40 protein-coding genes and 2 pseudogenes are annotated in these 55,316 nt (G+C 73.5%); 24 read left to right on the top strand and 18 right to left on the bottom strand.

From position 1 onward, the window contains the following. A pseudogene (locus J1M40_RS00210) lies at nt 1-1,061 on the top strand (protein kinase); the annotation flags it as partial. Between the two features lie 116 nt (nt 1,062-1,177). Here J1M40_RS00210 and J1M40_RS00205 read toward each other — a convergent pair. From J1M40_RS00205 to J1M40_RS00190, 4 genes are all read right to left on the bottom strand, one after another. Continuing rightward, the gene (locus J1M40_RS00205; RefSeq protein WP_010078527.1) at nt 1,178-1,522 is read right to left on the bottom strand and encodes a hypothetical protein; all 345 of its coding nucleotides are present in this window, start codon (nt 1,520-1,522) and stop codon (nt 1,178-1,180) included. A gap of 18 nt (nt 1,523-1,540) precedes the next feature. Continuing rightward, nucleotides 1,541-3,406: a 2-oxoglutarate dehydrogenase, E2 component, dihydrolipoamide succinyltransferase gene (gene sucB, locus J1M40_RS00200; protein WP_036314088.1), complete on the bottom strand. Its 1,866-nt coding sequence runs from the start codon at nt 3,404-3,406 to the stop codon at nt 1,541-1,543. Between the two features lie 98 nt (nt 3,407-3,504). Next, complete coding sequence (gene lpdA, locus J1M40_RS00195; RefSeq protein ID WP_036314090.1) at nt 3,505-4,884, bottom strand: dihydrolipoyl dehydrogenase; 1,380 nt, start codon at nt 4,882-4,884, stop codon at nt 3,505-3,507. A gap of 116 nt (nt 4,885-5,000) precedes the next feature. Next, the gene (locus tag J1M40_RS00190) at nt 5,001-6,533 is read right to left on the bottom strand and encodes a leucyl aminopeptidase (RefSeq protein WP_036314092.1); all 1,533 of its coding nucleotides are present in this window, start codon (nt 6,531-6,533) and stop codon (nt 5,001-5,003) included. A 234-nt stretch (nt 6,534-6,767) separates the two neighbouring features. On the opposite strand from J1M40_RS00190, the gene J1M40_RS00185 reads away from it, so the two are divergent. The 3 genes from J1M40_RS00185 (at nt 6,768) to J1M40_RS00175 (ending at nt 10,545) form a co-directional block, all read left to right on the top strand. Next, nucleotides 6,768-7,724, top strand: a complete 957-nt coding sequence (locus tag J1M40_RS00185) for a PAC2 family protein (RefSeq protein WP_036314094.1) — start codon at nt 6,768-6,770, stop codon at nt 7,722-7,724. Between the two features lie 36 nt (nt 7,725-7,760). After that, on the top strand, nt 7,761-8,819 hold the full coding sequence (locus J1M40_RS00180) for a DUF4192 domain-containing protein (RefSeq protein ID WP_012750911.1): 1,059 nt from the start codon (nt 7,761-7,763) through the stop codon (nt 8,817-8,819). A gap of 160 nt (nt 8,820-8,979) precedes the next feature. Next, on the top strand, nt 8,980-10,545 hold the full coding sequence (locus J1M40_RS00175; RefSeq protein WP_205805457.1) for an RNA polymerase sigma factor: 1,566 nt from the start codon (nt 8,980-8,982) through the stop codon (nt 10,543-10,545). Between the two features lie 65 nt (nt 10,546-10,610). On the opposite strand, the gene J1M40_RS00170 is transcribed toward J1M40_RS00175, so the two are convergent. Continuing rightward, complete coding sequence (locus J1M40_RS00170; RefSeq protein WP_002858172.1) at nt 10,611-10,820, bottom strand: hypothetical protein; 210 nt, start codon at nt 10,818-10,820, stop codon at nt 10,611-10,613. A 252-nt stretch (nt 10,821-11,072) separates the two neighbouring features. Here J1M40_RS00170 and J1M40_RS00165 point away from each other — a divergent pair, with 252 nt between their 5' ends. Then, entirely contained in the window at nt 11,073-13,178 is a 2,106-nt protein-coding gene (locus J1M40_RS00165; protein ID WP_036314098.1) for a type IIA DNA topoisomerase subunit B, read from the top strand. A gap of 142 nt (nt 13,179-13,320) precedes the next feature. On the opposite strand, the gene J1M40_RS00160 is transcribed toward J1M40_RS00165, so the two are convergent. Genes J1M40_RS00160 through J1M40_RS00150 form a run of 3 tightly spaced genes read right to left on the bottom strand, consistent with a single transcriptional unit; the run spans nt 13,321 to nt 18,366 of the window. Then, on the bottom strand, nt 13,321-14,394 hold the full coding sequence (locus J1M40_RS00160; RefSeq protein WP_036314100.1) for an NAD(P)-dependent oxidoreductase: 1,074 nt from the start codon (nt 14,392-14,394) through the stop codon (nt 13,321-13,323). After that, nucleotides 14,391-17,333, bottom strand: a complete 2,943-nt coding sequence (locus tag J1M40_RS00155; RefSeq protein ID WP_206450327.1) for an alpha/beta fold hydrolase — start codon at nt 17,331-17,333, stop codon at nt 14,391-14,393. Before J1M40_RS00155 ends, J1M40_RS00160 begins: the two co-directional genes overlap by 4 nt. Nucleotide 17,334: 1 nt before the next feature. Then, nucleotides 17,335-18,366 carry a 3-oxoacyl-ACP synthase III gene (locus tag J1M40_RS00150; RefSeq protein WP_036314104.1) on the bottom strand — a complete coding sequence of 344 codons (1,032 nt, stop codon included), beginning with the start codon at nt 18,364-18,366 and terminating at the stop codon, nt 17,335-17,337. 270 nt (nt 18,367-18,636) lie between these two features. Here J1M40_RS00150 and J1M40_RS00145 point away from each other — a divergent pair, with 270 nt between their 5' ends. From J1M40_RS00145 to cydC, 3 genes are read left to right on the top strand one after another with little or no spacing between them, the layout of a single operon-like run. Next, on the top strand, nt 18,637-20,211 hold the full coding sequence (locus J1M40_RS00145) for a cytochrome ubiquinol oxidase subunit I (protein WP_070709091.1): 1,575 nt from the start codon (nt 18,637-18,639) through the stop codon (nt 20,209-20,211). A gap of 27 nt (nt 20,212-20,238) precedes the next feature. Further along, a complete protein-coding gene (cydB, locus tag J1M40_RS00140; protein WP_036314110.1) occupies nt 20,239-21,261 on the top strand; it encodes a cytochrome d ubiquinol oxidase subunit II in 1,023 nt (340 codons plus the stop codon). Beyond that, nucleotides 21,258-24,773, top strand: a complete 3,516-nt coding sequence (gene cydC, locus J1M40_RS00135; protein WP_101965993.1) for a thiol reductant ABC exporter subunit CydC — start codon at nt 21,258-21,260, stop codon at nt 24,771-24,773. Before cydB ends, cydC begins: the two co-directional genes overlap by 4 nt. Before the next feature lie 10 nt (nt 24,774-24,783). Here the strand turns inward: cydC and J1M40_RS00130 are convergent, their stop codons facing one another. After that, nucleotides 24,784-27,390, bottom strand: a complete 2,607-nt coding sequence (locus J1M40_RS00130; protein ID WP_036336994.1) for a DNA topoisomerase (ATP-hydrolyzing) subunit A — start codon at nt 27,388-27,390, stop codon at nt 24,784-24,786. A 48-nt stretch (nt 27,391-27,438) separates the two neighbouring features. Between J1M40_RS00130 and J1M40_RS00125 the strand changes: the two genes are divergently transcribed. Genes J1M40_RS00125 through J1M40_RS00115 form a run of 3 tightly spaced genes read left to right on the top strand, consistent with a single transcriptional unit; the run spans nt 27,439 to nt 32,072 of the window. Further along, nucleotides 27,439-30,168 carry a GNAT family N-acetyltransferase gene (locus J1M40_RS00125; RefSeq protein ID WP_206450313.1) on the top strand — a complete coding sequence of 910 codons (2,730 nt, stop codon included), beginning with the start codon at nt 27,439-27,441 and terminating at the stop codon, nt 30,166-30,168. A 57-nt stretch (nt 30,169-30,225) separates the two neighbouring features. After that, a complete protein-coding gene (locus J1M40_RS00120) occupies nt 30,226-30,894 on the top strand; it encodes a DUF5998 family protein (protein ID WP_036382843.1) in 669 nt (222 codons plus the stop codon). After that, the gene (locus J1M40_RS00115; RefSeq protein ID WP_043279609.1) at nt 30,891-32,072 is read left to right on the top strand and encodes an alkaline phosphatase family protein; all 1,182 of its coding nucleotides are present in this window, start codon (nt 30,891-30,893) and stop codon (nt 32,070-32,072) included. The genes J1M40_RS00120 and J1M40_RS00115 overlap by 4 nt, the downstream gene beginning before the upstream one ends. A 30-nt stretch (nt 32,073-32,102) precedes the next feature. Here J1M40_RS00115 and sepH read toward each other — a convergent pair whose 3' ends face one another. Then, a complete protein-coding gene (gene sepH, locus J1M40_RS00110) occupies nt 32,103-33,527 on the bottom strand; it encodes a septation protein SepH (RefSeq protein ID WP_020625074.1) in 1,425 nt (474 codons plus the stop codon). Between the two features lie 291 nt (nt 33,528-33,818). Between sepH and J1M40_RS00105 the strand changes: the two genes are divergently transcribed. Continuing rightward, a complete protein-coding gene (locus J1M40_RS00105) occupies nt 33,819-34,118 on the top strand; it encodes a DUF4193 domain-containing protein (protein WP_002858157.1) in 300 nt (99 codons plus the stop codon). Between the two features lie 19 nt (nt 34,119-34,137). Here the strand turns inward: J1M40_RS00105 and J1M40_RS00100 are convergent, their stop codons facing one another. After that, nucleotides 34,138-34,680, bottom strand: coding sequence for a DUF3093 domain-containing protein (locus J1M40_RS00100; protein ID WP_020625075.1), 543 nt, complete (start codon nt 34,678-34,680; stop codon nt 34,138-34,140). Between the two features lie 117 nt (nt 34,681-34,797). Between J1M40_RS00100 and dut the strand changes: the two genes are divergently transcribed. From dut to J1M40_RS00080, 4 genes are read left to right on the top strand one after another with little or no spacing between them, the layout of a single operon-like run. Further along, a complete protein-coding gene (gene dut / locus J1M40_RS00095; RefSeq protein ID WP_020625076.1) occupies nt 34,798-35,280 on the top strand; it encodes a dUTP diphosphatase in 483 nt (160 codons plus the stop codon). Continuing rightward, nucleotides 35,277-36,053: a DUF3710 domain-containing protein gene (locus J1M40_RS00090; RefSeq protein ID WP_020625077.1), complete on the top strand. Its 777-nt coding sequence runs from the start codon at nt 35,277-35,279 to the stop codon at nt 36,051-36,053. Before dut ends, J1M40_RS00090 begins: the two co-directional genes overlap by 4 nt. Further along, nucleotides 36,050-36,367, top strand: coding sequence for an OB-fold nucleic acid binding domain-containing protein (locus tag J1M40_RS00085; RefSeq protein WP_020625078.1), 318 nt, complete (start codon nt 36,050-36,052; stop codon nt 36,365-36,367). The genes J1M40_RS00090 and J1M40_RS00085 overlap by 4 nt, the downstream gene beginning before the upstream one ends. Nucleotides 36,368-36,390: 23 nt before the next feature. Next, nucleotides 36,391-37,095, top strand: coding sequence for a DUF3159 domain-containing protein (locus tag J1M40_RS00080; RefSeq protein ID WP_020625079.1), 705 nt, complete (start codon nt 36,391-36,393; stop codon nt 37,093-37,095). Here the strand turns inward: J1M40_RS00080 and J1M40_RS00075 are convergent. Next, nucleotides 37,047-37,760, bottom strand: a complete 714-nt coding sequence (locus J1M40_RS00075; protein ID WP_020625080.1) for a TrkA family potassium uptake protein — start codon at nt 37,758-37,760, stop codon at nt 37,047-37,049. The genes J1M40_RS00080 and J1M40_RS00075 overlap by 49 nt on opposite strands. Further along, on the bottom strand, nt 37,757-38,458 hold the full coding sequence (locus J1M40_RS00070) for a TrkA family potassium uptake protein (RefSeq protein ID WP_020625081.1): 702 nt from the start codon (nt 38,456-38,458) through the stop codon (nt 37,757-37,759). The genes J1M40_RS00075 and J1M40_RS00070 overlap by 4 nt, the downstream gene beginning before the upstream one ends. Before the next feature lie 134 nt (nt 38,459-38,592). Here J1M40_RS00070 and J1M40_RS00065 point away from each other — a divergent pair, with 134 nt between their 5' ends. The 4 genes and pseudogenes from J1M40_RS00065 to J1M40_RS00050 form a co-directional block, all read left to right on the top strand. Next, nucleotides 38,593-40,545, top strand: coding sequence for an APC family permease (locus tag J1M40_RS00065; RefSeq protein WP_036382845.1), 1,953 nt, complete (start codon nt 38,593-38,595; stop codon nt 40,543-40,545). Between the two features lie 159 nt (nt 40,546-40,704). Next, on the top strand, nt 40,705-42,177 hold the full coding sequence (locus J1M40_RS00060; RefSeq protein WP_020625083.1) for a class I SAM-dependent RNA methyltransferase: 1,473 nt from the start codon (nt 40,705-40,707) through the stop codon (nt 42,175-42,177). Nucleotides 42,178-42,378: 201 nt separating this feature from the next. Beyond that, nucleotides 42,379-45,081 (top strand): aconitate hydratase AcnA, encoded by a 2,703-nt coding sequence (acnA, locus tag J1M40_RS00055; protein WP_036314132.1) that lies wholly within the window; start codon nt 42,379-42,381, stop codon nt 45,079-45,081. Between the two features lie 248 nt (nt 45,082-45,329). After that, nucleotides 45,330-46,029, top strand: a pseudogene (locus J1M40_RS00050) (transposase); the annotation flags it as partial. 336 nt (nt 46,030-46,365) lie between these two features. On the opposite strand, the gene J1M40_RS00045 reads toward J1M40_RS00050, so the two are convergent. The 4 genes from J1M40_RS00045 to J1M40_RS00030 form a co-directional block, all read right to left on the bottom strand. After that, nucleotides 46,366-46,989, bottom strand: coding sequence for a CueP family metal-binding protein (locus J1M40_RS00045; protein ID WP_095694653.1), 624 nt, complete (start codon nt 46,987-46,989; stop codon nt 46,366-46,368). 182 nt (nt 46,990-47,171) lie between these two features. Beyond that, nucleotides 47,172-47,507: a metal-sensitive transcriptional regulator gene (locus J1M40_RS00040; protein ID WP_269454423.1), complete on the bottom strand. Its 336-nt coding sequence runs from the start codon at nt 47,505-47,507 to the stop codon at nt 47,172-47,174. 11 nt (nt 47,508-47,518) lie between these two features. Next, on the bottom strand, nt 47,519-49,654 hold the full coding sequence (locus J1M40_RS00035) for a heavy metal translocating P-type ATPase (RefSeq protein WP_036317660.1): 2,136 nt from the start codon (nt 49,652-49,654) through the stop codon (nt 47,519-47,521). A gap of 89 nt (nt 49,655-49,743) precedes the next feature. Then, nucleotides 49,744-50,331 (bottom strand): YdhK family protein, encoded by a 588-nt coding sequence (locus tag J1M40_RS00030; RefSeq protein WP_020627858.1) that lies wholly within the window; start codon nt 50,329-50,331, stop codon nt 49,744-49,746. 501 nt (nt 50,332-50,832) lie between these two features. Between J1M40_RS00030 and dxs the strand changes: the two genes are divergently transcribed. The 4 genes from dxs to J1M40_RS00010 are packed head-to-tail and all read left to right on the top strand — an operon-like array spanning nt 50,833 to nt 54,670. Further along, a complete protein-coding gene (dxs, locus tag J1M40_RS00025) occupies nt 50,833-52,848 on the top strand; it encodes a 1-deoxy-D-xylulose-5-phosphate synthase (RefSeq protein ID WP_020627857.1) in 2,016 nt (671 codons plus the stop codon). Continuing rightward, a complete protein-coding gene (locus tag J1M40_RS00020) occupies nt 52,845-53,363 on the top strand; it encodes a hypothetical protein (protein WP_036317662.1) in 519 nt (172 codons plus the stop codon). The genes dxs and J1M40_RS00020 overlap by 4 nt, the downstream gene beginning before the upstream one ends. 3 nt (nt 53,364-53,366) lie before the next feature. Beyond that, nucleotides 53,367-54,341, top strand: a complete 975-nt coding sequence (locus J1M40_RS00015) for an aldo/keto reductase (RefSeq protein ID WP_036317666.1) — start codon at nt 53,367-53,369, stop codon at nt 54,339-54,341. Then, nucleotides 54,341-54,670, top strand: a complete 330-nt coding sequence (locus tag J1M40_RS00010) for a PLD nuclease N-terminal domain-containing protein (protein WP_020627854.1) — start codon at nt 54,341-54,343, stop codon at nt 54,668-54,670. The genes J1M40_RS00015 and J1M40_RS00010 overlap by 1 nt, the downstream gene beginning before the upstream one ends. 7 nt (nt 54,671-54,677) lie before the next feature. Here J1M40_RS00010 and J1M40_RS00005 read toward each other — a convergent pair whose 3' ends face one another. After that, nucleotides 54,678-55,190 carry a Rieske (2Fe-2S) protein gene (locus J1M40_RS00005; protein ID WP_020627853.1) on the bottom strand — a complete coding sequence of 171 codons (513 nt, stop codon included), beginning with the start codon at nt 55,188-55,190 and terminating at the stop codon, nt 54,678-54,680. Nucleotides 55,191-55,316 lie beyond the last annotated feature (126 nt).

Raw genomic sequence — 55,316 nt, 5'->3', positions numbered from 1 at the left:
GGGCGGAACCGGGGGCGTCTCCGGCGGTGGGGGCGCCGAGTGACGTCCATGCGTGGGCCGCCCTGGGCTGGTACGCGCTCACCGGTCGGGCGCCGGGCGCCGCCGGGCATCGGGCGCCGCTGCCCGTCCTGGTCCCCGAAGCGTCCCCCGAGCTCGCGCTGCTGCTCGATGCGGCGCTCTCCCCGGACCCGGCGGCGCGGCCGAGCGCGGAGGAGGCCGCCGCAGCCGTATACGCGACGGCCCGGCCCGAGCCGGTCCCGCTGGGAGAGGCCGCCCCCGCCGAGGTGGCGCACCTGCTGCCCACGGTGCTGCCGGGCTCCGGGCCCACGCGGCGACGCCGGGGACGACGCGCGGCTCCGAGACGGCGCGCGCTCGCGCGCCGACGGGGGGCGGCGCCACGCCGGGGCGTCCTCGTGGCCGCCGGGCTGGCCACCGCGCTGGCCGTCGGCGGCGGCACCGCCGGGCTGTGGTGGCCGGCGTCCCTGGGCGACGCGACGGAGGGGGCGCCGGAGCCGGCGGGCGCGGTGCCGGCCGGCACCTCGGTGGACGCGGCGCGCCCGGCGGACGGGACGCCGGAGAGCGGGACGCCGGCGAGGGTGCCGGACGCGGGTGCCCCCGGCGAAGACGCCGCCGGGGAGGACGCCGTCGACGTGGGCGAGGCGCTGGCCGCGGTCGGCCACGCCCGGACTGCCGCGCTCATCGACCCGGAGCCTGCGCGACTGGACGCCTACGCCGTGCCCGGGGGACCGGCGTGGGAGAACGACCGGGATCTGCTGCGCCGGCTGACGGACGAGGGGTTCGCCTTCTCCGGCCTCGAGGTGACGGTGGAGCAGGCCGGACCCGCCCGGCGGGCCGGGGACGACGCGCTGCGTGTCGACGCCGTGCTCCGGACGTCGGCCCACACCGTGCTGGACCGCGCGGGACGCGTGGCGGCGCATCGGGAGGCGACGGCCGAGGAGGTCGTGCTGGTCCTGCGCAGCGGCCACGGAGAGGGCCCCGAGGGGCGGGACAGCGGCGCGGCGGGTCGGACGTGGCGGGTCGAGACCGTCGATCCGCGCTGACCCCGGGCCCGGATCCAGCGCCGGAGGCCGGCGGTCCAGACGGGGGGACGCCGCGGGCCCCGGGGAGAAGCTCCCCGGGGCCCGCGGCGTGGTGCGGCGTCAGCCGCCTGGGCTGATCACTGCCAGAGGACGGCGACCAGGATGTTCACCAGGCCCAGACCGCCCACCGCGTGGGCCAGGCCCGTGGGCACGACCTCCCCGCGGTTGGACTTGCGGCGGCCGATCAGGGCGGCCACGAAGACGATGACGCCGATCAGGAACTTGACGCCCAGCTTCATGTGGTTCGGCTCCCCGCTCATGGCGAGGCCGAAAAGCACCACGCCGGAGACGATCATGCCCACGGAGCCCCACCACTGCGAGGTGGTGACGGTCGGGTTGCGGAAGTGCGCGAACCAACCGCCCACGATCGCTGCGGCGGACACGATGTGCACGGCCACCAGGATGCTGTGCAGGATATCCACAGTCCTTCTCCCTTTCCGTCAGAGACCCAGCTCGTTGGCGAACTCGCCGCCCTCGAGACGCTGACGCAGCGTCGTCAGGAAGCGGCCCGCGTCGGCCCCGTCCACCAGGCGGTGGTCGTAGGTCAGGGACAGGTACATCATGTGGCGGATGGCGATCGAGTCGTTGCCGTCCGCGTCGGTCACCACCATGGGGCGCTTGACGATCGCACCGATGCCCAGGATCGCGACCTGCGGCTGGTTGATGATCGGCGTGTCGAACAGCGCGCCCACGGAGCCGATGTTCGTGATCGAGAACGTGCCGCCCGAGAGCTCGTCCGGCGAGATCTTGTTCGTGCGGGTGCGCTCGGCCACGTCGGCGATCTTCTGGGCGAGGCCCGTCAGGTTCAGGGAGCCGGCGTCCTTGATGACGGGCACCAGCAGCCCCTTCTCCGTGTCCACGGCGATCGCGATGTCCTCGGACGCGTGGTACGTGATCTCCTTGTTGTCCTCGGAGAACGACGCGTTCAGCTTGGGGTGCTGCTTGAGGGCCTCGGCGACCGCCTTGGTGATGAACGGCAGGTACGTCAGGTTCACGCCGGCCTGCTGCTGGAAGGAGGCCTTGGCCTTCTTGCGCAGCTGCACGATGCGGGTGACGTCCACCTCGTGCACCTGGGTCAGCTGGGCGGACAGGTCGAGGGACTCGCGCATGCGCTGGGCGATGACCTGGCGGATGCGCGGCGCCTTCTCCACCTCGCCGCGGACCGAGGGGTCCACGGAGGAGCTCGCGGCCGGGGCGGACGCAGCGGCCGGGGCGGACGACGGGGCGGCAGCCTCGGAGGCCTGCTCGGCCGGAGCCTCGGACCCGCCCGCGGCGGCCTGCGAGGCCAGCGCGGCGGCGAGCACGTCCTGCTTGCGGATGCGGCCGCCGACGCCCGTGCCGCGAACCGTGGACAGGTCCACGTTGTTCTGGTGGGCCAGGCGGCGCACCAGCGGGGTCACGTAGCCCTGGCCGGGCTCGGTGGCGGAGGGCGCCTCGGCGGACTCGGCCTGCGCGGAGTCGCGCTCAGCGGACTCGCGCCGGGAGGCCTCCTCGGACGGAGACGCCTCCGGCGTCTTCTCCGACTTCTCGGCGCCGGCGGCCTCGGCGGCCTCCTCGGTCTCCTCGGGGGCCTCGGCCTCGGTCGCCTTGTCCTCGATCTCCTCGGCGGACGCCTCGTCCTGACCGGAGGAGCCCTCCGACGGGGCGGAGCCGCCGCCGGCGGAGCCGGAGCCGACGAGTGCGAGGACGGCGCCCACCTCGACGGTGTCGTCCTCCTCCGCACGGATCTCCAGGAGGGTGCCCGCCACGGGGGAGGGGATCTCGGTGTCGACCTTGTCGGTGGAGACCTCGAGCAGCGGCTCGTCGACCTCGACCTCGTCGCCGACGGACTTCAGCCAGCGGGTCACGGTGCCCTCGGTCACGGACTCGCCCAGCGCGGGCAGGGTGACCTCGGAGGCCTCGCCGCCGGCCGACGGGGCCCCGTCCGAGCCCTGGTCGGTGGAGGCGCGCTCCTCCGGAGCCGGCTCGCCTGCGGGCTCCTGCTGGGCGTCGTCCTGCTGCGCCTCCTCGACGGCGGGCTCCTCGGCCGCGGCGTCGTCCTCCGACGCGTCGGCGGAGCCGCCGCCGGAGCCGTCGCCGATCGTGGCCAGCGGGGCGCCGACCTCGACCGTGTCGTCCTCCTCGACCAGGATCTCCTCGAGCACGCCGGCCACGGGGGACGGGATCTCGGTGTCGACCTTGTCGGTGGAGACCTCCACCAGGGGCTCGTCGACGGCGACCTCGTCGCCGACGGCCTTGAGCCAGCGGGTCACGGTGCCCTCGGTGACGGATTCGCCCAGGGCGGGCAGGTTCACGGTTTCAGACATGGTTCCGATGCTCCTCATGAGGGGTGGGCGCCGGGGGCGCCCACCCGGGGTTGCGAGGTGGGCCCGACGCACGGGCCCGGGATGGTCAGTGCGGTGGGTCAGCTGTGCAGCGGGTGGCCGAACAGGGCCATGGCGGCCTCGCCCAGGGCCTCGTTCTGCGTGGGGTGCGCGTGCACGAACTGGGCGACGTCCTCGGGGTAGGCCTCCCAGTTCACGATGAGCTGCGCCTCGCCGATCTGCTCGCCGATGCGCTTGCCGATGCCGTGCACGCCCACGATCGGGCCGTTCTTCTGGCGGATCATCTTGATGATGCCGCCGGTGCCGAGGATCGAGGACTTGCCGTTGCCGGCCAGGTTGTACTCGGCGACCTCGACGTTGTCCTTGCCGAACTTCTCCTCCGCCTTGGGCTGGGTGTAGCCCACGGACATGATCTCCGGCTCGGTGAAGGTGACCTTCGGGATGTTGATGTCCTCGACGACCATCGGCTTGTTGCCGGCGATCTCCTCGGCCACGAAGATGCCCTGCTGGAAGCCGCGGTGCGCCAGCTGCAGACCGGGAACGATGTCGCCCACGGCGTAGATGCTGCCGACGCCGGTGTGCAGACGCTCGTCGGTGAGGACGAAGCCGCGGTCCATCTTGACGCCCTGCTCCTCGTAGCCGAGGCCCTCGGTGTTCGGGCCGCGGCCGACGGCGACGAGGCAGACCTCGGCCTCGAACTCCTTGCCGTCCGCGAGGGTCACCTTGACGCCCGAGTCGGTCTCCTCGACCTTGTCGAAGAACGTGCCCAGGTTGGTCTTGATGCCCTTCTTCTTGAACTCGCGCTCGAGGACCTTGATGATCGCCGGGTCCTCGTTGGGGACCAGGGTCTTCAGGCCCTCGATGATGGTGACGTCGACGCCGAAGGAGTTCCACAGGGACGCGAACTCGGAGCCGATGACACCGCCGCCGAGCACGATGGCCGACTTCGGGGTGTAGTCCAGCTCGAGGGCCTCCGTGGAGGTCATGATCTTCTTGGAGATGGGCAGGCCCATGGTCTTGGCCACGGAGCCGGAGGCCAGCACGATGTTCTCCGCCGTGTAACGGGTGCCGTCGACCTCGACCTCGTTCTTCGAGACGAGCTTGCCCTCGCCCTCGATGACCTGGACCTTGCGCATCTTCAGCAGGCCGGCCAGACCCTTGTGCTTGCCGGCGACGATGCCGTCCTTGTAGTCGCGCACCTTCGCCATGTCCACGGACTCGAGGGTCGCGTTGATACCGAACTTGGCGGCGTTGCGGGTCTCGTCGGCCACCTCGGCGGCGTGCAGGTAGGCCTTCGTGGGGATGCAGCCCCAGTGCAGGCAGGTGCCGCCGACCTTGGACTTCTCCACGAGGGCGACGGACTTGCCGTACTGCACGGAACGCAGGGCTGCGGCGTACCCGGCGGAGCCACCGCCGAGGACGAGGACGTCGAATTCCTGAGCGGTTGCCTTGTCGGCCACGGTGTTGCTCCTTGGTGCTGGGATCGGTGGATCGTGGTGGTGGTGCGTCACCGTCATCCCCGGCCGTCGGCGGCGGGCCGCGCGGCCGGGGGACGCGGTGGACATCGGGACCAACCTTACCGGGCACGCCCCTCGATGAGACCCACCAGGGTCCGCACCATCACGCCGGTGGCATCCTGCGGGGTGTAGCCGTACGCGGCCGACTCGTTGAAGGAGGGGCCGGCGATGTCGAGGTGGGCCCAGGGGGTCCGTGCGGCGTCGTCGTCCTGCGGCCGTCCGGCGTCGACGAATTCGCGCAGGAAGGTGGCGGCGGTCATCATGCCGCCGAAGCGGTCGCCCATGTTGGAGATGTCCGCGACGCGCGAATTGAGCGAGGCGCGCAGCTGCTCCGGCAGGGGCATGCCCCACGCGAGCTCCCCGGCGGCGTCGGCCGCGGCGACGACCTCGTCGCGCAGCGCGTCGTCACCCATGACGCCGGTGTGGCGCACGCCGAGGGCGACCAGCTGGGCACCGGTGAGGGTGGCCACGTCGAGCACCGCGTCGGGTCGCTCGTCGGTGGCCGCCACGAGGGCGTCGGCCATGACGACGCGGCCCTCGGCGTCCGTGTTCATGACCTCCACGGTCTTGCCGCCGTACATCGTGATGACGTCGGACGGGCGGATGGCGGTGCCCGAGGGCATGTTCTCGGCCAGCGCCAGCCAGCCGGTCACCTTCACAGGGACGTCCAGGGCCGCGGCGGCGCGCACGACGGCGAAGACGGTGGCGGCGCCGGCCATGTCCGACTTCATCGTCATCATCGAGGCGGCGGGCTTCAGCGAGATGCCGCCCGTGTCGAAGGTGATGCCCTTGCCCACCAGCGCGATGTGCGCGGCGGCGTCGGCCGGCGCGTGCTCGATGCGCACGAGCCGCGGCGGGCGGGAGGAGCCCTGGCCGATCGCGAGGATGCCGCCGAAGCCCTCGGCGCGCAGGCGGTCCTCGTCCCACACGTCCACGCTCACGGACGAGTCCGCGAGGTCCTCCGCGACGGCGTCCGCGAACGTGGCCGGGTAGAGGTGCGAGGGGGCCGTGTTCACCAGGTCGCGCACGGCGCAGACCGCGTCGCCCACGACGGCGGCCCGGCGCAGCACGGGGTCGGCGTCCGCGGCGGCGAGCGGGGTGACGACCTCGAGCTCGCGGACGGGACGGGACGAGTCCGCCTCGGCGCGGGCGCGCTCGGACTTCTGGGCGGTGAAGGCGTACGCACCCAGGACGGCGCCCTCGGCGACGGCGGCCAGTCGGGCCGGGGTGTCGGCCGGCAGGGCCAGGGCCACGGCGTCGGTGCCGGCCAGGGAGCGCACGGCAGCCCCAGCGGCGCGGCGCAGGGACTCGTCCGAGGCCTCGCCGTCGTCGTCCAGACCGCCGACGCCGGCCAGGACCAGCAGCGGCACCGGCACGCCGCCCAGCCCCGGGAGGCGGTGGACCTCGTCCTCGGCGCCCCGCACGCCCAGCAGCTCGAACGAGGCCTCGAGGGCGGTGGCCGCCTCGGCCGGCAGCGCGTCCGTCAGGAGCACGGGGCCGTCCGGACCGGTGCCCACCCCCACCACGAGGGCGGAGGCGGTCAGGTCCTCCAGGGCGCGGGCGGTCAGGGTCGGGCGGTCCAGGGTGATCACGGACGGGCCTCTCTTCCGGCGGTGGGGGGATGCGCCCGGCGGGGTGGGCCGGGCCGTCCCGCGTCATCCTAGTCAGAGGGCTCGCGCGCCCGTCCAGGGCGCGCGGGCGCGGAATAGGAGGGTGCCGTGCCGTGGTTGACTGACGCCAGAGGACAGGGAGGGATGTGCGTCCGTCGCCATCCGGGCGGCGGGGACGACTCTCCCGCAGACGGACCACCGGAAGGGGAACGAGACGTGCAGGACGCCGCGCCGCTGTACACCCGTCATGAGGGGGCGCCCGTGCCCCCCGGCCTGGGCATGCTCGTGGCCCTGACCGGGCACATGGACGCGGGCCGGGTCGCTCGGCAGGTGCGGGCCGCGCTGCACGAGCACCTGACCCATCGGACCGTCGTCTCCTTCGACGTCGACTCGATGTTCGACTACCGCGCCCGGCGTCCCCGGCTCCGGTTCGACCGGGACCGCTACCGTGATCTGCGCCTGCCCGCGCTCGAGGTGCAGCTGGTCGAGGACCTGCTCGGCCACCCCTTCCTGCTGCTGTCCGGCCCCGAGCCGGACTTCCGGTGGCAGGCGGTGACGGAGGCCGTGCTCGGCCTCGCGCAGGAGTGGGAGGTGGACTCGCTCACCTTCCTCGACGCGGCCCCGCTGCCCGTGCCGCACACGCGGCGGCTCGGGGTCACGACGCACGGGTCCCGCGCCGACGCCGTCGAGGGGCTGTCCACCTGGAGCCCGGAGGCGGACATCGTCGCGGGGCTGCTGCAGATGCTCGAGCTGCGCGCCGAGGAGGCGGACCTGCCGACGGCGGGCTACACCGTCCATGTGCCGCACTACGTGGCCGAGGCGTCCTTCCCCCAGGCGGCCGTGGCCGCGCTCGAGTACGCGGGGGCCGCCATGGGGCTCATGCTGCCCTCGGACGACCTGCGAGACGCCTCGCGGGACATCGAGGCCGAGCTGGAGCGCCAGGTCTCCGGGTCCGGGGAGATCCAGCAGATGATCGCCGGCCTGGAGCGCAACTACGACCAGAACGCCGAGGACCAGGAGCGGTCGTTGCTCGAGACCGAGCAGGGCCTGCCCGACGGCGACGAACTCGCCTCCGCCGTCGAGGCGTACCTCGCCGCGCGGGACGCCGGCGGCGGGTCCGCTCCTGCACAGGAGGACGGACCCGGCCGTCCGTCCACCGACGACGGGGACTGATTCCACCGCGGGGGCCCGGTCGGCGAGGGTGGCGGCATGGAAGCCCCCACCTCGCTCGACGCCCCCGTCCTGCCGGCCCGCGGCCCGGAGGACCTGCTCGCCTACGTCGGCCACGCCCTCGGGCGGTTGCCCGAGGACAGCCTCGTCCTCCTCACCCTGCACGACGGGCGCCTGCGCGCTGTGGTGCGGGTCGATCTGCCTCCCGAGGAGGTCGACGTCGACGCTTGGGCCTGCGCCGTGGCCGAGGTGTGCCGGCGGGACGCGGCAGCGGACGCGACGCTCTGCCTCGCGTTGCCGGACGGCGCCCGAGCCACGCTGACCCGTCCCGGCTGGGCCGCGGCGCTCGACGACGCCCTGGCGTCCGCGGGTCGCCCCCTGGCCGCGGCCTGGACGTGCGCGCACGGACGGGCGCGCCCCTGGTGGGGGAGCAGCATCGCCGAGGAGGGCACCCTCGACCCCCGAGCCGCGCCGCTGTCCCTGCACCTGATGACCCGCGGTTCGGTCTGGGACCGCGCGGCGGTGTCCGACCCGGTCCCGCGTCGTGGTCCCGCCGCGGCCCGGCCCGACGACGCGCGGTGGCGGCCGCCCGAGCAGGACGCGCCCCCGGCACGCCGCGCGTGGCTGGCGCAGTGGGAGCCGGTGCTGACCGGCACGGCGCGTGGCCGCGGTGCGCCCGCACCCGCCGTGCTGGGCTCGCCGCTGACGCGTCCGGCCTGGCGCGACGGCCTGCTGCTCCATGCCGCCGCGCCGTCCGGCGCGGCCACGGGGGATCCGGGGGACGAGGAACGGATCCTCACCGCGGCCTCGCGCCGGGCGCCGGCCTGGGACCGGCTGGACGCCCTGCGGGCGGGGCTGCGCGCGCTCGTGCCCGTCGCGACGCCGGCCGTGGCGGCTCAGGCCCTGGCACTGGCCGGGTGGGTCGGCTGGGCCCGCGGCCACGGCTCCGACGCGGACGCCCACCTGACCGCGGCGGCGGCGCTGAGTCCCGGCGACCCGTTCGTCTCCGTCCTGCGACGCATCGTGGCCGCGGGGTGCGTCGCAGGCTGGGCGACCGACCCGGCCACCGCGTGGCGGCCCGACGGTGGCCGCCCATGAGAGAATGATGCGGCTTCACGACGGCACGGCCGACCGCAGCCCGTTTCCCGGGTTCGGAATAGATCGGTCTCAGCCGTCGTTGGCACTCACGGACCCTGCAGTCGGCGGGCCCGGACGACGTCGGTCGTCCGAGGCCGCGACTTGACAGGGTCACGTGTCTATGGACTGCAAGGATCCGCGGGTGGCCGCGGACGAGACGGAAAGGCCTCGAGTGACCACTTCGACGACCAGCGGTGTGCAGGACGGCAAGGAGACCACTGCCTCCGAGGCCACGACCACGCGCACCCGCTCCACGGCAGCCAAGAAGTCGGCAGCCAAGAAGTCGGCAGCCACGAAGAGCGCCACGACCAAGGGCGCCACGACGCGGACGACCGCGACGAAGTCGGCGGCGACCAAGACCGCTGCCACGCCGACGGCCAAGAAGAAGGCGACCCGGAAGCCCACCGCGGCCAAGACCACCGCCACGGCCAAGACCACCGCCGCGAAGAAGACCGCCACGACCGGGGGCAAGAAGGCCACCGCGTCCGCCGCCTCCGCCGAGCAGGCCGAGGACGACGAGGAGCTCGTCCAGGCGCGCGAGCGCACCGAGGCCGCGGACGCCGTCGAGGAGGACGTGGTGGCGGACGAGACCGCCACCGAAGACTCTGATGATGAGGACGCGGACGGCTCGGACGCTCCGGAGCGTCCGGCGATGGACGCGGAGGCCGTGACCGGCACGACGGCCGCCACAGGCCAGAAGGTGGCCCAGTCCAAGGGCGCGTTCGTCATGGACGACTCCGAGGACGACGCCCCGGTGCAGCAGGTGGTCGTGGCGGGCGCCACGGCGGACCCGGTGAAGGACTACCTGAAGCAGATCGGCAAGGTCGCCCTGCTCAACGCCGAGCAGGAGGTGGACCTGGCCATGCGCATCGAGGCCGGCCTCTACGCCGAGCACGTCGTGCAGCACGAGGCCTCCGACGACTACCGCGAGCGCCGGGACATCCAGCTGATCATCGCGGACGGGCGCAAGGCCAAGAACCACCTGCTCGAGGCCAACCTGCGTCTGGTGGTCTCCCTGGCCAAGCGCTACACCGGTCGCGGCATGCTGTTCCTGGACCTCATCCAGGAGGGCAACCTCGGCCTGATCCGCGCCGTCGAGAAGTTCGACTACACCAAGGGCTTCAAGTTCTCCACGTATGCCACGTGGTGGATCCGTCAGGCCATCACCCGCGCCATGGCGGACCAGGCCCGCACCATCCGCATCCCGGTGCACATGGTGGAGGTCATCAACAAGCTGGCCCGCGTGCAGCGGCAGATGCTCCAGGACCTCGGCCGCGAGCCCACCCCGGAGGAGCTGGCCAAGGAGCTGGACATGACCCCGGAGAAGGTCGTGGAGGTGCAGAAGTACGGCCGCGAGCCCATCTCCCTGCACACCCCGCTCGGCGAGGACGGCGACTCCGAGTTCGGCGACCTGATCGAGGACTCCGAGGCCGTGGTGCCCGCGGACGCCGTCTCCTTCACGCTGCTCCAGGAGCAGCTGCACTCGGTGCTGGACACCCTTTCCGAGCGCGAGGCCGGCGTCGTCGCCATGCGCTTCGGCCTGACCGACGGCCAGCCCAAGACGCTGGACGAGATCGGCAAGGTCTACGGAGTGACACGAGAGCGCATCCGCCAGATCGAGTCGAAGACCATGTCCAAGCTGCGTCACCCCTCCCGCTCGCAGGTGCTCCGGGACTACCTGGACTGAGTCGGAGCGGCATGATGAAGGGCCGGACCCCCGCGGGGGTCCGGCCCTTCGTCATGCCGGGCGCGTCAGGCGCCGGCGGTGAGGCGGTCCGTCTCGTCCTGCCACAGCGCGGCCTGGGGACGCAGCGCGTCCTCGACGGCGCGGGCGTGGTGGGCGCAGAACTGGAGGGCACCGCCCGAGTGCAGCACGGCGCGGACGTAGGCCTGCGCGCCGCAGCGGTCGCAGCGGTCGGAACGGGTGAGGGCGGCCGGCTCGGCCACGGCGGTGATGGACATGGTGTCCTCCTCGGGTCTCTCGGGGCTGGAGGGCGACGACGCCGGTGGGGCGGGTCGGTCCTCCTCTTGTCCCATGGAACAGCAAGGATGGCAGGGAACTTCCCCGCGCGCCCGCCCCGCACCCGCGTTTCGCCACCCGCGTACGCAAGCAGCCGGGCCGGGCTGCCCAGGGACGTCCGGCCCGAACCCTGGCGTGTCCGGCCCGCGGAGTAGGCTGGACCGGCCGCCGTCGTCCACCGAAAGGCCCGCCCCGTGCCCGCGAACACCGAGTACAACGCCCGCCACCTCTCCGTGCTGGAGGGGCTCGAGGCCGTCCGCAAGCGGCCGGGCATGTACATCGGCTCCACCGATTCCCGCGGCCTCATGCACTGCCTCTGGGAGATCATCGACAACTCGGTGGACGAGGCTCTGGCCGGCTTCGGGCAGTCGATCGAGATCACCCTGCATCCGGACGGCTCCGTCGAGGTCGAGGACAACGGGCGCGGCATCCCCGTGGACGTGGAGCCGCGCACCGGCCTGTCCGGTGTCGAGGTGGTGTTCACCAAGCTCCACGCCGGCGGCAAGTTCGGCGGCGGTTCCTACGCCGCCTCGGGTGGCCTGCACGGCGTGGGCGCGTCGGTGGTCAATGCCCTGTCCTCGCGCCTGGACGTGCAGGTGCTGCGCGGCGGCAAGGTCCACCAGATGTCGTTCCGGCGCGGCGAGCCGGGCCGCTTCCAGGACGGGTCGCGCCCGTCGCCGGCCGCCCCGTTCGAGCCGTCCACGGACGCCTCGCCGCTGGACGTCGTCGGGAAGGCCAAGCGCGGGCAGACCGGCACGCGCGTGCGCTACTGGGCGGACGAGCAGATCTTCGTGAAGGACGCGACGTTCTCCGCCGAGGAGCTCCAGGCGCGGGCGCGCCAGACCGCCTACCTGATCCCGGGCCTGCGGATCACAGTCAAGGACCTGCGCCGCCGACCCGGCACGCCCGGCGCCGACGGCCCGGTCGAGGAGGTCTTCCAGTACGACGGCGGCATCTCCGAGTTCGTGGAGCACCTCACGCCCGCCACCCCGGTGACGGACGTGTGGCGGATCCAGGGCTCCGGCACCTTCAAGGAGCGGGTCCCGGTGCTCGGCGAGGACGGGCGCACCTCCATGCAGGATGTGCAGCGCACGTGCGAGGTGGACGTCGCCCTGCGCTGGGACGTCGGCTACGACACCGTGTTCCGGTCCTTCGTGAACATCATCGCCACGCCCAAGGGCGGCACCCACCAGTCCGGGTTCGAGGCGGCACTGCTGAAGGTGTTCCGGGCCCAGGTGGAGGCCAACGCGCGCCGGCTCAAGGCCGGGTCGGACAAGGTGGAGAAGGACGACGTGCTGGCCGGCATGACCGCCGTCCTGACGGTGCGGCTCGCCGAGCCGCAGTTCGAGGGGCAGACCAAGGAGATCCTCGGCACCTCCGCGGTGCGGCGGATCGTCTCCCAAGTGGTGGAGAAGCAGCTGACCGCCCGCCTCACCTCCACGGCCCGCGCCCAGAAGCAGCAGGTGCACACGCTGCTGGAGAAGGTCGTCGCCGAGATGAAGTCGCGCATCTCCGCGCGCACCCACAAGGAGAACCAGCGGCGCAAGAACGCCCTGGAGACCTCGACGATGCCGGCCAAGCTGGCGGACTGCCGCAGCAACGACGTCGCCTCCTCCGAGCTGTTCATCGTCGAGGGCGACTCGGCGCTCGGCACCGCCAAGCTGGCCCGGTCCTCCGACTTCCAGGCCCTGCTGCCGATCCGGGGCAAGATCCTGAACGTGCAGAAGGCCTCCGTCTCGGACATCCTGGCCAACGCCGAGTGCGCGGCGCTGATCCAGGTCGTCGGGGGCGGCGCGGGGCGCAGCTTCGACCTGGATGCGGCCCGCTACGGCAAGGTCGTGCTGATGACAGACGCGGACGTGGACGGTGCCCACATCCGCACCCTCCTGCTGACGCTCTTCTTCCGCTACATGCGGCCCATGGTCGAGGCCGGGCGCGTGTACGCGGCCGTCCCGCCGCTGCACCGGATCGAGGCGGTGACCCGCGGCGTCAAGGAACGCGAGGTCATCTACACGTACTCGGAGCAGGAGCTCCACGCGACGCTCGCCCGCCTGGAGCGGGAGGGCCGCTCGTACCGCGAGCCGATCCAGCGCTACAAGGGCCTGGGCGAGATGGACGCGGACCAGCTGGCCGAGACCACCATGGACCCGCGCCACCGCATGCTCCGCCGCGTGAACATCGCCGAGGTGGAGGCCGCCGAGCGCGTCTTCGACCTGCTCATGGGCTCCGCGGTGGCCCCGCGCAAGGACTTCATCGTCTCCCACGCCGACGAGCTGGACCGCGAGCGCATCGACGCCTGACCCCCCACTTTCGTTCGGGAAACGGCGGCCCCAGGAGCGTCGTCGTTCGGGAAACGGCGGGCACCGAGGCGACGGCGGCGCAGTCGCCGCCGTTTCCCGAACGAAAGCCCTGGGCGGGCGCCCGTGCCGACCGCGGCGGACGTCAGCGGTCGCGGTAGTACGCCGCGACGCGGTGCAGGCCCTCGTCGATGCTCACGGTCGGCGTCCACGCGAGGACCTCCCGGGTGCGCCGCTGGTCGAACCAGTGGGCGGTCGAGAGCTGCTCGGCGAGGAACTCGGTCAGCGGCGGCTCGCCGTCGTCGGAGCCCACGCCCCGGGACCGCAGCCCGAACAGGTCCCGCTCCCACGCCCGCTCGATCAGGGCGCCGGCGCGCCGGGCCAGGCCCGCCGGGACGCGGCGCTCGGGCTCCGCGGCACCGCCCGCCAGCGCGATCTGGCGGATCAGCTCACCGACCGGTCGCGGCTCGCCGTTGGTGACCACGAGGGCCTCGCCGTGGTGCACGTCCGCCGCGGACAGGGCCGCCACCACGGCCTCGACGGCGTTGGCCGTGTACAGCGTGTCGACCAGGGGAGCGCCCGTGCCGAGCACGGGCATCCGCCCGGCCCGCGCACGCTGCACGATCCGGTCGGTGAGCTGCAGGTCCCCGGGCCCCCACATCAGGTGGGGGCGCAGCACGAGGACGCGGAAGTCGTCGCGGTCGGCGGCCAGGGCCAGACGCTCGCCCGCCGCCTTCGTGCGGGCGTAGGGCCCGCGCGCGTGCTCGGGGCTGGCGGCTCCGGCGCCCTCACCGACGATGGAGTCGCCGGCGTGCGCCACGGAGGGGGAGGAGACGTGGACGAAGCGTCGCACGCCGTGGCGCTGCGCGGCGTGCAGCAGGATGCGCGTGCCCTCGACGTTCACGGCCTCGTACTCGTGCTCGGGGCCGGACACGGACACCTTCGCGGCCACGTGCACCACGGTGTCCGCGCCGGTCAGGGCCTCCTCGACGGCGGCCGGGTCGGTCACGGACCCGCGCACGTCCCGCGCACCGGGCACGCCCGAGGGACGCCGCTGCAGGGTGGTCACGTCGTTGCCGGCATCGGCGAGCACCCGGGCGACGCCCGCGCCCAGCAGCCCCGAGGCGCCGGTCACCAGGACGCGGCGGGACTCGAGGCGCTCGACGAGGTCGGGCATGCCGGCGGCGTCGAGGCCGACGTCGTAGCCGAAGCCGCTCACAGCGCACCCGCCTTCCCGCCGGCGAGCACGGCCTCCGCCCAGTCGGCCACCCGGGCGCGGTCGATCTTGGAGTTGTGCCGGATGTCGGTGGGGATCTCATCCGCCACGAGCACCGCGGCCACCGGCAGCGGCTCGAGGGCCGCGCGCACGGCGGAGGCCAGCGCGGTCGGGGCGAGGCCCTGCTTGGGTCGGCCGTCGCGGTGGTGACCCGGGCGTCGCGCCGGGCGCGTGGCCGGCACGGCCGCCTCCACGACGACGACCACGGCCTGCGTGCCCCGGGGCCCGACGCCGACGACGGCGCTGCGCCGCACCGGCCCGAGCGCGTCGACGGTCTTCTCGGGCCCGCCCGGACCGACCGGGCCCTCGGGCGTGGTGATCACGTGTTGGAGCCGACCCTCGAGCCAGACGCGGCCCTCGGCGTCGAAGTGGCCGACGTCGGCGGTGCGGTGCCATACCCGGCCGTCCCGCCGCCACAGCCCGTCGCGCTTGCTCTGCTGGTCGGTGTGCCAGAGCGCGTCGTAGCGGTCCTTCAGGTGGGGGGCGCTGACCACGATCTCGCCGAGGACGCCGTGGCCCCGCGCGGGGTCGAGGATGACGTCGTCGGCGCTGCCGTCCTCGAGGAGCGGCGCGATGGCCAGGGACACCGTGGGCAGCGCGGAGCCCACACAGACGCCCGCGTCGTCGGCGGTGCGCAGGCGCTGCACCTCGTCGCCGTCGATGTCCGTGAGCAGCAGCCCCTCGGTCATGCCCCACGGCGTGTGGACCCGGGCGTTCGGCATGAGGTCCGAGACTTGCCGCATCAGCTGCGGGTGCACGGGGGCGCCGGCCGAGAGCACGAGCCGCACGGCGTCGAGCGCCTCGCGCTGGGGAGCGTCGAGCCCGTCGGCGGTCGCGACCACGTTCGCCAGGGCGGCGGGGGAGGCGAACAGCACGCTCGACTGCCCGGCGATCGCGGCGTCGGCCAGCTTCTGCGCGGTGAGGGTGGCCGGCTGGGTGACGTCCATGTCCGGGGAGACGGACGCGGCGCCGAGGGCGGGTCCGAGCAGCGCGAACGGGGCGAAGCCGGCCAGCAGGGACCCGCCCGGGCGGATGCCCAGGGTGCGGGAGATCAGCGCCACGAGGCGGCCCAGCCGCTCGTGCGTGTACACGACGCCCTTGGCCGGGCCCGTGGAGCCGGAGGTGAACAGCACCGCGGCGTCTGCGTCCAGGGCGGGCTCGGGCAGCACGGTGCCGTGCTCGTCGACGGCGTCGCCCGCGGCCGGGTCGCGGTGGCGGTCCACCATCGCGTAGAGCGAGTCGGAGACGTCGAGCAGGCGGCGCTGGGCGGCGCCCGGCTCGGTCACGGAGATCCGGGTGCCCGGCCACGACTGGGCACGGGCGAGCGTCAACCCGGGGGTGCGGCCGATGATCCACCGGGGGCGGGCCGACTTCATCGCCCGGGTCATGCCCTTGACGCCGAGGCCCTGGTCGGCCACCACGGCGACGGCGCCCACGCGCAGCACGGCGTACAGGGCCGCCGACAGGTCGCGACCCGGCGGCACGAGCATGGCGACCCGGTCGCCCGGCCGCATGCCCGCGGCCCACAGCCCGGTGGCGATGGCCGAGACCATCTCCTGCAGCTCACCCCAGGTGACGGCCACGGGTCGGCGGGCGGTGCCCACCAGCGAGCGGCCGGCCTGGGCGCCGGCCATGTCCACCAGCGCGGTGTACTCGCGGTGGTCCGAGCCGGGGGCGCCCCAGTCGCGCAGGTGGTCCCAGAGCCGGACCACCCCGGGATCGCGGGCTCCGGGCTCCTCCCCGAGGTCCACCTCCAGGCCCGGGTCGGCGGCCGCGTCGGTGGTGGCGTGCGGGACGGGGCCCGGCAGCCCCGAGGCGGGGTCGGAGAGCTGGCCGCCACGCAGCAGCTGGGCCCACTGCAGCAGGGGCGCGGTGATGTCGCGGTCGTCCACGAGCAGGTGTCCCGCCTGCTCGTAACGGTGCACGCGCGCGCGGGGCAGGCGGTCGCGGAGGTCGTCGAGGTAGCGGTCCAGGAAGACCGGGTCGTCGGCGCCCCACAGGATGAGGGCGGGCACGTCGGTGCGGCCCAGGGAGGCGAGGTCCTCGCCCACCCGCTGCAGTTCGGGATGGCTGCCGTGGCCGGGGTCGGCCGGGATGTCCGCGACGAAGCCGCCGACGCCGCCGCGTCGGGCCGCCGCGTCGTAGGGCAGGTGGTAGGCCGCCCGGGTCTCGCGGTCGAGGGCCGGCGTGGCGAGGGAGGTCGTCACGGAGAGGAAGGCGTCCGTGGTGACGGTGGAGGCCGGCAGGACGGGCCCGGCGAGGGCGGCCTGCAGCGGGGCGGGGATCGGCGCCCCCTCGGGCTGGTGGACCGCGGTGTTCAGGGTCGCGACGCCGGCCACCAGCTCCGGATGACGCGCCGCCCAGCCGAGGGACACGACGCCGCCCCAGTCGTGGCCGAGCGTGATCAGCGGGTGGCCGGTGGCTGCCAGGTCGCGCAGCCCGAGAGCCGCCAGCAGCGCGTCCAGGTCGGCGATGCGGCCGCCCAGCGTGCGGTAGGTGTCGCCGGCACGGCCCATCGACGCGGCGGACGGGTAGCCCGCGTGCGCGAGGCGCTCGGAGAAGCCCATGTCCAGCTGGTCCGGCGCCACGACGCGCCACGCGGCCATGCCCCGGCGTGCCCGGCGCACGGTCTCCGCGAGCAGGGACCGCCACAGCCAGGACCACGTCGGGTTGCCGTGCACCGCCACGATCGTGCCGACGATCTCCGCCCCGGCCGCCGCGAGCACGGGTCCGGTGTCCGCCACGTGCAGCGTCCGCACGGTCCCCTCCGGGTCCGCGGCGGAGCGGATCTCCACGAGGCGGGACCACGCCGGGTCCCAGCCGGGCAGTCGGTCGGCCGGCGGCAGGGCGGCGGGGGCGGCGGGGAGCTCTGGCTCCTTCAGCTCACCATTCGATCTCGAGCATCGCGGTGTTCAGGCCCGAGCCCACGCCCAGGCAGACCACCGTGTCCCCGTCCTCCAGGGCGTCCATCTCCCGCACGAGGGTGATGGGCAGCGACGCCGGGCCGACGTTGCCCAGCGTGGGGAACGTCGTCGGGATGCGCGCCGGGTCCAGGTGGGCGGACTCCGCGATCGCGTCGGTGTGCATCTGCGAGACCTGGTGGGTGATGAACCGGTCGGCCTGCGGCCACGCCCACTCCGCCGGGACGTCGTGCCACGCGTCCATCACGAGCTCGAGACCGTCCTTGAGCAGGGCGGTGGAGTCGGTGTACATGCCGTGGTGGTCGCCCACGCACAGGCCGTGGTGGTCGGTGCCGGCGCGGGTGATCCCGCGGACGATCCGATGGGCGTCCGGGTGGTCCTCGATGCGGCCGACGACGGCGGCGGCGGCCCCGGAGCCCAACGTCAGGGACGCGAACTGCTCCATGAAGTTGCCGCGGTGCGTGGTCTCGGCGTGCAGGTTGGCCACGGTGGCGGCCTGCACCTTCGAGGCGTCCTCGGCGGCGACCACGACCGCGTAGTCGATCTGGCCGGCGTCCACCAGGGTGGAGGCGAGCATGAGGCCGTTGACGAACCCGAGGCACGCGTTCGTGATGTCGAAGTTGGTCGCCGAGGTGGGCAGCCCCATGAGGTGGTGGATCCGCACGGCCACGGAGGGCTCGAGCGTGGCCCGGGTCACCGACGTGTTCACGAGCAGGCCCACCCGCTCCCGCGGGACGCCGGCCTGCTCCAGGGCCGCGACGCCGGCGCGCGCGGCGGCCTCCTGGAAGTCCTCGGTCTCGTCCCAGTTCCGTCGGCTGCGCACACCGGCCACCCGCTCCAGGAGGGAGCCGGGCAGGCGCAGGCGGGTGAGCACCTCCGCCAGCTGGTCGTCGAGGTCCTGCGAGGTGACTTCGACGGGGGCCTCCACCTCGGTGACCGCCAGGAGGGCGGCGCGGGAGTACTCGTAGCTGGCGTTGCCGGACACGTTCGTCACCAGGACCAATCTGCGGGGGTCGGGGAGGGGGCGCTCACCTGCGGTGAGACGACAGCCCACTGTATCGGAGGGGTCGGGCGGGGCGCCCGTCGGAGGCCTCGATCGGCCCGAGGCGAACAGGGTCGCCTCGGCCGGGACAGTCCGCGGACACGGTCAGGGCGTCGTCGGCCCGGCGCCGTCCGGCGATGTCACGACGTCCGACGGACTAGGGTGGTGGTATCCAGCGACCGCGTTGTCGCGGTCGAACGCCTGTCTCAGGAGCGCAGCCTCGTGGATCCCCTCGAACTCGCACGGTGGCAGTTCGGCATCACCACCGTCTACCACTTCCTCATGGTCCCGCTGACCATCGGACTCGGCCTCGTCGTCGCCGTCCTGCAGACCCTCTGGGTCGCCACGGGCAAGGACCACTACCTGCGGATGACGAAGTTCTGGGGAAAGCTGTTCCTGATCAACTTCATCATGGGCGTGGCCACCGGGCTGGTGCAGGAGTTCCAGTTCGGCATGGCCTGGTCGGAGTACTCCCGGTTCGTCGGGGACGTCTTCGGGGCGCCGCTGGCCCTCGAGGCGCTCATCGCGTTCTTCCTGGAATCGGTGTTCCTGGGCATCTGGATCTTCGGCTGGGACCGGATCCCGCGCAGACTCCACCTGGCCGCCCTGTGGTGCGCGGTGCTGGGGATCAACCTCTCGGCCTACTTCATCATGGTGGCCAACGGCTTCATGCAGCACCCGGTGGGCTATGAGGTCGTCGACGGCCGCCCGGTGCTCAACGACCTCGGCGCCGTGCTGACCAACCCGATCGTCCTCACCCACTACCCGCACACCATCTTCGGTTCCTGGGCCGTGGCCGGCGGCTTCCTCGTGGGGATCGCCTGGTACCACCTGTGGAAGCGCCGCCGGGACGGCATCGACGTCGTGGACGAGGCGGGCCTGGTCGTCGTCGGCGACGCCGGCACCGCCGCCCGGGACCGCACCGACCACCGCGTCTGGCTCACCTCGCTGCGCGCCGGGGCGGCCGTCGCCCTGATCGGCTTCGTCGGCACCGCATTCTCCGGCCATGCCCAGGCCCAGCAGATGATCCACTTCCAGCCCACCAAGATGGCCGCCGCGGAGGCCGCCTGCCACGACGGCACCGCGTTCTCCGTGCTCACCCTCGGCGATGTGCGCTCGGGTGGAGCGACCACCTGCGAGGACGTCCAGGGCGTGATCGAGGTGCCGGGCCTGCTCTCCTACCTCGCGTACGAGGACTTCACCACGCCGGTGCGCGGCATCAACACCCTGCTGCCGGAGTTCGAGCAGAAGTACGGCACGCACCTGCCCGACTCCGAGCTCTACGGCGACCGCGCCGGCAGCGAGATCTCCTATCTGCCGCTGATGGAGGTCACCTACTGGGGATTCCGGCTCATGATCCTCTTCGGCGGACTCGGCGCGCTCGCGGCACTGGGCGCGCTGTGGTTCTCCCGCCGCGGCACCGTCCCGGCCTCCCGTGGCTGGATGCGCCTGGCCGTGGCCTCGATCGGGGCGCCGTTCGCGGCGAACATGACCGGCTGGGTGTTCACCGAGATGGGCCGGCAGCCGTTCGTGGTGTACCCGAACCCGGCGATGGGCGTGGATCAGGTGTACATGTTCACCGCCGCGGCCGTCTCGCCCGGGGTCACGGGTGAAGAGGTCCTCGTGTCCCTGATCGTCCTGGTCGGGATCTACGCGGTGCTGCTGGGCGTCGAGGTCTTCCTGCTGACCCGGTTCGTCCGCGGCGGCGTCCCGGCCGCCATGCCGGAGCTCACCGCCGCCGAGCACTCCGATGAACAGAAGCGCGACCGCGACGACGTGCTCGCGTTCGCCTACTGACCCGCTCGCAGAGAGGACAGCACGACCATGGCTGAGGTCCTTCCCGTCTACTGGTACGTCATCATCGCCGTGCTCTGGCTCGGCTACCTGGCCCTCGAGGGCTTCGACCTCGGGGTCGGCATGCTCGTGCGCTTCTGGGCGCGGGACGAGCCACGGCGCCGGGTGCTGCTGAACATCATCGGCCCCGTCTGGGAGGGCAACGAGGTGTGGCTGATCACCGCCGTCGGAGCGATGTTCGCGGCCTTCCCGTTCTGGTACGCGGCGGTGTTCTCCACCCTGTACCTGCCGATGCTCGTGATGCTGTTCGGTCTGATCCTGCGGGCGGTGTCCATCGAGTACCGCGGCAAGGCCGCCACCGACGCCGGCCGGGAGATCTGGACCTGGACCCTGGGCATCGGCTCGTTCCTGGCGGCCTTCATGGCCGGCGTGCTGCTCGTGCTGACGACGACCGGCCTGCCGCTGGACGCCAACGGGGACCGGGTGGGCGGCCCCTTCGTGTGGGTGACCGGCCCGGCGCTGCTCGGTGGTCTGGCCGTGGTCGGTTTCTCCCTGGCGCAGGCGTGGGCGTTCATCGGCCTGAAGACCGACGGCGCCCCCCGCCGGTCGGCCGCCCGCTTCCTGTCCACGTGGACCCCGCTGGCCGTGCTGCCGCTGCTGGTCTGGGCAGGGCTCGTGGTGGCCCGCGGCGACCGCCCGTGGACCTGGGCGCTGCTGGTGCTGGCCGTCGTGGCGGTGGCCGCGTCGGTGGTGGCCGCCCGGGCCGGCCGCGAGGGCCTGGCCTTCACGTCCCTGACGCTGGTTCTGGTGCTGGCGTGGACGGCGATCATGGTCACCCAGTACCCGGTCGTGCTGCCCTCTACGGTGGACCCGCAGTTCAGCCTCACCGCTCAGCTGGCCTCCTCCGGCCCGTACACCCTGGGCCTGATGGCCGTGATCTCCCTGATCTTCGTGCCCATCGTGCTGGCCTACACGGGGTGGTCCTACTGGATGTTCCGCCGCCGTCTGGCCGACACCCACATCCCGGAGGCCCACCTGGTGGAGCCGCTGTGAGCCCCAGCCGCCCCGCCGCCCCGGCCGTCGAGCGCTCCGCCTCGGCGGCCGGGCCGCCTCCGGGCCCGACCCGTCGGGCCCGGCCCCCGATGACCCCGGCCGCACTTCGGGCCCTGCCGGCCCTGCTGGCCCTCGCCGTGCTGCGTGCGCTCGGCTGGATCCTGCTCGCCGAATCCCTGGCCCGGCTGATCACCGGCCTGGCGATGACCCTGGACCCCGAGGACTCCGCCCGGCTGCTCGACCTGCTGTTCCACCCGCCGGCCCCCGTGGGCCCTGTGCCCGCCGCGCAGACCCTGAGCGGCCCCGTGCTGCTCGGGGCGGCCGGGGTGGCCCTGCGTGCCCTGGCGGAGGCGGGGCAGCGCGTGGTGGGCCGCCGCGCCGCGCTGGGGGCCCAGCAGCAGGTGCGGGCCGCCGTCGTCGCCCAACGACTGGCCGCCGCCGACGGCGGACGCCCCCGTTCCGGCGCCGATGCCGTCCTGGTCACCCACGGCCTCAAGAGCCTGGACGACCACTACACCGAAGCCCTGCCCGCGCTGGCCGCCACCGCCGTGGTCCCGGCGGCCCTGGGCGTGTGGATCCTCACCCACGACCTCGTCTCCGCCGTGGTGGCCGCCATCACCCTGCCCCTGGTTCCCCTGTTCATGATCCTGGTGGGCCGCCACACCCAGGAGCGCATCGATGCCGCCCAGGACGGGCTCGACCGGCTGGCCGGGCACCTGCTGGAGCTCGCCCGCGGCCTGCCGGTGCTCGTCGGACTCCACCGGGCCGGCGTCCAGCGCCGCGCTCTGCAGGAGGTCTCCCAGCGGCACCACGCGGCCACGATGGTCACGCTGCGCACCGCATTCCTCTCCGGTCTCGCCCTCGAGCTGATCGCCTCCCTGTCCGTGGCCGTCATGGCGGTGTTCATCGGACTGCGCCTGGTGAACGGGCAGATGGCGCTTCTCGACGGCCTGGTGGTCCTCATCCTCGCCGCCGAGCTCTACCTGCCGCTGCGGGAGGTCGGCGCGGCCTTCCACGCCTCCGAGGACGGCCGCGAGGCCGAGTCCCGCGCCCGGGCCGCGGCCGACGCCCCCGTCCCGGCCCCCGTGCTCGACACGCTCGGGCCGGCCTCCGGGCCGGACCGGGACGGCGGCGTCGTGATTCGGGACCTGAGCGTTCGGCTGGCCGGACGGCAGGTGCTCGGGGGGCTCGACCTCAGCGCGCTCCCGGGTCGCCTGACCGCGCTGGCCGGGCCCTCCGGCACCGGCAAGTCCACCGTCCTGCGTCTGCTGGCCGGCCTGCTGCGCCAGGACGCCGCCGAGGCCACCGGCCGGGTCGCCGGAGTCGACACGGAACGCACCCTCTGGATCGGGCAGCACCCCGTGCTGACCGAGCGCACGGTCGCCGGCGAACTGGACCTGGCCGCCGGGGGTGCGCTGCCCGGTCCCGTTCGCTCCGCCGTGCTGGCCGCCGTGGCGCTCGAGGGTCTCCAGGAGCGGGACCCGGCCGATCTGAGTCCGGGGGAGTGCCGGCGGGTCGCGGTCGCCCGCCTCCTGGCCCGCCTGCACGCCGCGGACGGGACCGGCCCGTGGCTCGTACTCCTGGACGAGCCCACCGCCCACCTGGACGGCGCCGTCGCCGCCGTCGTCGTCGAGACCCTCGCGGCCTTGCCCTCCGGTGCGGTGCCCGGGCTGAGCACGCCGCAGTGCACCGTGCTGGCCGCCTCCCACGATCCCACCCTGCTGACGGCCGCCGACGCCATCGTCCGGCTGGCCCCCGGCGCCGGTCCGACCGCCGGATCCCCGGCCACGGCTATGCCGGTCGCCGCCGCCCAGGGGCGTGCGCGGCCGGAGCCGGTCACCCCGCGACAGGTCTCGCTGCGGGCCGGACTGCGGCTGCTGCCGTGGCGGCAACCGAAGCTCTGGGCCGGCATCGGCTGGGCCGCCGGGACCCACGTGTCCGCGGCACTGCTGGCGGCACTGTCCGGCTGGCTGATCGTCACCGCCTCGACGCGGCCGCCGGTGCTCTACCTGCTGGCCGTGATCGTGCTGGTGCGCGGGTTCGGCCTGTCCCGGGCCGTGTTCCGCTACCTGGACCGGCTGACCACCCACGACGCCGTGTTCGGCTGGGCCACGGAGCTGCGGCTGCGCCTGTGGGACGCGCTGGGCCGTCAACCCCGGCTGTGGGGGCGGGTGGGCCGGACCGACGGCGCCCTGTCCCTGTTGGTCTCGGACGTGGACGCCTTTCGGGACGCGGTGCCCCGGGTGCTCGTGCCTGCCCCGGCGGCCCTGCTCGCCTGGCTGGCCACCGCCGCCCTGACCTGGGCGTTGGCCCCGGAGCTGGCGGTCGTGGCCCTGGTGCCCGGGGCGGTCGCCCTGGTGGTGATCCCCGCGCTGGTCGCCGTCCTGGACCGCCGCCAGACCGCGGCCCAGGTGCGAGGGCAGGGCGCGCTCGTCGACCGTGTGGCCGCCGTGCTGAACGCGGCCGGGGACCTGCGCGGGCTGGGGCTGACCGAGCCTGCGCTGAGGGGACTGGCGGTGCTGGACGACCGGCTGCAGCGTCCCCGCCGTCGGGCCGCGTGGGCCGCCGGCGGGGGCCGGGCGCTGGCGGTCGCGGCCTCCGGGGGGATCGCGGTGGCCGCGGCGGCCGCGGCGGCCCACACCGGCACCTCAGCGCCGGTCGCGGCCCTGGTGGTGCTGCTCGCACTCTCCTGGGCCGAGCCCTATGGGGCGCTGGCCGCCGCCGCCCAGCACTGGGGCACCCTGGCGGATCGGGCGCGGGCGACCGGCGAGCTGCTCGGCCCGGAGGAGGGCGGAGCTGCCGCGGCGCCGCCTGAGCCGGCGGAGGCCGCAGAGCCGGAGGCACGGGTGTGCCGCCTGCGCCTGGTCGAGGCCGCCTTCGCCCACCCCGGTGCGCCGCCGCTGTGGACCGACCTGGAGCTCGACCTGGCCCCCGGGGACGTCGCCGTCGTCACCGGGCCCTCCGGATCCGGGAAGTCGACCCTGCTGGCCGTGCTGCTGGGCTTCCTGCCCCTGACCGCCGGCCGGTACACGCTCGAGACCGTGCCCCCGACGCCCCAGCCGGACCCGGTCCGCCCGGACGCGACGGCGCTGGCCCGGGTCGCCTGGACCCCGCAGGACGCCCTGATCTTCGACTCCACGGCGCGCGGCAACCTCGCCCTGGCCCGCGGCGTCGCGGACGCCCCGTCCGACGCAGAGCTCACCGCCGCGCTCGAGCTGGTGGGACTGGGTCCGTGGCTGGCCGCGGCACCGCAGGGCCTGGACACGCGCGTCGGCCCTGGCGGGCAGCGGCTCTCGGGCGGGCAGCGTCAACGCCTGGCCGTGGCCCGGGCTCTCGTGGCCCGCGCCGATGTCGTGCTGCTGGACGAGCCGACCGCACACGTGGACGCCGACGAGGCACGCGCCCTCATCACGGATCTGCGCCGGGCTCTGGCAGACAGGATCGTCGTGATCGTCACCCATGACGGCAGGCTGCTCGAGGACGGTGACGTCCCTGTGCGGGTCGGTTGCTGAGGCCCCCTGATCAGTCCGCGGACACGGCCACGGCGTCGTCCTCGGCGGGCGGGGCCGAGACGAGGTCGGGGGAGGCGCCGGCACCGACGGCCTCGATGCGCTGGTCCACGGGCACGCCCGAGCCGTCCCGACGCCCGTACTCGATCGGCAGCGCGCGGGCCACCCCGGCCCGCGAGGCCGCGAGCGCGGGCGCAGCGCCGATCCAGCCGAGCTCGAGGCCGCTCTCGCCCTTGAGCAGCCGGTGGGCGCGCACGCCGCCGGTGCCGCGGCCCTTGGCCGGATACTCCCCGAGCGGCGTGACCTTGACGGAGCCCGGGGCGGAGCCGAGCACGTCCGCCTCGCCGTCCGTCACGGTCACCACGACGGCGGGCCGTGGGTGGGCGGCGGCGTCCGCACCGGTCTCGGTGAGGGAGGCGGCGGGGGCCACCCCGAACGCGAGCACCGTGTCCCCGGCGGCCAGCCGGATGCCCGCGACACCGCCGCCGGCCGGGCCCTGGGGGCGCACGGCGGAGGCGGCGTAGCGCAGCAGCTGGCCGGTGCGGGTGAGGAAGACGAGCTGGTCGGCCTCGTCCGGGGCGGGGGCGGCGCCGACCACCGCATCGCCGTCCTTCAGGGCGACGGCGTCGACGACCTGGCGGTTCAGGGGCCATTCCGGCCGGACGCGCTTGACGACCCCGTGGGCGGTGCCCAGCGCCAGGACGGCGTCCAGGGGGACCAGGGCCACGAGCGTCTCGCCCTTGGCCAGGGGCACCAGCTCCGCGGCGGGGACGGCCGCGGTCATCGCGGGGGCCGCGGACGGCTCGCCGGCCACCGGCAGGTCGACCGCCTGGAGGCGGTGCAGCGCGCCGGCGGAGGTGAGGGCCCCGATCTCACCGCGGGCCGTCGTCGGGACCACGGAGGCGAAGGCGTCGTGCTTGCGGCGCCGGCCCTGCGGGGCGATCGGCGTGCGGTCCGCGGTGCGCAGCAGGCGTCCGGAGGTGGAGAGCAGGGCCCAGCACGCCGTGTCCGGGACCATCAGGTCCGCCCCGGCCTCCGCGGCGCCGGCGGGGGTGGGCCCGGACGGTGCGGGCCCGGCGGCGGGGGCCGCGGCGGTCTCGGCCTCGAGCAGGACCGTGCGCCGGTCGTCGCCGTGCTCGTCGGCGACGGCCTGCAGCTCGGCCGAGACCACCTCACGCAGCCGCGCGTCGGAGGCGAGGATCGCCTCGAGCTCGGCGATCGCGGCCTGCAGCTCGTCGCGCTCGGCCTCCAGCTCGATGCGGGAGAATCTCGTCAGCTGGCGCAGCCGCAGCTCCAGGATGTGGTCGGCCTGCACCTGGGTGAGGTCGAAGACGCCCATGAGGCGGGTGCGCGCGGCCGTGGTGTCGTCCGAGGAACGGATGATCTCGATGACCTCGTCGATGTCCACGAGCGCCAGCAGCAGGCCCTCGACGAGGTGGAGGCGGTCGCGGTGCTTGCCGAGGCGGTGCCCGGTGCGGCGCCGCACCACGTCCAGACGGTGGTCCACGTAGACCCGCAGCAGGGGCAGCAGGCCCAGGGTCTGCGGCTGGCCGTCGACGAGCGCGACGTTGTTGATCCCGAACGTCTCCTCGAGCGGGGTGTGCCGGTACAGGGCGGCCAGCACGGCCTGGGGGTTGAACCCGGACTTGAGCTCGATCTGCAGGCGCAGCCCGTTCTTGCGGTCCGTCAGGTCCACGACGTCGGCGATGCCGCTGAGCTTCTTCGCGTCGACGCCGGCCTTGATCCGCTCGATGACCTTCTCGGGGCCCACGCCGTACGGCAGCTCGGTGACGACCAGGCCGGTGCGCCGCGCGGAGACCTGCTCCACGGCGACGGCGGCCCGCATGCGGAACGTGCCGCGGCCGGTCGCGTAGGCGTCGCGGACGCCGTCGAGCCCCACGATCCGGCCGCCCGAGGGGAGGTCGGGGCCGGGGATGTGGGCCATGATCGCCTCGAGGTCCGCCTCGGGGTCCGCGAGCAGGTGGCGCGCGCCCGCCACGACCTCGCGCAGGTTGTGCGGGGCCATGTTCGTGGCCATGCCGACGGCGATGCCGGTGGTGCCGTTGACGAGCAGGTTGGGGTAGGCGGCGGGCAGCACGGCCGGCTGCTGGAGCTGGTTGTCGTAGTTGGGGACGAAGTCCACGGTGCCCTCGTCGAGGTCCGCGGTGAGCGCCAGGGCGGCCGGGGCCATGCGGGCCTCCGTGTAGCGCGGGGCCGCGGGGCCGTCGTCGAGCGAGCCGAAGTTGCCGTGCCCGTCCACCACGGGCAGGCGCAGGGAGAACGGCTGGGCGAGGCGGACCATCGCGTCGTAGATCGCGGCGTCGCCGTGGGGGTGCAGCTTGCCCATCACCTCGCCCACCACACGGGCGGACTTCACGTGGCCGCGGTCCGGGCGCAGGCCCATGCGGGACATCATGTAGAGGATGCGCCGCTGCACCGGCTTGAGGCCGTCGCGCGCGTCCGGCAGGGCGCGCGAGTAGATCACCGAGTAGGCGTACTCGAGGAAGGACGCCTCCATCTCCTCGGAGACGTCGACGTCGACGATGTTCTCCTGCTCCAGCGGCAGCGGGCGCGGGGCGTCCTGCTCGGCGGGGCGGGAACGGGATGAACGGGCCATCATGGTGGTCGGGGAGTCCTCACGGCGTCGGGGATTGTCTACAGTGATCCTATGGGTGAGACCGAAGCCGTCCGCGGATATCCCTCCCACTGGGAGGCCGATGTGGTGCTCCGTGACGGTGCGACGGCCCACCTGCGGCCCATCTCGCCCGAGGACGCCGCCGAGCTGCAGCGCATGCACGCCGGGCAGTCCGAGAACTCCATCTACCTGCGCTACTTCACGTACAAGTCCGAGCTGAGCGCCAAGGACCTGGACCGGTTCACCCACGTGGACCACCGGGACCGGGTGGCGTTCGTGATCACCCGCGGCGGCCGACTGCTCGGCGTGGGCCGCTACGACCGCTACGGGGACTCCGACGCCGCGGAGGTCGCCTTCAACATCTCCGACGCCGCGCAGGGCCGCGGACTGGGCTCCATCCTCATGGAGCACCTCGCCGTGGCCGCCCGCGAGAACGGCATCCGCCGCTTCACCGCCGAGGTCCTGCCCGAGAACCGCAAGATGCTCTCGGTGTTCCAGGAGTCCGGCTTCGAGGTGACTCGCCGCTTCGAGGACGGCGTCGTGGCCGTCGAGTTCCCCATCGACCCCACCGCCCGGTGGCGCGCCGTCGTCGAGTCCCGCGAGCACCGCGCCGAGTCCCGCAGCGTCGCCGAGCTGGTCGAGCCCGCGTCCGTGGCCGTCGTCGGCGCCTCCCGCGATCCGCAGGCCGTCGGCTCGCTCGTGCTGCGCCACGTCCTCGAGGCGGGCTTCACGGGAGCCGTCCACGCCGTGAACCGCGCCGCCGAGGACGTCCAGGGCCTCACCGCCCACCGCTCCCTGGCCGACATCGGCGAGCCGGTCGACCTCGTCGTCGTCGCTGTGCCCGCCGACGAGGTCGAGGCCCTCATCCCCGAGGCCGCCGCGGCCGGGGCCCAGGGCCTCGTGGTCCTCACCTCGGGCTACGCCGACGCCGGCGCCGAGGGGCTCGAGGCCCAGCGCCGCCTGGTCTCCCTCGCCCGCGCCCACGGCATGCGCGTGATCGGCCCGGCCTCGGCCGGCCTGGTCCGCACCGACCCCGCGATCCGCCTCAACGCCTCCCCGTCCCCGGGCCTGGCCCAGCGCGGCCCCGTCGGGCTGTTCAGCCAGTCCGGCGCCGTCGGCGCCATGGTCTCCGCCGGCGTCAAGCGCCGCGGGGTGGGGATCTCCACCTCGATCAGCGCCGGCAACCGTGCGGACGTCTCGGGCAACGACGCCATGCAGTTCTTCGAGGCGGACCCCCACACCGCCGCCGTCGGTGTGTACCTCGAGTCGTTCGGCAACCCACGCAAGTTCTCCCGCATCGCCCGGCGGCTCTCCCGCACCAAGCCCGTCGTGGTGGTCCGCTCCGACGTCACCGGGCGCTTCCTGCCCCCGGGCCACGAGACCCGCACCACCCAGGCCCCCGAGGGCACCGTGGACTCGATGCTCGACCAGACCGGCGTGCTCGAGGCCCACACGCACGAGGCCATGCTCGACATCCTCATGGCCGTGGCCAGCCAGCCGCTGCCCACGGGCCACCGCGTCGTCCTCGTGGCCGACTCCCTCGCCCTGGACCGGCTGGGCCGCGACGCCGCGGCCGAGGCCGGGCTGGAGGTCACGGCCACCGTCGGCCTCGTCGGCAGCGAGCAGGGCATCGCCCCGCCCGCCGAGACGCTGGTCTCCGCCGTCCGGGACGCCGTCCGCCACGAGCAGGCCGACGCCGTCGTGGTGCTGGCCCGCCTCGGCCTGCACCAGGCGGACGACGAGCCGGAGCGACTGGCCCACGCCCTCGCCGACGCGACCCGGGACGCCCGCATCCCCGTGCTCGGCTGCCTGACCGACGTCGTCTCCCCGCGCTACCGCGGGGCCACGCTCGGCGCCGCCGGTCCCGTCGACGACGACGCCGAGCCCGGCTCCCTGCAGCCCGGTCTGCCCTTCTACCCGTCGCCGCAGCAGGCCATGACCGTGCTCGGCGCGCTCGCGGACTACGTCCACTGGCGCCGCCAGGAGGTCGGCGAGCCGCTCGAGCCGACCGGCCTGCACCCGCACGAGGCCGAGGAGCTCGTGGAGGCGGCCGCCGCGCGTGCCGAGGGCACCGAACTCGTCCGGCTCTCCGACGAGGAGACCGAGACGCTGCTGGGCCAATACGGGATCACCGTGCTGCCCTCGGCCCGGTTCGAGACCGCCGACGAGGCCGTGGCGGCCGCCGAGCGGCTCGGCTTCCCCGTGGCGCTCAAGGCCGTGGACCCCCACCTGCGGCACCGACTCGACCTGGGCGGCGTCCGCCTGAACGTGGTGGACGCCGACTCCCTGCGCCGCAACGTCGAGCACATGCGCCGTCTGCTCGCGCCGTTCGGCGTGCGCGAGCTCGAGGTCCAGGCCATGGCCCCCGCCGGCCAGGCCTGCATGCTCACGGCGCTCGAGGACCCGCTGCTGGGCCCCGTGGTCTCCTTCGGCATCGCCGGCGACGCCACGGACCTGCTGGGGGACTGGGTGCACCGCGTGCCCCCGCTCACGGACCGGGACGTGGCCCGCATGGTCCGCGCCCCCCGCGCCGCCGTGAAGCTGCGCGGCACCGGCGGGGTGCCCTCCGTCAACCTCGCCGCGCTGGAGGACCTCGTGGGCCGCGTCAGCGTCCTCAAGGACGACCTGCCGCAGGTCGCCCGCCTGCGCTTCGCGCCCGTGCTGGCCGCCCCCGAGGGCGTGACGGTGCTGCAGGCCGAGGTGCACGTCGCCAACGCGGCCCGCCGCACCGACTCGGCCCGGCGCGCGCTGCGCGGCCGCTGACCGGGCCGTCCACAGCGGGCCCGGACGGCCCGGCACCGGACCCGTAGCATGGGGGACATGAGCCCGTTCCGCAGGAGTCACGAGCCCGGCCGTCCCGACCACCGCCCCGACGCCCCCGAGGCCGAGGGCCGGCAGCGCGAGGCCCGCACCCTGGACGGCAGCGGCGGCCTCGACGCCTCGCTCGTCCGCGCCGGCTTCTACCCGGACCTCGTGGCGCACGCCATCGCCGTCGAGCTCGAAGGCCGCACCCCGGACGCGCACCTCGTCCACGTGGACACGCACTTCGACTACGAGGAGATCCACCGGCACATCACGGCCCTCGTGCTCGCCGGGGACACCCTGCTGGCCGTCCACCTCGACGACCACGCCGCCGACCCGGCCGGCCAGGCGGTCCTCGCCCAGGTCTCCACCGAGATGGTCCCGGTCCGCGCCCTCGGCTCCGTGGTCCTGACCACCGGCCACGCCGACCCCGCCCGCTTCCGGCCGTCCGACCCCGTGGCCGAGATGACCCTCGGGCTGATGTGGGCCGGAGGCCAGCGACTGGACCTGCAGCCCGCCGGCTGCGCCGACCCCCAGTGCGACCTCGACCACGGCTACACCGGCACCGCCACCCGCGAGGACCTCGTGATCCGCGTCGCCGCCGACGCCGACGGGCAGGGGGCCGTCGACGGCGCCCTGGCCTTCGCCCGGGCCCTGCGCCGCGCCCACCTGGCGGCCACCACGTGACGGGGCCCGCCCTCCCCGCGGGCGTGGTCCCCGCCGACCGTGCCCTGCGCTCCGTCCTGACCTCCGCCGCGGCCGCCCTCGGTGTCCCGGGCTGTGAGAACGCGCTCGCGGTCCCGGCGGGCCGCCGCGTGGTCGTCGCCCTGGTGGACGGCCTCGGACGGTCCCTGCTGAAGCGCTTCGGCGGCCACGCCCCCACGCTGCGCTCGGCGATGGCCGACGGCGGCCGCGTCCTCGAGGTGGCCGTGCCCACCACGACGGCCGCCTCCCTCACGAGCCTGGGCACCGGGCTGGACGTCGGGGAGCACGGCGTGGCCGGCTACGACGTGCTCGACCCGGACCGGGACGTGGTGATCAATCAGCTGGGCGGCTGGGACGAGGCCACCGACCCGGTGGGGTGGCAGCCGAAGCCCACCGTGTTCGAGCGCGCCGCCGCGGCCGGCGTGGACGCCGTCACGGTCTCGCTGCCCGCCTTCGAGCGTTCGGCCCTGACACGGGCGGGGCTGCGTGGCGGCCGGTTCGTGGCCGGTCGCACCCTGATCGCCCGCGCCCAGGCCGCCGAACGCGTGATGAAGGACGCGCGCGTGCCCACGCTCGTCTACTTCTACGTCAACGAGCTGGACAAGGCCGGCCACCGGGACGGCGTGGGCTCGGAACGGTGGCTGCACGCCCTCGAGGAGATCGACGCGGCGGTGCGGCGCCTGGTGGACCGCGTGCCCGCCGGGACGGTGGTGCTCGCCACCGGCGACCACGGCATGGTCGACGTGCCGCCGTCGCGCCGCGTGGACTACGCCGCCCTGGACGAGGCCGGGGAGCTCGCCGACCCCGCGCTGCTCGAGGGGATCGCGCACACCGCGGGGGAGCCCCGCCTCGTGCAGCTGCACTTCCGGTCCGACGCGGGTCCGGACGTGCGCGCGAGGGTGCGGCGCACCTGGGCCGAGCGCTACGGGGCGCACGCGTGGGTGCTCACGCGGGACGAGGCCGTCGACGCCGGCTGGTTCGGCGCCGTCGTCGAGGACCGGGTCCGTGCCCGCATCGGGGATCTGCTCGTCGCCGTGCACGGGGATCTGGCCCTCTACGACGGCCGGCGGGTGCCCCCGCACGCCTTCGAGATGGTGGGCCAGCACGGCGCGCCCACGCGCGCCGAGCGGGAGGTCCCGCTGCTCACCTGGCACCGCTGAGCCCGCCCCGCGGCCGGGGCCGGGCCGGGGTCAGTCGCCCTTGCGGCCGAAGACGATCTCGTCCCAGCTGGGCACGGACGCGCGGCGAGCGGCCGAGCGGGCCCGGGGGCGCGGCGTGACGGTCGGCATGGCAGGGCGCGCGGCACGCTCGCGAGGCGCGGGCTCCGCCCCCTCGTCCTCGACACCCGCGTCCGCGACGTCTGCGGCAGTGTCCTCGGCGCGGTCGGTCTCGGCGGCCGGTTCCGGCGCGTCGACGACCGGGGCGTCGTCGGCGGTCGTCAGGGCCCCCTCGGCGTCGACCGGGGCGAGCCGCTCGGGCGCCTGGGCGGCCTCGCGCCGACTCCGGTCCTGGTGCTCGCGAGCGATCAGGTGCGCGAGCGCGTCGTCCGACTCCAGGTCCGCGCCCACACGCTGACCCCGGCGCACCCGCAGGATCTCCAGCAGATCGGCGTCGCGGTCGGCGGCCGGGGAGTGCGCACCCGCGGGGGTCACGGCGTCCTCGGCGTCCACGTCGTCCGTCACCGGTTCGGCCGCGGGGGCGCGGGGGACCAGGTCCCAGGCCTCCGCCTCGGACAGGGCGCGGGCCCAGGCGTTCTCGGGTTCGAGGTGGCGTCCGGCCGGGCGGAACGTCCAGAGCGCCGGCGGCTCCTCGCGGGTGGGCAGACTCCTCGCACCGGCCACGGCGAACCGGGCGGCCACGGTCCAGCCGGCCTGGTCCTCGCGCCACGCGTCCCACTCGAGGCTCGCCTCGTCCACGCCCAGCTCGGCGAGCCGGTGCGCGGCGAGCTCGCCGAGCGTGGTGGGGCCGCCGTCCTGGACGAGGTCCGAGTAGAGGTCGGGCCCGCCGACCCAGACCTCGACGGCGCGGGCCTGCCGGGCGATCCAGTCGCGCTCGGCCAAGACGGGGTGACCGTAGGTGCGGATGCGCGAGAACGCGTTCCCGCTCTCCCGGGCCACCTGCTCCACGGAGGCGCCCGCACGGATGCGCTGCTGGATCTCCCGGGGGGTGAGGGGCACGGCCTCCTGGGTCGCGGCGGCCTTGACGGACTCCTGGTCGGTCAGCGGCGCCGGGGTCGGTCCGTCCGCGGTCGAGTCGTCGGCCACGGGCCGCGGGTCGATCCGCGGGGTGAGCGCGAGGTCCTCGTCCGGCCGGGCCGGGCCGGAGGGCGCCTCGGGAGCCCGCTCGTCCTCCGCCGCGGCATCGTCGGCGTGCGTCGCCGCGTCCACCGGTCCCTCGGCGTCCTCGTCGTCCGCCCCGGGGACGTCCATCTCCGTCATGTCGTGCCAGGCCGCGGGGCCGTCCTCGGCCGGTCGCCCGTCCTCGGGCGCGGCGCCCTCGATGACCAGCCGGCGCAGATAGGGGGAGAGGGGGAGCGTGTGCTCCTCGCCCTCGGGCCCCGACAGGCGCAGCGCGTCGCCGTCCTCGGTGGGTCCGGTCAGTCGCAGCTCTGCCATGGCGGTGGTCCCTCCCACATCGTGTTCTGGTCACCGGGCATGCGGACGCCCGGCCGGGCATGCCCCGATCCTAGCCGCCGTGCCGCAGACCACGGCCCGGGCGAGGGACGAGCGCCCGCGCGAATCCGCCCTGGGCGAGCGTGCCCGACAACATTTGGCACGGGTTCGGGCATGGTGCACAATCTACGCGCAACGGCGCAGGCCGGTGACGCGTGGTCCGCCCACGACGCCGCCCGCGCAGTGCCGGCACCGGTCCCGGTGCCGTCCCCCACCAGCGGAGCGTGAAACCCCATGGCCACTGACTACGACGCCCCTCGCAAGAACGAGGAAGAGCTGAGCCAGAACTCCATCGAGGAGCTGAAGGCACGGCGCACGGACACCCAGTCCGCCGTCGTGGACGAGGACGAAGCGGAGGCCGCCGAGGGGTTCGAGCTGCCCGGCGCCGACCTCTCGGGTGAAGAGCTGATGGTGCGGGTGCTGCCCGCCCAGTCGGATGAGTTCACCTGCGCCTCCTGCTTCCTGGTCCGCCATCGCTCGCAGGCCGCGCGTGAGAAGAACGGCCTGATCTACTGCACCGACTGCGAGGGCTGAGCCCCCGCCGCCGGGGCGGTCAGCGGCCCTCGGCCGTCCCCTCCTGCCGGGCCATGGTCCCGCCGAGGGCCGCGACCAGCTCCTCCGGACGCCGGGTGCTGGTCAGCCAGTAGGGTGTGCGGTCGCGCTCGTCGGTCAGCTGGATCCGCACGACGGGCGCGATCCAGCCGCGCACGTTCACGAAGGCCAGCCCGTGCAGCAGCGGGCCGCGCTGGGCCCGGGCGTCCTCGCCGCGATACCCCGTGACCTGACCGACGTGGTGCCGTTCGATGCTGGCGCGGCCCACCTGGAGGGTGCGTTCGCGCACCACGATGCGCGGGGTGGTGGCCACCAGGATCAGGACCTCGACGGCGAAGAACGCGACGGCGGCCGCGATGCCCACCCCGAGGTCGATCGGCGCGAACACGAGTATCGTCAGCGCCGCCAGCATGAGCGCCACGGCCCAGACCCCCGGGGAGGGCGTCAACCGCTCCTCGAACAGGACCGGATCGGGTCCCGCCGCGGCGCCCCCGGGGGCGCGGCGGGAGGCATCGGCGACGGGGTGCTGCTGGGGATCACGCATGGGTCCCAGCTTCCCACATCCGGACTCCGGTCCCGCCGCGCGGCACCGGCGAGGGCGCCCGCCCGGCCGCCTCGACGCGGCCCCGGGCCGACGGGTGCTCGTGTAGGGTCGGGCCTCGTGACCGACTCCGCCGAGCTGCCCGTGCCCCTGCACGCCCTCGATCCGGGCCTGGCCCCGCCCGCCTACGCGCAGCCGGGCGACGCGGGCGCGGACCTGCGCACCGCCGTCGACGTGACCCTGGCCCCGGGAGAGCGCGCCCTCGTGCCGACCGGCGTGGCGCTGGCCATCCCGGAGGGCCACGCGGGGTTCGTGCACCCCCGCTCGGGCCTCGCGGTCCGCCACGGCCTGAGCGTCGTCAACGCCCCCGGCACCATCGACGCCGGCTACCGCGGCGAGATCAAGGTGCCCCTGATCAACCTGGACCCGACGGAGCCGATCGTGCTGCGCCGCGGCGACCGGATCGCCCAGCTCGTGCTGCAGCCGGTCGTGCGGGCCCGCTTCGAGCCCGTGGACGCGCTGCCCGACTCCGAGCGCGGGGCCGGCGGCTTCGGCTCGACCGGCGGCTTCACCGCCGACAACACCCCTGGGAGGACGTCGTGATCTTCGGACGCAACCGCACCGTGCGCCACGAGCAGGTCAGCCTGCCGGCCGAGCTGCTGGAGGAGCGCGACCTCGAGATCGCCGCCGCGCCGGAGGCAGCCGACGTCGGTCCGCACGACGTCGCCACCCGCCCGGATCCCGCCGGCATGATCGACCTGGGGTCGCTGCGCCTGCGGGCGGTCCAGGGCATGAAGCTGCGCCTCGACGTCGAGGACGCGACGAAGCGGATCGTCGCCGCCACCGTCAGCCTCGGCCGCTCGGCGCTGCAGGTCCAGGCGTTCAGCGCCCCGCGCCGCACGGGCCTGTGGGACGACCTGCGCGCCGAGCTGCACGACTCCCTGTCGACCACCGCCCACGCGACCGTGCAGGAGCAGACCGGCCGCTTCGGCATCGAGATCCTCACGCGCGTGCCGGCGGCGCTGCCGGACGGCTCGCCGGGGTGGAACGTCGCCCGGTTCGTGGGCGTGGACGGTCCGCGCTGGTTCGTCCGCGGCGTGTTCCACGGCGAGGCCGCCTTCCAGCCGGAGGCCGCCGAGCCGCTGGAACAGGTGTTCTCCGACCTGGTCGTGGTGCGGGGCGACGAGCCGCTCCCGCCGCGCGAGCTGCTGCCCCTGCGTCCGCCTCCCAACGCGCGCCCGCTGCAGCGTCGCCGCCCGGCCCCGGACGAGGGCCGGGACGTGCTCGCGGACACCGCCACCGGCCCGGGGGACGGCGCGGCACCGGAGGCCACCGCGCTGCCCGAGCGCGGTCCGGAGATCACGGAGACCCGGTGAGCCCCGCCGTCGCAGCCCGCCCGACCGGCGCCGCGGGCCGCATCGAGCGCCGCGGCGTCATCGCCTCCGTCACACTGCCCGGCGCGGACGAGGCGACCGTCTTCCGCGCGGTCTTGGCCGACCGCCTGCCCGCGCCCGGGAGCATGGCGCCCGCGGAGACGCTGCAGCTGGTCTGGCACGGGCGGCGCCGCGTGCCCGGTGTCATGCCGGGGGAGTGGCTGACGGTCCGCGGCCGCGTCACCCAGATGGACGGCGTGCCCACCCTGCACAACCCCGAGTTCGACCTGGTCGACGCGCCCGAGGCCACGCGCTGAGCACGGCCCCGAGAGGAGAGCCCATGACCGAGCCGCGTGGCCCCGTCACCGCCGCCCCGGACGGGGCCGGCCCCCTGCCGTCTCGAGCCCGCCTGGACGAGCGCGGCCGCCTCGACGCGCTGGGCAGCGTCGGTGGCTGGCGCGGCATCGTCGAGGCCTCCCTGCCCACCCTCGTCTACATGGTCGGCTACGTCGCCACCCAGCAGGTGTGGCCCTCCGGCGTGGCGGCCGTCGCGGTCGCACTCGTGCTGGGCGTCGCGCGCCTCGTCCAGCGCCAGTCGCCGGTCCAGGTGCTGGCCGGCCTCGCCGTCGTCGTCCTGTCCGTCGTGGTCTCCCTGACCACCGGCCAGGCCCGCGACTACTACCTGTGGGGCTTCGTCACCAACGCCGCCTACGGCCTCGCGTTCGCGGTGTCCGTCCTCGTGGGCTGGCCCGCGGCGGGCCTGGTGCTCGGCCTCGTGCGCGCCGAGGGCACCCGCTGGCGGGCCCACCGGCGTCGGCGCCGCGCCTACGCCGCGGCCACCTGGATCCTCGTGGCCGTGTTCGCGCTGCGCCTGGCGGTGCAGGTGCCCCTCTACCTCGGGGACGCCGTCACCGCGCTCGGGGTGGCCCGCCTGGTGATGGGCCTGCCGCTCTATGCCCTGGGGCTCTGGCTCGCCTGGTCCGTCAGCTCGCCCGGTCAGGACGACGGCGTGCCGGCGGACTCCGCCGCCTCCGAGCGTCCCTGAGCGCGGCCCTCGCCGACGAGGAGGCGACGCAGGGCCGGCTCGGCGGAGCCGGCGGCCAGGAAGAAGAGCTCGTCGCCCACCTCCAGGACCTCGTCCGCCGACGCCTGCCGGGGGGCGCCGTCGCGCACGACCGCCACGAGCGGAGCCTCCTGCGGCCAGGACACGGTGCCGATGCGCCGGCCCTCGAGCCAGTGCTTTGCCGGGACCCGGAACTCGGACAGCGCCGCGCCGCCGGCCTCCAGCCTGAGCAGGCGCACGAGGTCCCCGGTCTCCACGGCCTCCTCCACGAGCGCCGTCATGATCGAGGGGGTGGACACGGCCACGTCCACGCCCCACGACTCGTCGAAGAGCCAGTCGTTGAGCGGGTTGTTGACGCGAGCCACGGTGCGGCCGACGCCGAACTCCGAGCGGCTCAGCAGGGAGCACACGAGGTTGACCCGGTCGTCGCCGGTCGCCGCGACGAGCACGTCCGCCTCCAGGGCGCCGCACTGCTCGAGCACGGTCAGGTCGCACGCATCCCCGAGGACGAGGCGTGCGCCGCCGACGTCGGCCTTGCGGGCCGCGTCCGTGCGCGCCTCGACGACGACCACCTCGTGGCCGTGCGCGTGCAGCTCCCGCGCGATGGAGGCGCCCACGGCGCCGGCTCCGGCGATGACGGCCCTCATGCCCGTCCCTCCTCGTCCTCGTCCGTGCCGTCCGGCACGCGTGCCTCGCCCTGCAGGGCGGCCTCCACCTGGTCCCGGCGGTCCACCGGGTAGACGGCGTGCAGCACGTCGCCCTCCTGCAGGCGGTCGCCCGGCCGGGGCAGCTGGCCGTCGCCGAGCCGGGTGAGGTAGGCGATGCGCATCCCCACCGTGGACTCGACGTCGGTCAGCCGACGGCCCCACCACGAAGAGTGGGGGACCAGCTCGGTCACGAGCAGCCGGCCGGAGGCGTCGCGGTGCTCCGCGTCGGCGGTGCCGGCCGGCAGCAGCCGGTGCAGCACCTGGTCGGCCGTCCACTGGATCGAGGCGACCGTGGGGATGCCGAGGCGCTGGTACAGCCGGGCCCGGTCGGCGTCGTAGATGCGCGCCACCACGTGGTCCACGTGGAAGGTCTCGCGGGCCACGCGGGCGGCGATGATGTTCGTGTTGTCGTCCGCGGTCACGGCCGCCAGGCCCTGCGCGCGGTCGATGCCGGCGGCGAGCAGCGCGGAGCGGTCGAAGCCCACGCCGGCCACGAGCTCGCCGGAGAAGCCGGGGGCCAGCCCCTCCACGGTCCGCGGGTCGCGGTCCACGAGGGCGACGCCGTGACCGGCCGCGTCCAGCGCGGCCGCCAACCGGGTGCCCACCCGTCCGCCGCCGACGATCACGTAGTGGGCCATGCCCGTCCCTGCCTCTCGTGCGGTGCTCCGTGCGCCGGGGAGCCGACGCGCGCTCCATCCTCGCATCCGGCGGGCACGTCCGGGAGCATCCGCGTCGCCGCGGCGTCCGGGCCCGGCGGGGGTACCGTGGTGCGGTGGCCACGCTGTCCTCCCTCCTGCGCCGCGGCCTCCTCGGTCGCCCCGTGACGTCGCACGCCGCCGACGAGCCCCGCATGAACCGGTGGCGGGCGCTGCCCGTGACGTCGTCGAACGCCCTGTCCTCCCTCGCCTACGCCCCGGACGAGGTCATCCTCACCCTGGTCGCGGCCGGCACGTCCGCGCTCGCGCTCGGACCCGCCGTCGGCTGGGCCGTCGTCGCGGTGATGCTGCTCATCGTCGTGTCCTTCCGCGCCGCGGTCGCCGCCGTTCCGCACGGCGGCATCTATCACATGGCCGGCATGAAGCTGGGCCCGAGGGCCGGCGTCGTCGCCTCGGCCGCGCTCCTGCTGGACTTCGTGTTCACCGCCGCGGTCTCCGTGGCCGCCTTCGCCCACTTCGTGGCGGCGCTGGCCCCCGGACTCACCGTCGGCAGCCGCGTGCTGGTGGCCTCGGCCGCGCTCGTGGGCGTACTGCTGGCCGCGCTCCGCGGGGTGCGGCTGTCCCGGTGGGTGCTGCCCGTGCTCGTGAGCGTGTTCGTCGCCCTGACCGCGCTGCTCGTCCTGGCGGGCCTGTGGCAGGAGGGCCGTGGGCTGCTCGGCGCGGCGCCGACGGCCGGCTGGACGCAGGAGGGCGCCGGGGTCGGCGGGACCGTCGGCACCGTGGCGACGGCGCTGCTCGCCCTGCGCGCGTTCAGCGCGGGATCGGTGCTGCTCACCGGCGTCGAGGTGCCGGTCTCGAGCACCCGCCTGATGGCCCGGCCGGCCGTGCCCACGGTGCGGTGGGTGCTCACCGTGATGGCCCTCACCCTCGGCGCGCTGACCGTGGGCGTCATGCACCTGGCCCAGCGCACCGGCGTCGTCGTCGGGCTGGAGCTGGAGAACCTCCGGGACGCCGCGGGTGCCGAGGTCACGCCCGACCGCGCCCCCGCCCCCGTGCTCGCCCAGCTCGCGGACACCGTGTACGGCCCGGGCAGCATCCTGTCCGTCGCCACCATCGCGGCCACCGCCCTGCTCCTGCTGTTCGCGGCCAAGTCGGCGTTCCGCTCGTTCCCCGCCCTGGCCGCGCGCGTGGCCGAGGACGGCTACCTGCCCCGGCAGCTGAGGGTCCGCAGCGACCGGCTGGTGCACACGTGGAGCGTCCTCGGGATGGGGGCCGTGGCCCTCTCGCTCGTGCTGTTCTTCGAGGCCCGGACCGCCCTGCTCGTGCAGCTCTACGTCATCGGCGTGCTGCTGGCCTTCACGCTCGCGCAGGCCGGCATGCTGCGGCTGTGGCGCCGCCGGCTCGTGCACACACCGGGCGCCCGGGCCCGCGCGGCCGTCCGGCTGCGCCTGATCATCACGGCGGTGGCCTGGGTGGTCACGGCGCTGGCGGGCGTCGTCGTCCTGGTCACCCGCTTCACGCAGGGCGCGTGGGTGGCGCTGCTGGCGATCGTGCTCGGCTCGCTGGTTATGGGGCGGATCCGCCGCCACTACGCGGACGTGGACCGCGAGCTCGCACCGGACCCCCAGGACGACGCGCGGGCCCTGCCCTCGCGGGTCCACGTGGTGGTCGTCGTGACCACGCTGGACCGGCCGGCGCTGCGGGCGCTGGCCTACGCCCGCGCGTCGCGGCCGTCCTCCCTCGAGGCCGTCGTCGTGGACGCCGAGCGCGCCGCCACCCTGGAGGTGATCGACGCCTGGGAGCGTGCCGGCCTGCCGATGTCGCTCACCGTGATCGCCTCGCCCTACCGCGACACGGTGGCCCCCCTGGTGCGGCATGTGCGCGAGCACCGACGCCGCTCCCCGCGGGACCTGACCATGGTGTTCATCCCGGAGTACGTGGTCCGGCCGGGCTGGCGCACGCTCCTGCACAACCGGACCGCCACCCGCCAGACGCGGCGACTGCAGCGGGAGCCGGGCGTGATGGTGGGCTCGGTGCCGTGGCAGGTCCACGAGGGCCAGGGCTCTTGACCGCCCCGGCGCCCCCGGGGAGCGGCGGATGACGCCGTCCGACGGCGCGCCCACGATCGAGGCGACACAGCCGCATCGGTCTGCAAGGATGATGATGATCTGACCAGTCGATGCTCAGGGCAAGACCTGAAGCGCGCTGCGATGCGAGAGGAGCCAGACATGGCAGTCGTCGACACGTCCACAGACGTCACCGGGATCGGGAGGACCATCGAGGTGGAGGTCGGGGCCATGGCCCACGGCGGCCACTGCGTGGCCCGGCACGAGGGGCGGGTCGTCTTCGTGCGCCACGCCGTGCCCGGCGAGAAGGTCCGGGTGGCCCTGACCGAGGCCGAGGACGGGGCCCGCTTCTGGCGCGGCGACGTCGTGGAGGTGCTGCGGCCCTCCGAGTTCCGCCGCATCCACCAGTGGAAGCTCGCGGACATGCTGCGCGCCCACGCCTCGGGTCGCCCGCCCGTGGGCGGCGCCGAGTTCGGCCACATCGTGGTCCCGCACCAGCGCCGGCTCAAGGCCCAGGTCTTCCGGGACACGGTGCACCGCATCGCCGACCTCGCGGTGGAGCCGGAGGTGTGCTTCGCCGGCTCCGAGGACGAGCCCACCGGCCAGCGCTGGCGGACCCGGAACGCGTTCGCGGTGACCCCCCAGGGGCACATCGCGATGCACGCCTACCGTTCGGCGACCCTCCTACCCGTGCGCAACATGCCGCTCGGCGTGCCGGCCCTCGATGCGCTCGCCCTGTGGGACTGGGACTTCACCGGAGCCGCCCGCGTGGACGTCGCGACGCCGGCCTCCGGCTCCCGCCCCCTCGTGCTGGTGACGCCCACCCCGCAGACGCGGGCGGACGAGGTCAAGCTCGGCCGGCTGCGCACCCGGATCCGCCAGGCGGCCAATGCGTGCGGCGTGGACGTCTCCACCGGCCTGGCCCTGCCCGGCCCGAAGCAGTTCCAGCCGGTCAAGGTCGAGCGCATCACCGGCAAGACCTGGGTCGAGGAGACCGTGGAGTCCGAGCGCGGCGGCACCAAGCGCTTCCGCGTCACGGGTGACGGCTTCTGGCAGGTCCACCAGCACGCCCCGGCCACCCTCGTGGACGCGGTGCTCGAGGACGCGCGCGTCGAGCCGGGCCAGGTCGTGGCCGACCTCTACGGCGGCGCCGGCCTGTTCAGCGCGTACCTGGCGGACGCCGTGGGACCCGAGGGCCGCGTGTACTCGGTGGAGGCCTCCCGCCAGGCCTCGAAGGACGCCCGCCGCAACCTGCACGACCAGCCGCAGGCCTCGGTGCTCAACGGCCCCACGGACAAGGTGCTCGGCAGCTGGCTGAAGTACCCCGAGCGTCCCGTGGCGGACGGCGGCCTCGGCGGTGCCGCGCTGGACACCGTCGTCCTGGACCCGCCGCGGGCGGGCGCGGGGCGGCGGGCGATCGAGCGCATCCTCGCGCTCGAGCCGGGCCGCATCGTGTACGTCTCGTGCGACCCCGCCTCGTTCGCCCGCGACCTGGCGTGGCTGCGCGACGGCGGCTACGAGGTGGAGCGCGCCCGCGTGTTCGACCTCTACCCGGACACCCACCACCTCGAGTCGGTGACCGTGCTGGTGCCGGCCGCCCAGAGCGCCCCGGCCGCGGCCGTCGTCGAGATCTGACCCGGCATCCGCGTGGCGGCCTGCGGGCCGCCGCGCGCCATGCCCGCGTCACACGGGACCGGCGCGGTACCCTGGGACGCAGTGCGGCACCTGTGACGCAGACGACGCCCGTCCCGGACGGGGCGCGGTCCGCGGCCGCGGGTGACCACCCCCCACTGGACGAGCGCCCGGAGGAAACCGGGCGGGAAGAGGAGTCCTCTCGTGACCACCGTCGACAGCTTCGGCTCCAAGGGCGTCCTGGACGTCAAGGGCGCCGAGTATGAGATTTTCCGTCTGAACAAGGTCGAGGGGGCGCAGAAGCTGCCCTACTCCTTGAAGGTGCTGCTGGAGAACCTGCTGCGCACCGAGGACGGCGCCAACGTGACCGCCGACCAGATCAAGGCCCTGGCCGCCTGGGACCCGAACGCCCAGCCGGACACCGAGATCCAGTTCACGCCGGCGCGCGTGATCATGCAGGACTTCACCGGCGTGCCCTGCGTCGTGGACCTGGCCACCATGCGTGAGGCCATCCAGGACCTGGGCGGCGACCCGGAGCGCGTGAACCCGCTCTCCCCGGCCGAGCTCGTGATCGACCACTCCGTGCAGATCGACTCCTTCGGCAACGACGCCGCCATCGAGCGGAACATGGAGATCGAGTACGAGCGCAACGGCGAGCGCTACAAGTTCCTGCGCTGGGGCCAGACCGCCTTCGACGACTTCAAGGTCGTCCCCCCGGGCATGGGCATCGTCCACCAGGTCAACATCGAGAACCTGGCCCGCACCGTGATGACCCGCGAGGTCGACGGCGTGCTGCGCGCCTACCCGGACTCCTGCGTCGGCACCGACTCGCACACCACCATGGTCAACGGCCTGGGCGTGCTCGGCTGGGGCGTCGGCGGCATCGAGGCCGAGGCCGCGATGCTCGGCCAGCCCGTGTCCATGCTGATCCCGCGGGTCGTGGGCTTCAAGCTGACCGGCAGCATCCCGTCCGGCGCCACCGCGACCGACGTGGTGCTGACCATCACCGAGATGCTCCGCCAGCACGGCGTGGTCGGCAAGTTCGTCGAGTTCTACGGCGAGGGCGTCGGCTCCGTGCCCCTGGCCAACCGCGCCACCATCGGCAACATGTCGCCCGAGTTCGGCTCCACCGCCGCGATCTTCCCGATCGACGAGGTCACCCTCGACTACCTGCGCCTGACCGGCCGCTCCGAGGAGCAGGTCGCCCTCGTGGAGGCGTACACCAAGGAGCAGGGGATGTGGCACGACCCGTCCTCCGAGGTCGCCTACTCCGAGTACCTCGAGCTGGACCTGTCCACCGTGGTGCCCTCCATCTCCGGCCCGAAGCGTCCCCAGGACCGCATCGAGCTCACCGACTCCAAGGACCAGTTCCGCAAGGACCTGCACAACTACGCCACGCAGGACGAGGCCGGCGAGGGCCGCCCGTCCAAGCTCGTGGACGTGGCCATGCCGGACGGCCGCCAGTTCCAGCTGGACCACGGTGCCGTGTCCATCGCCTCGATCACCTCGTGCACCAACACGTCAAACCCCTCCGTGATGATGGCGGCCGGCGTGCTGGCCCGCAACGCGGTCGCCAAGGGCCTGAAGTCCAAGCCGTGGGTGAAGACCTCCGTGGCCCCGGGCTCCCGCGTGGTGACCGACTACTACGAGAAGTCCGGGCTGCGCGAGTCCCTCAACGACCTCGGCTTCAACGTGGTCGGCTACGGCTGCACCACCTGCATCGGCAACTCCGGCCCGCTGGAGTCCGAGATCTCCGAGGCCATCCAGGAGAACGACCTGTCCGTGACCGCGGTGCTCTCCGGCAACCGCAACTTCGAGGGCCGCATCAACCCGGACGTGAAGATGAACTACCTGGCCTCCCCGCCGCTGGTGGTCGCCTACGCCCTGGCCGGCACCATGGACTTCGACTTCGAGAACGAGGCCCTGGGCCAGGACACGGAGGGCAACGACGTCTTCCTCAAGGACATCTGGCCGGACCCGACCGAGGTCCAGCAGATCATCGACGCGTCGATCGACACCGAGATGTTCACCTCGCAGTACGCCACGATCTTCGACGGCGACGAGCGCTGGCAGTCCCTGGAGACCCCCTCGGGCTCCACCTTCGAGTGGGACGAGAAGTCCACCTACGTGCGCAAGCCCCCGTACTTCGAGGGCATGACCATGCAGCCGGACCCGGTGTCGGACATCTCCGGCGCCCGCGTCCTGCTCAAGCTGGGTGACTCCGTGACCACGGACCACATCTCCCCGGCCGGCTCCTTCAAGTCGGACACCCCGGCGGGCCGCTACCTGCTGGAGAACGGCGTGCAGCGCAAGGACTTCAACTCCTACGGCTCCCGTCGTGGCAACCACGAGGTGATGATCCGCGGCACGTTCGCGAACATCCGCATCAAGAACCAGCTGCTCGACGGCGTGGAGGGCGGCTTCACCCGCGACTTCACCCAGGAGGGCGCCCCGCAGGCCTACGTGTACGACGCGGCGCAGAACTACGCCGAGCAGGGCACGCCGCTGGTGGTCCTGGGCGGCAAGGAGTACGGCTCCGGCTCCTCCCGTGACTGGGCGGCCAAGGGCACGGCGCTCCTGGGCGTCAAGGCCGTGATCACCGAGTCCTTCGAGCGCATCCACCGCTCGAACCTCATCGGCATGGGCGTGCTGCCGCTGCAGTTCCCCGAGGGTGAGAACGCCGACTCGCTGGGCCTGACCGGCACCGAGACCTTCGACATCTCCGGCATCACCGCCCTCAACGAGGGCACCACGCCGAAGACCGTGAAGGTCACGGCCACCGGTGAGGACGGCAAGGTCACCGAGTTCGACGCGGTCGTCCGCATCGACACCCCCGGTGAGGCCGAGTACTACCGCAACGGCGGCATCCTGCAGTACGTGCTCCGTCAGATCGCCTCGAAGGCCTGATCCACGGGACACAGCCCGCGCGCGGGCATCACGACGGCGACCCGCCGCCCTCCGCACGGAGGGCGGCGGGCCGCCGTCGTCGTGGGCGCCGGGGCCGAAGCCGGTGCAGGACCGCTCTTCATCCCCCAGTGCAGGGACCGGCCAACCCTTGGGCCAGACGGTCCTCGGGCGTGTCTGACAATGAAGCCGGGGGAAGGCCGGCACCCTCGAAGACACGGTCCCGGTTCCAGATGCTCTCCCACGCCCCCACAGGCCGGCAGGGCCGGCCTTTCGCCGATGCCGTCACGATGGTCGACGCCATCATCCACCGGTACAGGTGCATCGATCCCCTGGCGGGACCTGCCCGAGATCTACGGGCCCTGGCTGAGTCGTGTGGACCTGGCACGGCCGCATGGCCGAAGAGGGCACGTGGGACACGGTGCTGGCAACACTGACCGCCGCAGCGGATGCCGAAATCGTGATCGATTGGTCGGTCTCGGTGGACTCCACGATCGCCCGCGCCCATCAGCACGCGAGGAACACCACCCGGCTCACAGGGGGCTGGATCGAACGACAAGGAATCCGCGTGAAGAGCCCGCCGACCACGGCCTCGGGCGCTCACGGAGCGGGCTGAGCACGAAGACCCATCAGCTGGTCGACGGTGCTGGGCGAGAGGGCGTACTCCTCGCGGGCGATCGGCACCCATCTGCGCGCCGGTGGCATCAAGGCCGTCCTCCCCAACCGGCTGACCAGCAGGGCCACCGCAGACGCCGCGGCTCGGCCGGCGGCCGACCCGTGGGCCTGGACTCGGAGGCTTACACGGGCCGGAACGTGATCGAGCGCCAGGACGCGCACCTGAAGCAATGGCCGGGCCTGGCGAGCAGGTACGACGAGTACGCGATCGTGTACTGGGCTGCCGTGGTCCTGAATGCTGTGCTCGCGTGGTCGACGGCATTGTCGGACACGCCCGAGTGGCGTGTTCGAACTGATCGACGATCCAGGTCAAGTGCTCGAGAAGCTCGGCGAGGCTCAGCACCGGCAGGTATGAGCGTGAGGACCTGGACAGAGAGGATCCCCCGAAATGCACATCGTGAAACAGAGTGAGCGATGTAGTGCTCTTCAGTTGGCACTGGTTGATATTGGTCGACGAGGCTTCAGCCCGGTCTGGTGATGCCCTGCGATGACTCTGAAGCCGGCTCTCGGGCGAATCCTCACATCGGGACGCCGAGACCCTGTGGGAGTCCAAGGATGGGACGTCTCGACGCCTGATCTGTCGGCGCTGAAGAGGAGCATGAGGCCTGGGCCTCAAGCCAGCTGAAGACCGGTCAAGCAGGTGGGGTCGTCGGGGCGGGTCGAGATGGCCTTTTTCGCGGTGCGGCCTTCAGCTGAGACAGTGAGAGTGGCGTCAATTCCACGCGGCAGCCAGACCCCGACGAATCCGTTGTCGTACGTCGTCAGCGTTTCATCGAGGAGGGTCTCCCCTGACGTCGCCTCGACCACGGTGACGTGGACGTCAGTATTGGCGAGTTCGCCGGTGCAGGTCGTGAGGCTGTGGAAGTAGCATTCGTGAGTCTGGCTGCGATACGGGGCGATAGAGACGTAGAACTCGTCTTCTGGCATCGGCACGGTGGTCTGATTGTTCTGATCGTCGGTCAGTACAAGCTGGTCGGGTTCAATCGACGCGATGAATTCAGACGAGCGATCTGTCACCTTCGTTGAGTCGAGGCGCGTGATGATCTCGCGAGCATTCAATCCGTCTAGATTGTGCTCGACCACCAGTGAGTGATCGGATCCTGCATCAGCGGACGGTCCCGCATCAGCACAGCCGCTGAGCAGGAGGACGGCGCTGGTCGCCAGACCGGTCAAGGCCGCGCAGATCCTCAGGCGGCTCCTGGAGGACTGGATCGGAGCAACAATGGCAAGTGGCATGCCCAACTCTTTTCTCAGGTGAACGTGTTCATGTCGTCAGGTTAGACAGAAGGCATCCCGAGTTCGCCGGTGCCAAGGGCGCGACGACGTGCAAAGCACGCCTGCCCGGAGACATCAAGAGCCTTGTCCTGATCTGGGGCCCACCGGTCCGAGGCACCCTGTGTTGACGAAATCGGATGGTGTCAGGAGCGCACGAGGCGATTGATGGCGTCGGTGGCCTCCTGGATCTTGGCGATGGCCGCGTCTTCATCGCCTTTCTTGGCGGCGTCGAGCACGCAGTGCTTGAGGTGGTCATCGAGCAGACCGGTCGCCACTCCTTGCAGGGCGCGGGTGAGGGCCGAGACCTGGGTGAGGATGTCGATGCAGTACTTTTCGTCGTCGATCATCTTCGTGATGCCGCGGGCTTGGCCTTCGATACGCTTCATGCGGTTGCGGTAGCGGTCCTTGTCACTGATGTAGCCGTGCCGATGGGCTCCGGCGTCGGTACCGGTCTCATCGGCTGCAGTTTCAGTGGTCACGGGTGTGTCCTTCACTTCTGGTGCTCCAGGACGGAGCGGGTGCTGGCAGCTGGGGCGAGGTCGATGCGACGCAGCAGCTGGGCGTTGAGCGCGACGACGACGGTGGAGATCGACATCAGGATCGCACCTACTGACATCGGCATGACGAAGCCGACGGGTGCGAGCACGCCAGCCGCGAGCGGCACAGAGAGCAAGTTGTACCCTGCAGCCCACCACAGGTTTTGCCTCATTTTACGGTATGCGGCACGGGAGAGCTGGATCACCGAGAGCACGCTACGCGGGTCGGAGCTGGCGAGGATGACACCTGCAGAGGCGATGGCGACGTCGGTGCCGGCCCCGATGGCGATGCCGACGTCGGCCTGGGCCAGGGCAGGGGCGTCGTTGACGCCGTCGCCGACCATGGCGACCTTCTTGCCCTCCTTCTGCAGCTGGTCGACCTTGGCGGATTTGTCCTCGGGGCGGACGCCGGCGAAGACCCGGTCGATGCCGAGCTCTCTTCCCACCTCGTTCGCCACGGCTTCCGCGTCGCCGGTGATCATGACGACCTCGACGCCGAGCTGATGGAGCGCATCGACGGCGTCGCGGGACTCTGGGCGAACCTCGTCGGCGAGCTTGAGACCGCCGATGACCTTGCCGTCGCGGAGGACGTGCAGGATGATCGCACCCTCTGCCCGCCATTCGTCGGCGACACCGATCTCGTCCTGGCCGGTCTCCTCGAGCAGACGGGGTCCGCCGACGCGGATCTCATGGTCGGCCACCGTCGCGGTGACGCCGACCGCCGGGGAGGAGGTGAACCCGCTGGCCGGTTCGACGGCGAGGCCCTTCTCCTTGGCGGCGGTGACGATGGACCGGGCGAGGGGGTGCTCACTGTCGGCCTCGGCGGAGGCGGCCAGGGCGAGAAGCTGTTCGGCATTCAGGCCGCCGGTCGGCTCCACGCCGGTGACGGTGGGCTCGCCCTTGGTCAGGGTGCCGGTCTTGTCGAAGAGCACCGCGTCGACCTGGCGCATGGACTCCAGGGCGAGGCGGTCCTTGATCAGGACGCCGCCGCGGGCGGCGCGCTCGGTGGCGATGGACACGACCAGAGGGATCGCCAGACCCAGCGCATGGGGGCAGGCGATGACGAGGACAGTGATGGTGCGAACGACCGCGTCGTCGGGGAGCCCGAAGAGCGTCCAGACGACGGCGGTGATCAGCGCAGCTCCGAGGGCGAACCAGAACAGCAGGGCCGCAGCCCGGTCGGCGATGCGCTGGGCACGGGAAGATGAGCCCTGCGCCTCGGCGACGAGCCTGTTGATGCCCGCCAGAGCCGTGTCGTCGCCGGTGGCGGTGATCTCTACGCGCAGGCCGGAGTCGGTGGCCACGGTGCCGGCGGTGACGTTCTCGCCCTCGCCGCGGGCGACGGGGTGTGATTCGCCGGTGATCATGGACTCGTCCATGTCGGCGCGGCCGTCGACGATGGTGCCGTCGGCGGGGACGCTGCCGCCAGGCCGGACGATGACGACGTCGCCGACGCGCAGCTCTGCCGGGTCGACCTTGACGACGTCGTCTCCCTCTATACGCTCAGCCTCGTCAGGGAGCAGCGCGGCGAGGGAGTCCAACGCCGAGGTGGTCTGGGCCAGTGAGCGCATCTCGATCCAGTGGCCCAGCAGCATGATGACGATCAGCAGCGCCAACTCCCACCAGAACTCGAGCTCGGGGTGGACGAGACCGACAGTGGCGGCCCAGGAGGCGAGGAACGCTACGGTGATGCCGAGCGCGATGAGCAGCATCATCCCCGGCTGGCGGCTTTTCAGCTCGCTGACAGCACCGGTGAGGAACGGGGTGCCGCCCCAGGCGTACATGACGGAGCCGAGGACTGCGGCGACCCAGCCCGCCCAGCTGGGGACCGAGTAGCCCAGGAGCATGGCGAACATGGGGGAGAACGCGACCACCGGGATGGCGATGATCAGATTGATCCAGAACAGCCGCCGGAACTGGCCGACGTGGTCGCCGTGGCCCGCGTGACCACCGCCGTGATGACCGTGCCCGGCGTGGTCACCGTGTTCCATGGTGTGGTCTTCGTTCTCGGCGCGCGAGTCGTCACGGTGGCCGGACTCGGTGGTCGCGACGCCGGCGTGGTCATGGTGATGCGTGGTCGGGTCCGTCATGCTCTTCGCTTCCCCTCGTCATTCCCCGATCTTTCCTTCGATCGGGTCGTATTTCGCCGCGGACCTTCAGCGCGCCCGCGGCGATCGGCTCAGGAGGCCGGCTTGAGCTCGCTCTCGACGACCCACTTGTGGTTGGTCATCGTCATGCCGTCGGACTCGTAATCGACCATGTAGACGGTCTCCTCGGTGGAGGAGGCGATGGTCGCCTTCGCGCCCTTCATGCCTTCCATGTGTTCGGCCTCGAGAGTGACCTCGGTGCCGTCGGCCAGACGTTCATCTCCGGCGTCCTTGATCTCCTGCTGGACGACCCACTTGTGATCCTTGACCGGCTCCCCGCCTGCGGACGGCGTGAAGTCCACCGCATAGGTGTACGTGTCGTACGCGCCGGCGATCATCGCGTTCGCACCGTCCATGCCCTCCATGTGGTCGGCGGTGAGCGTGACCTCGGTGCCGACCGGGTATGTGGGCGACGCAGCCGTCTCGATGCCCTCGGGGGCGGGGCCGCCGTCCATCGGATGCTCCATCCCGCCGCTGTCAGAGCTGCTGCCGTGGCCCTCGTGCTGGCTGGTCGTCGAGGGGGTCCCTTGGTCCTGGTCGCCGCCGGTGCTGCAGCCGGTGAACACGAGCGCTCCTCCGAGCACTCCTGCGGCGACGGTGGTCTTGAGGTGCTTGCGCATGAAGTCTCCTGTTCGTTCTGGTCCAGTCAACGCTATACCCCTCCCGGGTATCAAGTCGATGTCGATCGGCGGGCGTGGAATCGCCCGGCCAAGATCCAGTCGACCCGGGGTGGCAGCGCTGAGGCTGCGATGGAGAACATCGGCTCGGCGGCCCTGGTCGCAGATGGAATCGAGGCCCGAACGGACGGGCTCACCTCGCTCGCCGTCGTGACGGGATCGGCTGCGTCGTCTCGTGAACATCACCGTGGTGAGAAGACGATCCCAGTACCGCCGATCACCCAAGAGAAATTGGTCTTGTACGGTTGCATCGTCGGGCGTCCCATCGAGACAGGGATCCTGAGAGCCGACGGAAGCTGTGCAACTATCGCCAGGCAGAGCGAAGCATGTCTCAGTACGTGCTCCGTCAGATCGCCGCGAAGGCCTGATCCACGGGGCCCGCCCGCGCGGGCCGCCGCCCGCGTCCCGCCCGGGCGCGGACCCGCGGAGTAGGCTGGTCGCACCATGGAACATCTGCCCCCCACGAGCCCCGGCGCCCCGCTGCTGCCGCAGATCGCCCGCCCGGCGGACCTGTCGGCCCTCACGGAGGACCAGTTGACCGCGCTGGCGGCGGAGATCCGCGCCTACCTGATCGCCCACGTCTCCAAGACGGGTGGCCATCTCGGACCGAACCTGGGCGTCGTCGAGCTGACGCTGGCCGTGCACCGCGTGTTCGAGTCGCCGAAGGATGCGGTCATCTTCGACACGGGCCACCAGTCGTACGTGCACAAGCTGCTCACGGGGCGCCAGGACTTCACGACGCTCCGCCAGGAGGGGGGCCTGTCCGGCTACGGCGACCGCACCGAGTCCGAGCACGACGTGGTGGAGTCCTCGCATGCCTCCAGCTCGCTCTCCTGGGCGGACGGCATCGCGCGGGCCTGGGCGCAGACCGGGCAGGGGGACCGCACCGTGGTGGCCGTGATCGGCGACGGCGCGCTCACGGGGGGCATGGCCTGGGAGGCGGTCAACAACATCGCCGCCGGCCGGGATCGGCGCGTGGTGATCGTGGTCAACGACAACGGCCGCTCGTACGCGCCCACGGTGGGCGGCGTCGCCGAGCACCTGGGCGGACTGCGCCGCGGGGTGCTGGACAAGGTGCGCACCCACCACCGCTACGAGCAGACCCTCGACTACCTCAAGCGCCGCCTCCAGGAGGCCGGCCTCGCGGGTGAGCTGGTGTACCGGCCGCTGCACGCGGCGAAGAAGGGCCTCAAGGACCTCTGGGCGCCGCAGGGCCTGTTCGAGGACCTGGGCATGAAGTACATCGGTCCGGTGGACGGTCACGACCTCACCGCCATGGAGGAGGCCCTCGAGGACGCGCGGGCGTACGGCGGGCCCGTGATCGTCCACGCGATGACCGAGAAGGGGCACGGCTACGCGCCGGCGGTCGCGCACGAGGCGGACCAGTTCCACGCGATCGGCGTGATCGACCCCTCCACGGGCGAGCCCATCACCTCGTCGACGGCCCAGTCCTGGACCTCCGTGTTCGGCGAGGAGATGGTCGCGATCGCGGACGAGCGGCCGGACGTCGTGGCCATCACCGCCGCCATGCAGAACCCCGTGGGCCTGGCCCCGATGGCGCTGGCCCACCCGGACCGGGTGTTCGACGTCGGCATCGCCGAGCAGCACGCGGTCACGTCGGCCGCCGGCATGGCCTTCGGCGGCCTGCACCCCGTGGTGGCCGTCTACGCGACCTTCCTCAACCGCGCCTACGACCAGGTGCTCATGGACGTGGGCCTGCACCGTGCGGGCGTGACGTTCGTGCTGGACCGCGCGGGCGTCACCGGGCCGGACGGCCCGAGCCACCACGGCATGTGGGACCTGGCCCTGCTGCAGTCGGTCCCGGGGCTGCGGATCTCCGCGCCCCGCGACGCGGACACGCTCCGGGAGGAGCTGCGCGAGGCCGTCGCCGTCGAGGACGCGCCCACCGTGGTGCGGTTCGCGAAGGGCTCGGTCGGCGAGCCGGTGCGCGCCCTGGAGCGGCTGTCGGACGGCACGGACGTGCTCGCCCGGCGCGGCGAGGCCGGCGGACGCGACGGCGCCGAGCGGGACGTGCTGATCGTGGCGGTGGGCGCGATGGCCGAGCTCGGCCTCGACGTCGCCGAACGGCTCGAGCGGCACGGCATCAGCGCCACGGTGATCGACCCGCGGTGGGTCCTGCCCGTGGCCCGGTCCGTGATCGACACGGCCGCCCGCCACCGGATCGTCGTGTGCCTCGAGGACGGGGTGCGGGCCGGCGGCGTCGGCTCGCGGATCCGGCAGGAGATGCGCGCGGCCGGCGTGGACACCGCCCTGAACGAGGTCGGCCTGCCGGTCGAGTTCCTCGCCCACGGCAGCCGCGAGCAGGTGCTGGCCCGCGTGGGCCTCACCGCGCAGCGCATCACCCAGGACACCGTCGCCCAGGTCCTCGGCGCCAAGGTCCCGTACGCCCGGCCCGTCCCCGAGGACGCGGCCGCCCCCCACCACCAGGAGCAGGCATGAGCATCGTCCGGCTGTACCGTGAGACCGTCGGCGACGACGGCACCCGGCTCTTCGAGTACCGCGAGGCATGGGCCGACGCGGAGGCCGGGGAGTTCGTGGTCCACCACGGCCGGGTCGGCCAGCCCGGCACCGTCGGGGAGCAGCCCCTGGCCGACCAGGTCGAGGGTGATCAGCTGCTGGCCGCGTTCGTGGCGCAGGGCGCGGAGGAGGGCTTCGCCGAGGCGGACCCCGCGACCTTCGCCGTGCTGCCGGTGGCCTACCGGCTCCGCGGCCGGGAGGCCACGGTGATCGAGCGGCGCACCGTGGAACGGCTGCGCGTCGAGGTGACCCACCAGCTGGCCTGGCGCGGTCTTGGCGAGGTCGAGGACGTCGTCGAGGAGGCCGGTGCCCTCGTGCTGCGCGTCCGGACCCCCCACGCCCGCAAGGCCGCCGCCGAGATCCCGGCGGCCGCCAAGCGCGCCGACGGCGTGCAGCCGAACAAGGTGGACGTCCGCACCGCAGAGCAGGAGGGCTGACCCGTGCGCCACACCCGTCTCGGCCGCTCCGGGCTGACCGTCTCCGTCGTCGGCCTGGGCTGCAACAACCTCGGCCGCCCCGGCACCGCCACGCTGGAGCAGGCCGGCACCGACGCCGTCGTCCACGCCGCGCTCGACGCCGGCATCACCTTCTTCGACGTCGCCGACGTCTACGGCGCCGAGCCCGGCCTGTCCGAGGAGCGGCTCGGCCGCGCCCTGGGCGCCCGCCGCGACGAGGTGGTGATCGGCACCAAGTTCGGCATGGACATGGGCGGTGTCGCCGGCGACGACGGCGGCGCGCGGGGCTCCCGCCGGTACATCGTGCGCGCCGTCGAGGACTCCCTGCGCCGCCTCGGCACCGACTGGATCGACCTCTACCAGTTCCACACCCCGGACCCGGCCACGCCCATCGAGGAGACCCTCCGCGCGCTCGACGACCTCGTGCGCGCCGGCAAGGTCCGCTACGTGGGCCACTCGAACCGGGCCGGGTGGCAGATCGCCCAGGCCGAGTACGTGGCCCGCGAGCTGGGCGTGGAGCGCTTCGTGTCCGCGCAGAACCACTACAACCTGCTGGACCGCCGGGCCGAGCTCGAGGTGGTCCCGGCGGCGGCCGAGTTCGGGCTCGGCGTCCTGCCGTACTTCCCGCTGGCCAACGGGCTGCTCACGGGCAAGTACTCGCAGGGCGACGCCCCCGAGGGCTCGCGCCTGTCCCACGTGCGCCAGCACATGGTGGCCGACGCCGACCTGGAGCAGCTGGCCGCGTTCGGCCGGTTCGCCCGGGAGCGGGGGATCACCGAGGTCCAGGCCGCGATCGGGTGGCTGGCGGCGCAGGGGCCGGTGTCCTCCGTGATCGCCGGCGCCACCCGTGCCGCGCAGGTCGTGGAGAACGCGGCGGCGGCCGACTGGCTCGCCACCGCGGAGGACCTGGCCGAGCTGGACGCCCTGTTCCCGGGCCCGGAGAAGGTCGCGCTCTTCTGATGGCCGGCGCGCTGACCGGCGCGGCCGCCGCGACCCCGCTCGTGCCGACGCCGGGGGAGGCCGCCCTGGGCTGGACCGTGTCCGTCGTGGCCGGTGCGCTGTGGGTGGCCGGCTTCGTCTCGCTGGGCCGCAGCCCCCTGGACGCCCGGGCGCGCCTGCCGTGGGTCGGCCTCATGCTGCTGCTGCCGGTGCTGGGGGCGCTCATCTGGTTCTGGTGGCGGCACCGCTACTACCCGGCGCGGCGGCGCGAGCAGCCGGCGTGGGACCCCAACGACCGCTCCGCCGTCGTGGTGCCCCCGCGCCGGCGCTACGGCGCGCCGGAGGAATGAGCCGGGCTCAGAGCTTGACGACGATGCGGTCGTCGACGACGGCCGCGTCGTAGTCCATGAGGGCCTTGCGGGCCGGGCCGCCGAACGGCTTCCCCGAGGTGACGTCGAAGTGCGAGCCGTGGCAGGGGCAGGCGTAGGCCGGGCCCTCCTGCCGGTCCACGACCTGGAGCAGGCAGCCCTGATGCGTGCACACGTTGGTGAAGGCGGTCACCGTGGTCTCGTCCACGCGATGCATCATCAGCGTCCGACCCTGCACCTGCACCTCCCGGGAGGCGCCCACGGGCAGCTCGGCGGCGGGCAGCGCGTCGACGGCGTCGGAGCCGGTGTAGTGGTCCTGCGCGGTGTCCTTCTCACGTAGCCGGTCCGTGCAGCCGGCCAGCGCGAGTGTGCCGGCACCCGCGGCGGCGACGGCGGCGCCGCGGCCCAGGACGGTGCGGCGGGAGGTGTCCGGGCGGGCGTGGTCGTCGCAGCAGCCGGACCGGGAGGAGTTCGGGGTGAGGGGGGAGTCCTGCGTGGTCATCGACCCATTATCGCCCGTGGCGAGGGCGGATGCGACCGGGCCCGACGGGTGCGAGGATCGGGGGGACGGACCCCCGAGCCCCAGGAGCACCGCCGTGACCCACCCCGCCCCGCGCCCCACCGGCGC

The organism is Micrococcus sp. KRD026, from assembly GCF_017168445.1.
Taxonomy (GTDB): Bacteria; Actinomycetota; Actinomycetes; order Actinomycetales; family Micrococcaceae; genus Micrococcus; species Micrococcus luteus.
Note: the sequence above shows the minus strand (reverse complement) of the source record. Positions and strands in the feature narration are given on the sequence as shown.

What these genes read in the sequence shown, in the direction of transcription:
- sucB (WP_036314088.1), bottom strand. Translation starts at nt 3,406, where the DNA reads ATGTCTGAAACCGTGAACCTGCCCGCCCTGGGCGAATCCGTCACCGAG.
- J1M40_RS00180 (WP_012750911.1), top strand. Translation starts at nt 7,761, where the DNA reads ATGGAAGCCCCCACCTCGCTCGACGCCCCCGTCCTGCCGGCCCGCGGC.
- J1M40_RS00175 (WP_205805457.1), top strand. Translation starts at nt 8,980, where the DNA reads ATGGACTGCAAGGATCCGCGGGTGGCCGCGGACGAGACGGAAAGGCCT.
- J1M40_RS00170 (WP_002858172.1), bottom strand. Translation starts at nt 10,820, where the DNA reads ATGTCCATCACCGCCGTGGCCGAGCCGGCCGCCCTCACCCGTTCCGAC.
- cydB (WP_036314110.1), top strand. Translation starts at nt 20,239, where the DNA reads ATGGCTGAGGTCCTTCCCGTCTACTGGTACGTCATCATCGCCGTGCTC.
- J1M40_RS00130 (WP_036336994.1), bottom strand. Translation starts at nt 27,390, where the DNA reads ATGATGGCCCGTTCATCCCGTTCCCGCCCCGCCGAGCAGGACGCCCCG.
- J1M40_RS00125 (WP_206450313.1), top strand. Translation starts at nt 27,439, where the DNA reads ATGGGTGAGACCGAAGCCGTCCGCGGATATCCCTCCCACTGGGAGGCC.
- J1M40_RS00120 (WP_036382843.1), top strand. Translation starts at nt 30,226, where the DNA reads ATGAGCCCGTTCCGCAGGAGTCACGAGCCCGGCCGTCCCGACCACCGC.
- sepH (WP_020625074.1), bottom strand. Translation starts at nt 33,527, where the DNA reads ATGGCAGAGCTGCGACTGACCGGACCCACCGAGGACGGCGACGCGCTG.
- J1M40_RS00105 (WP_002858157.1), top strand. Translation starts at nt 33,819, where the DNA reads ATGGCCACTGACTACGACGCCCCTCGCAAGAACGAGGAAGAGCTGAGC.
- J1M40_RS00100 (WP_020625075.1), bottom strand. Translation starts at nt 34,680, where the DNA reads ATGCGTGATCCCCAGCAGCACCCCGTCGCCGATGCCTCCCGCCGCGCC.
- J1M40_RS00080 (WP_020625079.1), top strand. Translation starts at nt 36,391, where the DNA reads ATGACCGAGCCGCGTGGCCCCGTCACCGCCGCCCCGGACGGGGCCGGC.
- J1M40_RS00075 (WP_020625080.1), bottom strand. Translation starts at nt 37,760, where the DNA reads ATGAGGGCCGTCATCGCCGGAGCCGGCGCCGTGGGCGCCTCCATCGCG.
- J1M40_RS00070 (WP_020625081.1), bottom strand. Translation starts at nt 38,458, where the DNA reads ATGGCCCACTACGTGATCGTCGGCGGCGGACGGGTGGGCACCCGGTTG.
- J1M40_RS00060 (WP_020625083.1), top strand. Translation starts at nt 40,705, where the DNA reads ATGGCAGTCGTCGACACGTCCACAGACGTCACCGGGATCGGGAGGACC.
- J1M40_RS00045 (WP_095694653.1), bottom strand. Translation starts at nt 46,989, where the DNA reads ATGCCACTTGCCATTGTTGCTCCGATCCAGTCCTCCAGGAGCCGCCTG.
- J1M40_RS00035 (WP_036317660.1), bottom strand. Translation starts at nt 49,654, where the DNA reads ATGACGGACCCGACCACGCATCACCATGACCACGCCGGCGTCGCGACC.
- J1M40_RS00030 (WP_020627858.1), bottom strand. Translation starts at nt 50,331, where the DNA reads ATGCGCAAGCACCTCAAGACCACCGTCGCCGCAGGAGTGCTCGGAGGA.
- dxs (WP_020627857.1), top strand. Translation starts at nt 50,833, where the DNA reads ATGGAACATCTGCCCCCCACGAGCCCCGGCGCCCCGCTGCTGCCGCAG.
- J1M40_RS00020 (WP_036317662.1), top strand. Translation starts at nt 52,845, where the DNA reads ATGAGCATCGTCCGGCTGTACCGTGAGACCGTCGGCGACGACGGCACC.
- J1M40_RS00010 (WP_020627854.1), top strand. Translation starts at nt 54,341, where the DNA reads ATGGCCGGCGCGCTGACCGGCGCGGCCGCCGCGACCCCGCTCGTGCCG.
- J1M40_RS00005 (WP_020627853.1), bottom strand. Translation starts at nt 55,190, where the DNA reads ATGACCACGCAGGACTCCCCCCTCACCCCGAACTCCTCCCGGTCCGGC.